Here is a 56373-nt window from a genome sequence, read left to right on the forward strand (position 1 = left end):
CACCCGTCCGCCGCTAACTTCATAAGAGCAAGCTCTTAATCCATTCGCTCGACTTGCATGTATTAGGCACGCCGCCAGCGTTCATCCTGAGCCAGGATCAAACTCTCCAATAAAGTTAGTTTGTCTAGCATCTAAAAATAAAAATTGACGTTTCACGTTGTTTGTTTCGTTCAGTTTTCAAAGAACTACTTGGTCGCTCATTTGCGACTTCCTTATGTTAACATCTTCATTTTTCGATGTCAACTAAGTTTTTCAATTTCTTTTTTGTCGTTTTCTGCGTTTCCGCATCAGCGACGGTTATTAATATATCATGGTAAAAAATGAAATGCAACACCTTTTATAAACTTTTTTAAAAACTGCCCACATTTCTTTTTTAATATCATATACTTAAACGAAATATCTCTTTCATGTATGAGTAATTCCTACATATATTTTATATAAAGTTACTCTATCAAAAAACGTTTCTTTCTATAATAAGCGTTTTATTCATATACCATATCATACAAGGAGGAATATATATGGACTATGCCGATTTATTAATCAAACTAGGTCTCTCGGCTATTTTAGGATTTGCCATTGGTTTAGAACGCGAATTAAAACGGAAACCACTTGGTTTAAAAACGTGTTTAGTTATTTCTATTATTAGTTGCCTCCTAACGATTGTTTCTATTAAAGCAGCTTATAACTTACCACATACCGATCATATGAATATGGATCCACTTCGACTTGCCGCTCAAATTGTATCAGGAATTGGTTTTTTAGGTGCTGGCGTAATTTTAAGAAGAGGCAACGATAGCATTGCAGGGCTCACGACTGCCGCTATGATTTGGGGTGCTTCTGGTATTGGTATTGCCGTTGGAGCTGGTTTCTATATTGAGGCAATTTTCGGAATGTGTTTTCTTATGATTAGTGTCGAACTTATACCATTGACAATGAAGTTTGTAGGTCCTAGATCATTTCGTCAACGTGATATTGCAGTGAAACTTGTTGTGCGAAATATGGACAATATCCCGGTTGTAATCGAGGAGATAAAAGAAATGGATATAAACGTTAAAAATATGAAGCTTAAAACGTTAGAAAACGGTTCTCACTATTTACATCTTAAACTGTCCATTGATCAAAAAAGACATACCGCTGATGTTTACTATGCTCTCCAGCATCTTGAAATTGTCCAACAAACTGAAGTGGAAAGTATGTAACATAAAACAAACTCTCTTTAATTAGAGAGTTTCTCTTTTTTCTATAATGGTAACAATGAATGTAGTCCTGCAAAACAAGGAGGAATTTACTGTTGAAATCCCGTCCGAATTTAGTAGATACATTTCGTGATTCCATTATTTTTCGTTTAATTTGTTTTATTATTGTACTCACTGCTTTTTCTGGTTTTCTTATACATAGATTAGAACCCTCTCATTTCACTACATGGTTTGACGGAATTTGGTGGTCAATCGTTACCATTTTTACAGTTGGATATGGCGACTTTGCTCCCCATACAACGATAGGAAAACTAATAGGTATAAGTATTATTTTATTAGGCACTGGCTTTTGTTCTTATTATATGGTTCTATTCGCTACTGAGATGATTAGTAAACAATATATGAAAATTAAAGGTGAAGAAGCCGCTACCTCTAACGGCCATATGATTATCGTTGGCTGGAATGAGCGTGCAAAACATGTTGTAAAGCAAATGCATGTACTACAACCAAACCTTGATATCGTTTTAATTGATGAAACACTTTCTTTACTCCCAAAACCCTTTCATCATTTAGAATTTATAAAAGGTTGTCCGCATCACGATCAAACTTTATTAAAGGCTAATATTGCAACGGCACACACCATATTAATAACAGCGGATAAAGAAAAGAACGAAAGCTTAGCAGATACACAGTCCATTTTAAATATTTTAACTGCGAAAGGACTCAATCCAAACATTTACTGCATCGCCGAACTACTTACTACTGAACAAATTCAAAATGCAACGAGAGCTGGCGCGTCAGAAATTATAGAAGGAAATAAATTAACGAGTTATGTATTTACCGCTTCTCTTTTATTCCCTTCTATTTCAGGTGTACTATTCTCACTTTACGATGAAATCTCTGATAACAAATTACAACTGATGGAGCTTTCTCCGTCCTGCACCGGACAAACCTTTGCAAATTGTAGCTATACCCTTTTAAAACAAAACATTCTCTTACTAGGTATAAAGCGCGACGATCAATATATGATTAACCCAGTCCATACCTTCATTCTTATCGAAAGCGACATACTCATTGTTATTCACCATTAATAAAATGACGCTCTAGTTCTTGCATGAGCACTTTCCCAATATTGATATATTTTCTTTTTACATCTCCATCTGGATCTTTCGGTTCAGCAAATTGATCCATCCCACTCGTTCCAGCGGTTAAAGTATTCACATTATCATCTAGTTCGTCTTGATATACGTGCGAAAGAATATACGGCGTTTCAAGACGGACTACTACACCAGGTACATCTAGTTCACCATCTACTGCTGTAAACGGCACTCGTAAAAATTGATACCCATCTTCTTCATCAATTTTGTAATCAAAGCATCCTTTATCATAATCCCAATTACCACCAATGCTATATCCAAGTGGTTTCATAATCTCTTCTAACTTATATAACGCATATGTACGTCCTTCTAAATTTGATTGAATCGGAATCAAGTCCATCCCTCCAAGACTTTTCCTTTAGCATACCCACTTTAGTTTGAATATACTGATGTATCTTTCTGTAAAATAATAAAAAGCGACCGGGTTTCCGGTCGCTTTTTATTATTTTAAACGCTCTTCTAATTCTGCTTTTAATGCTTCAAATCCTGGTTTACCAAGTAAAGCAAACATGTTTTTCTTGTATGCTTCTACTCCAGGTTGGTCAAATGGATTTACGCCTAATAAGTAGCCGCTCATCGCACATGCTTTTTCGAAGAAGTATACAAGGTAACCGAATGTGTACTCATTTAATTCAGGAATATTGACGATTAAGTTTGGTACTCCCCCGTCGCTATGTGCAAGTAATGTACCTTCGTATGCTTTTGTGTTTACGAAGTCTACAGTTTCACCAGCAAGGTAATTTAATCCGTCTAAATCGTTTTCTTCTGATTCGATTGTTAGTTCATGTGTAGATTTACCTACTTTAAGAACTGTTTCAAATAAGTCACGACGACCTTCTTGGACGTATTGACCTAATGAGTGTAAGTCAGTTGAGAAGTTTGCTGAAGATGGGAAAATACCTTTTTGATCTTTTCCTTCACTTTCACCAAATAACTGTTTCCACCACTCAGCGAAGTATTGAAGTGCTGGCTCATAGTTAACAAGCATTTCAATTGTTTTTCCTTTATTGTATAAAGCGTTACGAACTACTGCGTATTGGTAAGCTGGGTTTTCTTCTAGTTCTGATGTTCCGAAGTCATCATGACCAGCAGCTGCACCTTTCATCATCTCTTCAATATTTAAGCCACTTACTGCGATTGGTAACAAACCAACTGGCGTTAATACAGAGAAACGACCTCCAACATCATCTGGAATAACAAATGTTTCGTAATCTTCGTTATCAGCTAATGTTTTTAACGCACCACGTGCTTTATCTGTAGTTGCATAAATACGTTTGCGAGCTTCTTCTTTTCCATACTTTTCTTCTAATAACTTACGGAAGATACGGAATGCTAGTGCTGGCTCTGTTGTTGTACCTGATTTGGAAATAACGTTAATAGAGAAGTCTTTACCTTCTAATACGTCCATTAAATCTTTCATGTAAGTGGAGCTAATGTTTTGTCCAACAAATAGCACTTGTGGAGTTTTACGTTGTTCTTTAGAAAGCGTGTTGTAGAAAGAATGGTTTAACATTTCGATTGCTGCGCGTGCTCCTAAGTAAGAACCACCAATACCTACAACAAGTAAAATGTCAGAGTCATTTTTAATTTTTTCTGCGCATTTTTGAATGCGAGCGAATTCTTCTTTGTCATATTGAAGCGGAAGGTCTACCCACCCAAGGAAATCGTTCCCAGCTCCAGTTTTTTCGTGAATTGCGTGATGTGTTACTTTCACTGCATCACGTAAATAAGTGATTTCATGTTCACCGATGAAGGATAACGCTTTAGAATAGTCGAACGTTACATGTGTACTCATCTTTTTCCCTCCAATTATGGATATGTATTTCTGTATTCACTTTAGCGAAACTGAAGTTGTAAATCAAGCGATTCAACCATTGTAAACGTAACCAATATATATTTTTTAGAAAAAGTTCATTTTTTGCATAAAAATTCGCATTTTTCGGTATAGATGTATATACATCCTCTTTCGAACATTTTTTATGTATAAAAACAACATAACTACCCCATTCTATAAAAGAGTTAATTAACTCATCGCTTGCTCATGCTTCACAATTAAGGGGGGCTTTTTCATGAGTACTTTGCAACGTATCGCATTAGTCTTTACTGTAATTGGCGCTGTGAACTGGGGACTAATCGGATTTTTCCAGTTTGACTTAGTAGCAGCCATTTTCGGTGGACAAAATTCAGCTCTTGCACGTATTATTTACGGCATCGTTGGTATATCTGGGCTTATCAATCTTGGTTTACTGTTTAAACCATCTGAAAATCTTGGTACGCACCCAGAAACAAACGAAATTCGATAATCAGTATGTCCTTTCACCTCCGACATACGAATATGATTGCATGCAATCATATTTGCAAATATATATCATAAGATAAAGTAAAAGAGGAACGCTCATATGCGTTCCTCTTTTACTTTGTTAACTCGGACTCTTCAATCCATTCTGCCAACTTTTCTCGCAGCGTATTAAATCCGTTTTCAGATGGGTTCGGTATAAGAATCCTTCCTTGTTTTCTTTTCGCCGCTTTTAACGATAAACTCATTTTTCTGTGCTCTTCATCAATTGAAAGTACCTTTACTTCTACTGTATCGCCGACTTTTAAAAAGTCATGAATATCCTTTACATATCCATTTGTAATTTCAGATATATGCACAAGTCCTTGTGTTTCTGCATCTAACGCTACAAATGCACCGTAATCTTGAATTCCAGTCACTTTCCCTGTTACAACCACTCCTGTTGTATATTGTTCTGACATATGAAACACTCCCATACGTTTACCATTCTCTCTACAATTATAGAGAGCAAAGCAGATATATTTATTTTAAATATCCGATTGGTTAGTACGCATTCTAGATAATGATATCTAGAATGCGTATACCTTATATTAGTAAATTATACCACTATGACAGAACTCATTCAAAATTCATGAAAAATTTCCCTTAAAGAAGTATAATTCTCCAATATTGGGATAGACTACTAACACATGGCTTTCTAGTATTCCCCCCCTTTTATGGACAAAACGTATTACGTTTTGTCCTTTTTTTATTTTCTACAAATCGTTCCATTCTCTTCATTGCTTCCATAAGTTGTTCAAGCGACGTCGCATATGAACAACGAATAAATCCTTCACCACTTTCGCCAAATACGCTACCAGGGACAACGGCCACTTTTTCTTCCAGCAATAACTGTTCTGCAAATTCCGCTGAAGATAATCCGGTTGAAGATATAGAAGGAAAAACATAAAATGCTCCGCCCGGCACATGACACATTAAGCCCATTTCATTGAAAGATGTCGTCATGAAGTTACGACGCTTCTTATAGCTATCTCTCATTCGAATTACTTCATCGTTCCCTGCGCGTAACGCCTCAAGTGCTGCAAACTGAGACATCGTCGGTGCGCACATCATTGAATATTGATGGATTTTGAGCATTAATTCTGAAAATTGAACAGGAGCTGCAATCATACCGAGGCGCCATCCTGTCATCGCAAATCCTTTTGAAAATCCTGAAATTAAAATCGTATGCTCACGCATATTTTTAATACTTGCGAAACTTGTATATACTTCGTCGTATACAAGCTCTGCATAAATTTCATCAGATAATACGATTAGATTGTACTTCTCAACAATCACTGCTATTTCTTCAAGCTCGGATTTATTTAGCATTGCACCTGTCGGGTTATTTGGTGAACAAAGTAAAATCGCCTTTGTTTTCGCTGTAATAACTGCTTCAATTTGTTCTGGTTGTACTTTAAACTCGTTTTCTAACGTAGTCGCCACAGGAACCGGAACTCCTCCAGCTAATGTCACAAGTGGTGCATAAGAAACGAAGCTCGGTTCAATAATGAGCACTTCATCATCAGGATTTATAATGGCGCGCATCGCTACATCTAACGCCTGACTCGCTCCAACTGTAACAATGATTTCATTACTTGGATCATACGATACTGCAAATTGTTTTTTTAGATACTTTGCTATTTCTTGACGAAGCTCCAATAATCCTGCATTTGCTGTATATGACGTATACCCTTGTTCCAAAGAACGAATACATGCTTGCCTTACATTCCAAGGTGTAACAAAATCTGGCTCTCCTACCCCGAGGGAAATAACACCTTTCATATTTGCTGCTAAATCGAAAAATTTCCGAATACCAGATGGTTTTAAAGATTCTGCTGATCTGGATAGTTCAAATTGCTTCATGGTGTCACCACAATTCGCTTATCATCATCGTCTTTTTCATAAATAACGCCCTCATGTTTATACTTCTTCAAAATGAAATGAGTAGTTGTAGAAACGACAGATTCAATTGTTGCTAATTTCTCAGAAACAAACATCGCTACTTCCCCCATCGTTTTCCCTTCTAATGTAATAGAAAGATCATATGTCCCTGACATTAAATAAACGGATTTCACTTCTGAATAACGATAAATTTGTTCAGCAACCGCATCAAACCCAACGCCGCGCTTTGGTGTAACTTTCACATCGATCATCGCCGTTAAACCTGTATGTTCTTTCACCTTCGTCCAATCAATATGTGTTACATAATCCACAATAATTTTTTCATTTTCTAATCTCGCAACCATCTTCTTTACTTCTTCTACTTCTATATTTAACAGCTTCGCTAATGTATCTACAGATAATCGACTACTCTTTTCAAGACAAGCTAATAATTCTAATTCTTTTTCTGTCACCATATAAATCATCCTTCCTTTTCGTTTGTGTCTAAATTATACAAATACCCTTTCCAGTTTGAAAAGAAGATTTTTCTATTGAATTATGTCAAAATAAAGTGAAACTTTAATCAGCGAAATGCTTCACCCCGCTGATTATTAGTTGAACCAATCGGGCTTTTACGGACAGTTGCTCTCCCACCTAACCTCTTTGCTTGAGCTGCTTTTTGAGGCGGGAGACTTGCTGTCCGTTAATGCGGGGTAAAGTGAAACTTTAATCAGTGGAAAAATGCGTGATAAAGCGAAAGGGGATGGAATCGTGAAACCAAAAGTTTATATTGCTGAACCAGTTCCAACATTTGTAGAAAACTATTTATCAGAACACTGTGATTATGAAAAATGGGATCAAAATGAAAAAGTACCTCGTGATGTTCTATTAGAGAAAATACAAGATAAAGATGGGTTATTAAATTTCGGATCTGCTATTAATGAAGAATTACTAACAGTAGCTCCTAACTTAAAAGTAGTGAGCAACATTTCTGTTGGTTACGATAATTTTGATTTACAAGCGATGAAAAAACGAAATGTTATCGGAACGAATACACCATACGTATTAGATGATACAGTAGCTGATCTTGTTTTCGCCCTTATGTTATCTGCTGGGCGCCGTGTTTGCGAACTCGATTCTTATGTAAAAAATGGTGAATGGAACACTGAAATTGGAAAAGAACACTTCGGACTAGATGTACACCATAGCACAATTGGTATTATCGGAATGGGCCGAATTGGAGAAGCAGTTGCAAAACGAGCAAAATTCGGATTTGATATGAATGTTCTTTACTATAACCGCCGTCGTAAAGAAGAAGCTGAACAAAAATTCGATGCTACATATTGTGATTTACAGACGCTACTGAAGCAGTCTGACTTTATTGTTCTTCTTACTCCATTAACAGATGAAACATATCACCTTATCGGAGAAAAGGAATTTTCATTAATGAAAGAAACAGCAATCTTCATTAATGCTTCTCGCGGGAAAACAGTAGATGAAGAAGCGTTAATCCATGCTTTAACAGAAAAGAAAATCTTTGCAGCAGGTATCGATACATTTACACAAGAGCCAATTCAAAAAGATAATCCACTCTTATCATTACAAAATGTTGTGACTTTACCACACATCGGATCTGCAACATTAAAAACTAGGCAGCAAATGGCTATGACCGCCGCTGAAAATTTAGTTGCAGGATTGCAAGGAAAAACACCGCCTAATATTGTTCGCGGGTAATACTGAATAAACGAAAAGCAAGATGACATCGTCATCTTGCCTTTTTTTGTTAACATATTTTCTTCTTCCTTGGAGATGATATGAACAAAAATCAATGGAGTGACAAAAAATGAATCACGAATATACTTGTCCTTATTTCACTTTTTCCACTCGCGGCACTACTATTCATTACGAATTGTATGAACATGATAATAAAACAGAACGTCCTACTTTCGTACTCGTTCACGGCTTTTTATCTTCCTCATTCAGTTACCGTCGTCTCATTCCCTTACTATCGAAGGAAGGAACAGTCATTGCTCTTGATTTACCACCGTTCGGAAAAAGTGATAAGTCTCATCTGTTTAAGTATTCTTATCACAATTTAGCAACGATCATTATTGATTTAATTGAACATTTATCTCTCTCAAACATTGTATTAGTTGGGCACTCTATGGGTGGGCAAATTTCTCTCTATGTAAACCGTATACGTCCTGAACTCATCTCAAAGACGATTTTACTATGCAGCTCTAGCTATTTAGCACGCGCAACCTTACCTTTACTATACTCTTCTTATTTACCGTTCTTTCATTTATACGTAAAGAACTGGATTATTAGACGCGGCATTGTTCATAACTTAATGAATGTCGTTCATGATCACTCATTAATTGACGATGAAATGAAAAAAGGTTACTCCGCTCCTTTTTATGACGACCGTATATTTCCCGCTTTAACTCGCATGATACGAGACCGTGAAGGTGACTTATCTTCAACTGAATTACAAAAAATCGAAACACCTACACTACTCATTTGGGGTGAAAAAGACCGCGTCGTCCCTGTACATGTAGGTCATCGTCTACACAAAGATTTACCGAATTCAAAATTTATTTCTTACGAAAATACAGGACATTTACTACCTGAAGAAAAGCCTGAACATGTTTATGAAGAAATTATCGCTTTTTCTGCGCAATAAAGTGAAACTTTAATTAGCCCCCACCTAACTTCTTTGCTTCTGCTGAATTTTGAGGTGGGGGTCTTACTGCCCGGCAAATAGCGGGATAATATAAAAAAGGCCGTCGGAAATTCCGACAGCCTATAATGAACAGCTTCCGCCTTCTTTTATTACAAGTAATTCCACAGCTAATTTCTCACATTTTTCAAGCGCAGGTACTTCCTCAAAAGACATAAAGTATATATGTTGAATCTTCTTTGCGATGTATTTTGGATCATCAAACACACTTATGACGTTCACAACATCGCTCGCTTCTGTTTCATAAAACTCCGGTCCCATTTGAAACGGATCCCAATTCTTCACAACCTCTATCATCTTTTCATATGTACCCATTCGCTTCCCGCCTTTTCACTTTTTAATACTTTTCTTTATCCTATCACATCAGCTATTCTATAAGAAGAGAGAGAACTTTCATAACTTATTGGTTTTACAGAAGAAGGGGGCAAACGTATGCAACTATTTCATAAAGCAATCAATCGACGTGGAACGCATAGTATAAAATGGGATACATATAAAAACGAAGAACTTATCCATGCTTGGATTGCTGATATGGATTTTGAAGTACCAAAACCAATTCAAACTGCCTTAAAACAACGAATCGAACATCCGATTTTTGGCTATACACTTCCTCCCGAAAATATTGGGGATATTATTTGTAACTGGACAAAACAACAATACGACTGGGATATTCAAAAAGAATGGCTTGTCTTTAGCGCCGGAATCGTTCCAGCTCTTAGTACGAGCATACAGGCTTTCACAAAGGAAAACGAAGCCGTTCTTGTACAACCACCTATTTATCCTCCATTTTTCGAAATGGTCACAACAAACAACAGGCAGTTATGCGTGAGTCCATTACAGAAACAAAATGATACATATGTGATAGACTTCGAGCATTTAGAAAAGCAGTTTCAGCAAGGCGTCAAACTCATGCTTCTTTGTAGCCCTCATAACCCAATCGGACGCGTTTGGACGAAAGAGGAACTTGTGCAGCTCGGATCGTTATGTACTAAATATAACGTAATCATTGTCGCGGATGAAATTCATTCCGATATCATTTATGCAGACCATACACATACGCCGTTCGCTTCCTTATCTGCAGAATTAGCAGAGCGCACTATCACTTGTATGGCTCCAAGTAAAACATTTAATATCGCTGGATTACAAGCATCGATTATTATCATTCCAAACGAAAAACTCCGTCACGCCTTTACAGCTATCCAATATAGACAAGGCTTCCACGGGTTAAATATCTTCGCTTATACAGCGATGCAAAGTGCCTATACAGAATGTAATGATTGGTTAAACGAAATTCGATTATATATAGAAGATAATGCTCAATTTGCTTGTGAATATATTAAAACTCACATACCTACTCTTTCCGTAACGAAGCCAGAAGGTAGCTTTTTATTATGGATTGATTGTTCTCGTCTAAAGCTTTCTCAAAACGAGCGTACTGCATTACTTGAGGAAAAAGGAAAAATCATCGTTGAACCTGGTGAGAAATACGGGTTAGGTGGCGAAGAACATATTCGAATTAACATCGGCTGTCCACGATCTGTTTTAGAAGAAATTTTGAACAGACTGCGTCATACGTTTTCATAATAAGAAAAGAGGCTGTCATAAATCATTTTAGGACAACCTCCTTTATCCATATCTTTTCAATTACGTTTCACAAAAAAAGCTACCATGCACGGTAGCTTTTACTTTTTCTTCATATCCGATGCTTTTTTTACAATGACACCACAAGCAATTCGATCACCTGATTTACCTGTCGGTTGTGTCATACCATCATCAGCGTTTTCTGTAATAATAATAGACGCTCCATCTTTTCTATGAATCGTTGTTTTTCCTTCTTCAAGCGTTATGTGCGGCGCGTCGATTTCTGCCTTGATCTTTCCAGAACCGTCTGCAATTACGTTCGGTAAATCACCGTTTTCTGCACCCTTCGGATTAAGAAGACCATGTTTTTTATCATCAGGATTAAAATGATTCCCGGATGATTCAAAACGAGGTGCCTTACACTCTCCGATTTCATGTACATGTAGTCCGTGTGGTCCTGGCGTGAAACCTTCCCCTTTAATCGTAATTTTCACTCCACTTGTTTGCTGAACTACTTTCGCAGTCCCTACTTCATCTCCTGAAGCATTATGTAATTTCACTTCAATTTCTTTCGGCTTTCCTTGGTCACAACCTGCCATCAGAAATAATAAACAACAACTGAAAAAAAGCCGTTTCTTCATTCCATTCCCTCCAAAATATATTCTGCCCTTAGATTGTCCGAGCATAGAGGGAAACATACAAAAATGCGTTACTGTTTCTTTTCAGCTAATAGTTTTTCTTCAACTTTCTGTAATCGCTCTGCTTCTCTTTTTGATATACGAATAAACATGCGCCACGTGGCAATAGCACCGATAATAAATAGAACGCACACAATCCCTGGAATAATATATTCTGTTTTATCTTCTGGAAAATATAAAGGCATCATAACGAACACTCCTTAATTATAGGATTCAAAAAACATCAGAATTTTCTGTTATATATCTTTAAATTATAGTTGAACCAGTTCATATTCTCAAGGGGCGTTCCGAAAGTGAATGATTTCTTTGACTCCTCCTCCTACTTTCCTTACTATAAACTTGAGGTGAAAAATATGAGAGAAACATTTGAAATTGGTGAAATGGTTACTGGTATTTATAAAACAGGAAAATACATCGGCGAAATTACAAATAGCCGTCCTGGTAGTTATGTCGTAAAAGTATTAGCTGTTTTAAAACATCCGGTGCAAGGTGACTTACATAACGTAAAACAAGCTGACGTACCATTTTTCCACGAAAGACGCGCTTTAGCTTTTCGTGAGCAAACGAACATTCCACAGCAAATGGTAAAGAAATATGAAGGAGAAATTCCTGATTATACCGAGTCACTAAAATTAGCATTAGAAACTCAAATGAATTCATTTTCTGAAGATGATTCACCTTTTGCAGAGCGTAGTCTAGAAACATTAGAACAGTTAAAGAAGGACTACAAACTCTAAAAAAACAAAACGACCAAATTACATAATGTGCAATTTGGTCGTTACTGTGTGCTCACTTTCTTTAACACTTTTGAAAAATCAACGAGTTCTCCTAATGTTGGAGGTGCTGGTTTTACTAAATACTCTTTATCTTTTTCTACTAGTTTAAAAATATTATACGTCGTCATCGCATCATCAAGCGCACAATGATGCTTCCCTGTCCCTACTTTTCCGTACGCCTCAATTGCTTTCCATAATCCTGTTTGATTTCTTTCCCCAAAAAACTTCTTATACTCAAGCGATAAATCACGACACTGCCCGAAGAATGGAAAAGCTATCCCTGCCATTTCACAATTATGCTTCAGCACTTTCATATCCATATTTCCCCACGTTACAATTGTCGGTTTACATTTCGTTTCGTATTCTGCAAGCTTCTTAACGAGTTCAGGAAATGAAATCCCTTTATCCACGACTTCTTGTTTTATTCCTAAAAACTTCTTACACCGATCCGTTAAAGAGGGAAATGTTTTCGGCCTGACATGTGATGAATACGTATCTTCCACCTTACAGCCAGCAACTGAAACGAGTCCTACCTCAATAATTTCCGGAAAAAATCCTTTCGGTTTCTTTCTATGCTGGGGCATCGTAAACTCAAAGTCTAAAAATAAAAATCGTTGTTCATCCATACGATCCCTTCCTTATCATTTTTGTCATTCCTTTCTATTTGACACTCCTACACGAACAAGCTCGAATGCTAATTCCATTTTAAATATTCAGATTGGATGTATCTTATATATATGTCAAATGCCCACAAATATTTTAAAAAATAAGAAAAAATGACCTATGCAGAAAATATGACAAAATCCCTCCTTTCATTTACATCCGCAGTTTTTCTACTTTATAATGACGTTATGTGTGTTTCATCTAGTTAATATTTGACACACTAAGAAAAATGAATGAAAGGAGATGAGATTTTTGCACGAAACAACGCAAGAACTCGCTAACTGGCAGTATTATTTTGCTATCGCAGTCTTTTTAATTACATATGCCATTATTATTTCTGAAAAAATTAATCGCGCTGTCATCGCACTTCTTGGTGCAGCACTCATGGTAATTGTGGGGGTCGTCGATTTACATAACGCCTTTACGAAACATATTGAATGGGGAACGATTACGCTACTCATCGGTATGATGATTTTGGTGAACATTACGAGTAAATCAGGTGTTTTCCAATACGTTGCCATTAAAGCAGCAAAAGGGGCACAAGGAAATCCAATTAAAATTTTAATTTCCCTTTCCCTACTTACTGCGCTTGGCTCCGCATTTTTAGATAACGTTACAACTGTACTTCTTGTTGTTCCAGTTACTTTATCTATTACGCGCATACTGCAAGTAAATCCTGTTCCTTATTTACTTTCTGAAATTATTTTCTCAAACATTGGGGGAACTGCAACATTAATTGGTGATCCACCTAACATTATGATTGGTTCTGCCAATAAACATTTAGACTTCAATGCTTTCCTATTGAATCTAGCACCAATCGTAATTATTATTATTGGAGTTACAGCAACAATACTTTACTTCATGTACCGCAAACAATTAATTGCCGATCCTGTACAAGTCAAAAAATTAATGAGCTTAGATGAAAAACAATACATTAAAGATCCAGTATTAATGAAAAAATCTTTAACGGTACTTGGACTTACAATTGTAGGTTTCATGACTCATTCTATTTTCCATATTGATGCGGCTATCATTGCCTTAACTGGTGCTACTGTACTTATGTTAATTGGTGTGAAAGAGCATGAAATTGAAGAAGTACTTGCAAGCGTAGAGTGGGTAACAATCTTCTTCTTCGCAGGGCTATTCGTACTTGTTGGAGGACTTATCGATATCGGTCTTATCAAAATGTTAGCTCAAAAAGTAATTGGTATAACAGGCGGAGATATTTCTTACGCATCCATCCTTATTTTATGGGTATCTGGTATCGCCTCTGCAACAATTGATAACATCCCATTCGTCGCAACAATGATTCCACTTATTAACGATATGGCAGTTGGGCTAGGCTTATCACCATCTGACGCACAAATCGATGTATTATGGTGGGCATTAGCACTAGGTGCTTGTCTCGGCGGAAACGGAACATTAATCGGAGCTTCTGCTAACGTAATCGTTGCAGGTATCGCGAGCCGCGAAGGGCATAAATTTAGTTACATGGAATTCCTAAAAGTCGGTTTCCCAATTATGATCGTTTCATTAATCATTTCTCACATTTATATTTATTTACGCTACCTTATGTAGTAGAAAAAGCGCCCTGATAATCAGGGCGCTTTTTTACTTATATCTAAAATATATCGACTTATCAACAGAAACGAAAAATCTACTCTTTATATCTCACCGGTTCATTTCGAATAATAAATAAATGAATCGGTAAGAAAACCGAAAATGTGATTGTATGAATAATCGTAAACAATATAGAATTCGTTCCGTATCTATCTAAAATTGCGTAGATAAGATAAATAGACAGCACAATCGATACAGCTGTTGCTAATAAATATAGAATTGGTACGAAGTTAAAAATGAAACACGCGACATATATGCCGAATACTTTCCATCCCGCTTCTTCTTTTAAGAAATCCGGTAATTTGTCTTTTGCTAAATCACCCCATATCTTACTATTTAAAAAAGGAATAAACGCAAGAGCACCATCCGTTGCACCATCATTTTTCGCCATCGTATACAGTGCAAAAGCCGTTAATAAATACGCAATAATTGCCCAAATCAATACAACAAGAATAAACGCAAAACTAAGAGCAAAGAAACCTGCTAGTACGCCTTGATCCTCCATCTTATCCTCTCCTCTCTACTTTCAACATATTTCATTACATTGCAAGTTATGTTTTAAAATTTATCCAAACTCTTTGTATAATAAGAGGAGAAAGAGAATAAGAGAGGAGAAACACATATGCATCCATTTGTAAAAGCATTACAAGAGCATTTTACAGCTCATCAAAATCCTGAAAAAGCAGAACCTATGGCTCGTTATATGAAAAATCACTTCCCATTTCTAGGTATTCAAACACCGGAAAGACGCCAATTGTTAAAAGACGTCATTCAAATACATACTCTCCCAGATAAAAAAGACTTTCAAATTATCGTACGTGAGCTGTGGGACTTACCAGAACGTGAATTCCAAGCGGCCGCACTTGATATTATGCAAAAATATAAAAAGCATATAAACGAAACTCATATCCCCTTCTTAGAAGAACTTATTGTCACAAAATCTTGGTGGGACTCTGTCGATAGCATCGTCCCTACATTCTTAGGTACTATCTTTTTAAAACACCCAGAATTGATTTCTGCGTATATTCCAAAATGGATTGCATCAGATAACATATGGTTACAACGTGCCGCTATTTTATTCCAACTGAAATATAAACAAAAGATGGATGAAGAACTTCTTTTCTGGATTATTGGACAACTACATTCTTCAAAAGAATTTTTCATTCAAAAAGCGATTGGCTGGGTCCTTCGTGAATATGCAAAAACAAATCCGGATGTAGTTTGGGAATACGTGCAAAACAATGAACTCGCTCCATTAAGTAAGCGTGAAGCAATTAAGCATATTAAACAAAATTACGGAATAAATAATGAAAAAATAGGTGAGACTCTATCATAGATAGACGCGTTCCTCTATTGAGATTTAAAAAAGAACGTGTTAGAATATGTTCATTATTATTAATATAAGTAGCGATGACGGACTTATAAGTACTTGCATAAAAAGCGATTCAGGGATAGTGAAAGCCTGAAGCCGCAAGGAAACGGCAGTCCCGAGCAATACATGATAAAGTGGATGCACCTTTTGTGTATCAACTAGGGTGGAACCGCGGGCAAACGCTCGTCCCTAGGCAAATAAGCCTTGGGATGAGCGTTTTTTTATGTTCTTTTTAGCATATACTGCTCGTTTCCAAAGTATCAGAGTATGTCATCGCCAATACGTTAACTTTCAAAAGGAGGATTTTCTTATGTATTCAATGGAACAAGTTGTAAACTTAGCGAAACATCGCGGTTTTGTTTTCCCTGGTTCTGAAATTTACGGTGGTCTTGCAAACACTTGGGATTACGGTCCACTTGGAATCGAATTAAAAAATAACGTTAAAAAAGCTTGGTGGAAAAAATTCATTCAAGAATCTCCACACAACGTTGGTTTAGACGCAGCTATTTTAATGAACCCTAAAACTTGGATCGCTTCTGGTCATGTTGGTAACTTCAACGATCCAATGATCGACTGTAAAAAATGTAAAGCTCGTCACCGTGCTGACAAATTAATTGAGGATGCTTTAGATGCAAAAGGCATCGAAATGGTTGTTGACGGTCTTACTTTCGACCAAATGGCTGACTTAATGAAAGAACATGAAGTAAAATGTCCTGATTGCGGTAGTGAAGAATTCACTGAAATCCGTCAGTTCAACTTAATGTTCAAAACATTCCAAGGTGTTACAGAGTCTAGCACAAACGAAATCTTCCTTCGTCCTGAAACAGCACAAGGTATTTTCGTAAACTTCAAAAACGTTCAACGCTCTATGCGTAAAAAGCTTCCATTTGGTATTGGCCAAATCGGTAAGAGTTTCCGTAACGAAATCACACCTGGTAACTTCACATTCCGTACACGTGAATTCGAACAAATGGAACTTGAATTCTTCTGTAAGCCTGGTGAAGATTTAGAGTGGTTCGCATTCTGGCGTGAAACTTGTAAAAACTGGTTACTTTCACTTGGTATGACTGAAGAGAGCATGCGTCTTCGTGACCACGGTGAAGAAGAGTTATCTCACTACAGTAATGCAACAACTGACATTGAATTCAAATTCCCATTCGGTTGGGGCGAACTTTGGGGCGTTGCATCTCGTACAGACTTCGACTTAAAACGTCACATGGAACACTCAAACGAAGACTTTAACTATATCGATCCACAAACGAATGAGCGTTACGTACCATACTGTATCGAGCCATCTTTAGGCGCAGACCGCGTAACATTAGCATTCTTATGTGATGCATATGAAGAAGAGCAATTAGAAAACGATTCTCGTACAGTTCTTCGTTTCCACCCTGCTTTAGCACCATACAAAGCAGCTATCTTACCATTATCTAAAAAGCTATCTGAAGGTGCTACTGAAGTATTCGCAGAATTAGCTAAAGACTTCATGGTAGACTTTGATGAAACTGGTTCTATCGGTAAACGTTACCGTCGTCAAGACGAAATCGGTACACCATTCTGTATCACATACGACTTCGACTCAGTTGAAGACAAAGCTGTTACAGTACGTGACCGTGACACAATGGAACAAGTTCGTATGCCAATTAGCGAACTAAAAGGTTTCTTAGAGAAGAAAATCCAGTTCTAATTATAAGAAAAAGAGGCTGCTCATAAGAGCGCCTCTTTTTTAATTTTCACGTTTTTCTTTAATTGCTACTGTACATCTTGATATACATAGTAAATCATCATTTTCATCAATAATGCGAACATCCCAAACCATTGTCGATTGTCCTCTATGTATCGGTGTCCCAATCGCTGTTACAATTCCATCTTTCTTTGAGCGAATGTGGTTTGCATTAATTTCTAATCCGAAACAAATACATTTTTCTTGATCAATTAAATTATATGAACCAACACTTGCCACTGTTTCTGCTAATGCAACCGATGCACCACCATGCAAAAATCCAAACGGCTGATGCGTACGCTCATCAACAGGCATCGTAGCAACCACCTTATCTTCTGTCATCTCTAACAACTCAATTCCAAGTGAATCCATTAAAGTTTTTGCCATATCGCTTCCCCCTTCTCATACTTTAATTAAATGTATAATTTTACCTATTTATTTTCAAACTACTTATAACACTTATATAAGGAGGCTTCACCTAAATGAAACAGAAATTTTGTATATTACTGCTTATGTTCTCCTTGCTGACTATTGTACCAAATTGTGCAATAACAGCCAAAGCATCTAACCTGACAATCGATGTTAAGACTGTAACGCAAAAAGGTAAGAAACCTTATATAGAATATCAAATAAATAGGCCTTCTTTTCACAACTTTTCTGACTCTAAATTTCAAAATAAGCTCAATTTATACTACAAAAAATCCACTGACAAGTTTAAAAACAAATTAGAAAAAGAAGCAAAAAAATATTATAAAGAAACAGAAGGATCTAGTACACCATTTCATCCGTACGTAGCAAATGTCGATTATAAAGTCTCATTAAACAAACCACCTTTTCTTAGCCTATATGTGAATTACTATCAATATACTGGCGGAGCACATGGTCTTTATACGTGGAAGGCAAATACATTTGATTTAAACGAAAAAAAGCTACTGCACTTAGACGATTTATTTCAACAAAAAGATAAATATAAAGATGTAATCCGTGCAGAGATTGTAAGACAAATTAAACAAAATGAAAGTATTTATTTTCCTGATGCAACTGAAAAGGTAATGAGTATGAAAAAGTTTCACTTCTTTTTAGAGCCAGACAATCTCGTCATTTATTTCCCTTTATATGAGATTGCTCCGTATTCAAGTGGAATTCCGCAATTTCGTATTCCATATACGTTGCTAAGAGACTATTTGAAGCCTTCTTATCAAAATATTTTGATTGACAACAAGTAAATATTTTCGCTACGATAATGTTAACCTAAAAACAACAGGAGGTTAACATTATGAGGAGATTTCATGTTTTAGATTTAGCATTAGCTGCCATGTTCGTCGCTCTTATGGCCATTGGTGCAAATATTGTATCTTGGGCACCATTCCTGCAAGTAGCGGGCATCCCATTATCTATGCAACCATTTTTCGCAATTTTAGCAGGTCTTCTTCTTGGAAGTAGACTTGGTGCCTTATCCATGACTGTATATATGCTCGTTGGCGTAGCCGGTGCACCAATCTTTGCTAACTTCAAAGCTGGATTTGGAGCACTTTTAGATCCTACTGGTGGTTTTATTATCGCATTTATTATCGTTGCTTACGTATCGGGAAAACTAGTAGAACAAAAAGAAAGACCAACATTCATTACATTTGCTATTGCCTCTTTCACAGGAATTATTTTAACTTATATAATCGGTACTACTTACATGTACGGGGCAGTCAATCTCTTTATGGGCGGTAATATGAGTTATAAAGCTGCTTGGATGATTATGATGTGGTTCGCAGTAAAAGATATTGCATTTACAATTATCGGTGCTATTATCGCACCTCGCATATACTATGCTGTGCGTCGTTCTGCTTATCAGCATTCTCATTCGACGATTTCCTAATAAAAAAATGAGTTATTTCAGTATACTGAAATAACTCATTTTTTTTATTAAGACTCTTGGTTCGCTTGTTCTTCTAAAATTTTCTTCATCATCGCAACCATGTCATCACGTAATTCTGGGTGTTGCAGAGCCATTTCGATTGTCGTTTGAACGAATCCTAGCTTTTCACCTACATCGTAGCGCTTTCCTTCGAAATCGTAAGCAAATACACGTTGGATTTCATTTAAGCTTTGGATTGCATCTGTTAACTGAATTTCACCGCCAGCACCGACATGTTGCTGTTCTAAGAACATAAAGATTTCAGGCGTTAAAATGTAACGGCCCATAATCGCTAAGTTTGAAGGTGCTGTACCTTGTGCTGGTTTCTCAACGAAATTGCGAACTTGGTAACGACGACCTTCTTGTTCTAATGGATCGATAATTCCGTAACGGTGTGTTTCTGTTTCTGGAACAGTTTGTACACCAATAACAGAAGAAAGTGTTTTTTCATACTCATCCATTAATTGACGTAAACATGGTTTCTCAGCTTGGACAATATCATCACCTAGTAACACTGCAAATGGCTCATCACCAATGAATTTACGTGCACACCAAACAGCATGTCCTAGTCCCTTCGGCTCTTTTTGACGGATGTAATGAATATCTACCATTTTTGAAGAAGCTTGTACTTTTTCAAGCAACTCATATTTTTTCTTCTCTAATAAGTTTTGTTCTAGTTCAAATGCGTTATCAAAATGATCTTCGATAGAGCGCTTTGTTTTACCAGTAACGATAATAATATCTTCGATTCCCGATTTCACTGCTTCTTCTACAATGTATTGAATCGTTGGTTTATCTACTATCGGTAACATTTCTTTCGGCATTGCTTTCGTTGCTGGTAAAAAACGTGTTCCTAATCCAGCTGCTGGGATTATCGCTTTTCTTACTTTTTTCATCACAAAATACCCTCTCTCCTGTCGGAATTAATAGCAATCATTTCCTACATAAAACAAAAGGGAGATTTCGCTCCCTTTTGTTCCTTACTACTTAAAATTACTTTGTATTATAAACGATTCATAATGTCTTCTTTAATAGTAAGTAACTTTTGTTCACTATTTTGTAAAGAACTATCTTGTACACCGAAGTAGAACTTAATCTTCGGTTCAGTTCCAGATGGACGTAGGCAGAACCATGAACCATCTTCTAATTGATATTTTAACACATTTGATTTCGGTAAGTGAATCTCTTCTTTATGTCCATCTTGTAAAGATGTAACGATGCTTGCTTTATAATCTTCAACTGCTACGACTGTTAAGCCTGCTACTTCTTTTGGAGGATTCTCACGGAACGTCGCCATCATCTCTTGGATTTGTTCCGCTCCATCTTTTCCTTTTAACGTTAACGATACAAGGTCTTCACGGAAGAAACCGTACTTCTCAAATACTTCTAATAGACCATCATATAACGTTTTCCCTTGTGATTTGTAGTATGCAGCTACTTCACATGCAAATAGGACAGATTGTACTGCATCTTTATCACGGCAGAATGGACGGATTAAATAACCATAGCTTTCCTCATAACCGAATTGGAATTCGTATTGTCCGCTTTCTTCATACTGTCTAATTTTCTCACCGATAAATTTAAATCCAGTTAACGTATCAACTGTATCTAAACCATATGCTTTTGCAATTGTACGACCAATTTCAGACGTTACGATTGTTTTTAATACGACACCGTTCTCTGGAAGCGTTCCGTTTTCTTTCTTTTGAGATAATAAGTAATCAAGCATTAAAGCACCTGTTTGGTTTCCTGTTAATACTTGGAACTCACCATTATGATTGCGGACTGCTACACCTAGACGATCTGCGTCAGGATCAGTTGCGATTAATACATCTGCGCCTACCTTTTCACCGTCACGAATAGCATACTCAAATGCTGCATGCTCTTCTGGGTTCGGTGATTTTACTGTAGAGAAGTTTGGATCTGGTAACTCTTGCTCTTTTACAACTGTTACATCTGTAAATCCAACTTCTTTTAAACCACGGCGTACAGAAATATTTGATGTTCCGTGTAATGGTGTAAAGACGATTTTTAAGTCTTTGCCGGCCTTTTCCACCATTTCTTTATTAATGATGACATTGTTCAATTCTGCAGCATATGCATCATCTACTTCTTGTCCAATAATATGTAATAAACCGTCAGCTTTTAATTGCTCTACATCAGCGACTTCAACTGTTAATTCATCTTCTATTGCATCTACGTAGCTTATTAACTCATCCGCTTCTTTTGGCGGCAACTGTCCACCATCTTCACCGTATACTTTGTATCCGTTATATTCAGGCGGATTATGGCTTGCCGTAAGAACGATTCCACTTACTGTATGTAAATGACGAACTGCGAAAGAAAGTACTGGCGTTGGACGTAAGCTTTCAAACACATATGTTGTGATACCACGTGCACCAAGTGTAGCAGCGACTTCCATTGCAAACTCAGGTGATTTATGACGAGAATCATAGGCTACAACAACACCTCGTTTTTTCGCTTCCTCACCTAACTTTTCAATAAAGCTTGCTAATCCTTTTGTTGCTTTACGAACTGTATATACGTTTAAACGGTTCGTACCAGCACCAAGTTCACCACGCATACCACCTGTGCCGAACTCTAGATTTTTATAAAAGCTATCCTCGATTTTCTTCTCATCTTGCTTCATGTTTTCTAGCTGTTCTTTTAATTCTGCATCTAATTGTGCGTAAGAAAGCCAGCGACTAAATTCTTGTTTCCAATTCATTCTTCTCTCTCCTCTCGCTCGTCATACCTTTATTATATGAAAAAAACATGCTGTATCTCAATATTTTATAAAATCTAGCAGGATTTTACTAGGAATATTTGTATACACTATTGTTAAATACTCCACTAAAGGGAATGAGGATTATGCACGAATGGGGCTTGTCAGAAGAGCTCAAAATACAAACAAAACAAATGATTGAAATTGCTGAAAGAGAACTATCGATTATGAGGAACGCAATCGATAAAGAAGATGAATGCATTTTATGCAAAATGGAAGATATTCATCATATGTTGGCAAATGTACAAACATTGGCAGCTACATACTATATTCAAGCATATTTATCACCTTATACGGAAAGTTCATCTTTTATTACAACAGCTATCCAACATTTAAGCGCCAGAAAACATGGTGCTCTTATCGTTGTAGAACGAAACGAGACGCTTGAAGCTTTCATTCAAACTGGAACGACATTAAACGCTCATTTAACTGCACCATTACTCGAATCAATATTTTATCCAGGTAACCCTCTTCATGACGGTGCCGTTCTGGTAAAAAATAATCATATTGTCTCAGCTGCTAATATTCTTCCTTTAACGAAAAGTACAGAAGTTGATCCTGAGCTGGGAACACGTCACAGAGCTGCAATTGGCTTATCAGAAAAGAGTGATGCACTTATATTAGTTGTCTCTGAAGAAACGGGCCGTACTTCTTTTGCCTTAAATGGGATTTTGTATACGATTTCTTTATAAAGTGAAACTTTAATCAGCCCTCACCAATCAAGCGTTTACGAGCAGCTCAATCCACACTTAACTTCTTTGCTTCCGCTGAATTTTGAATTGAGGGTCTTACTGCCCGGCAAATAGCTGGATAAACAAACCTATAAAAAAGAAGACTGTTCCAAAATATTGGAACAGTCTTCACTTATACTCTTATTCTTCTCCGAAACGCTCCACAAGTGTTGCAAGTGTACGTACCATTGCACCAGTTGCTCCAGCTGGACCTAAGTCGTGCGCGCCTTTTGTTTCTGATGTTCCAGCGATATCTAAGTGTACCCACGGTGTATCTTCAGCGAATTCGCCTAGGAATGTACCTGCCATAACCGCATGTCCTTCACGGCCTGGTGAGTTATTTAAATCAGCAAACTTACTGTTTCTCACACGTTCTTTATCACGATCAAAAATCGGTAGTTGCCAAATTGGCTCATCTGTTTCCATAGAAGCCTCTAGCACTTGCTCAAATAACTCTTCATTATTTGTCATTGCGCCTGTCGTATAGTTTCCAAGTGCAACAATTACACCGCCTGTTAATGTTGCAACATCAACAAGATAGTTTGCACCAAGTTTTTTCGCATACGTAATACCGTCAGCTAAAGCTAGACGACCTTCTGCATCCGTATTTAATACTTCAATTGTCTTTCCGCTCATAGATTTGATTACATCGTCTGGCTTAAATGCCGTACCACTTACAACGTTATCAGTTGAAGGAATAACAGCGATCACATTTTTTTCTGGGCGCAGTTCTCCGATAATTTCCATCGCACCTAATACAGCAGCTGCACCGCCCATATCACCTTTCATACCAACCATGCCTTCACGTGGTTTTAAAGAATAACCACCTGTATCGTATGTAATACCTTTTCCAACGAATCCAATGACATCCGTCCACTCTTCTTTTCCTTTATAAATAAGAGCAATCATTTTTGGCGGCTCTGTACTACCTTGGTTTACTGCAAGTAACGCACCCATACCAAGATCTTCCATCTCTTCTTTCTCAAGAACTTTATAGTCCATATCATACTTCTCCGCTAACTCAACAGCATACTCAGCAAGCTTTGTCGCTGTTAATACGTTTGGCGGCATATTTACAAGTGTACGAGCCGAATTTGTTGCACGTCCATGTACGTAGCCAACTGTTAATGCGGCTTCAATTTCTTGTGCATCTTCCGCTGTAATAGCCGTGAACTTCTCTAACTCTACACGATCCTTTTTATCTGATTTATACGTTTGTAACTCATATGTACCAAGGCCTTGTACCTCTGCTGCAATATGAGCGACATCAATCGCGTCTAATTTCTCTGTTACGAAAGAATCAAGTAAGATTGCTGCATCTTGTACTTTTGCTACTTGTAATGTTTTAAACGCTTTTCCAAGAGCCGCACGTAACGTTTCTGTCGTGTAAGACTCTTTCTTTCCTAAACCAACAAAGTAATAACGTTTCACATTTGTTTTTCCTAAGCTATGTACTTTCGAAATGGCCTTTTTCTTCGTAGATAATTCTTTCTCTTCTAGTAAAACTTGTAATTGTCCTTCAAACGCTTTGTCCAGTTCTTGTACAAAACTACTCATTTTCTCTTCTTCAAATAGAGCAACAATCACTACTTCATGACCTGCTAATTCTTTTTGTACTTGAAACATGTTCAGACCCCCTAAATTTCTCTACCACCATTATAACTTTATTTTCGATAAAATGCGATAATTCTAACTACAGTTATATGACGTGTAAAATCTCCTCTGTTATGAAATAAGCCAAGAAAAAAAGTCTAGCGTAATTACGACTAGACTATCTTTGTTTTAAATATTGACCACGAAACACTTGCATCGTTTCGTCTTGATTTAACATCGTTAACTCTTCTTCTGTAAACTTACCATTTCCTACTTTTACTACATACACATTTACTTTTTTCTTACCCCATTGGCTATAAACATCTTTCACCGTATCATAATATAGATCAAGACGGTTTCCTTTTATTGCACCGCCCTTATCAGCTACTACACCATACCCGTAACCTGGCACGAAGAGAATCGTTCCAATCGGGAATACGCGTAAGTCCGCAGCAATTGTGGAATATAAATCCCTTTTTACTTTAACACCTGAATATGTAATACCATACTCTGGATGCCCTGGCCTCTTACCAGTTGACTCAATCCCCGATGTATAACCTGTTGCAGTCATTTCAATTGAACGATATTTAGACCAGTCGTTTGCCTGCTCTAAAGCATTTATCACTTCTTTACTCGGAGCAACATTTCTCTTAACTTCTGCTGCATGTACTTCTTTTGCACTCGTTCCCTCATATTTCTTTACAATCTCTAATAGAGAAACTCCTGTGAAAGCATTCCATGTTACGCATAATGCAATTGCAAGTAAACAAGTCATCATAATGCGAATACAATATCGTTTTAACATTTTTATATTCCACACTCCTTCATCGTTAATCATTCCCTATACGATGAAGGAATATGCAAAAAAATAATCTCCAAATGAATTGGAGATTAAAACATTTGATATCCGCTTTTCCGAAGTTTCTTAATCACGACTCCTGCTAAAGCAGCCCCTACTAATCCAGTAGATAGAATAAATAAGTCTGCTTGTCCTAAGTGCGATACACTTGTCCCAAATGAAGAAAATGTCTCTTTCGGCTTTGAAAAATAATCCCACATACTCGCTTTATTAATAATAAGCATACAAACAATCGGATACACAATAACCATTACCCATGTAGCTCGCAAAATCATGTTGAGTAAAAATCCAATTCCAAAGAACAAAATAAAGAATAACATCATTGAAATAAGTAGTACCGGTATACTCACTCTTTTTCCCTCTCCTTCGCACATGCCGTAAATACGTGATAAGCTGTATAACCAAATGGTTCTCCTGGATTTAATGTTTTGTCCACTTCAAGATGTAGTTCTGATCTTCCTTCTAACAAATATTTAATAAGCACAGACGTATTCGGATCGTCCGCAATCTTCTCCGGATGTAAGAACGCCACTTCAGACAATTCTTTCTCCTGTACAATAATATTTTCTCCTTCAGGCTCCAAAAGGAAAATAATCATATTATCACTAATTTCATCACGAATAACACCCGATCGAACACCAATGATCCCCTTCACATGAGCAACAATGCCTGTCTCTTCTAACACTTCGCGTTTCACAGCTTCATCAACTGTCTCACCTTCATTTACAAAACCAGCCGGTAAAGACCATTTCCCTTTTAACCCACTGTATTTCTTCTTAACGAATAGCCACCTGCCATCTTTTGTAGCTACTAGGCCACTAACAGCTAACCATACTTTCCCGCGCTTCCCCATGATGCATCCTCCTCCATCCGAACGGACAGAATATTCTTTCTTTTCTATATATTATACTATACTTTTTAATTTGCTGTGAAATTTCCTTTTTTCAAAAAGTGAAAAAACCCATTTTGTCGATATACTGTTAACAAAAAAATATCAAGATACAGGAATGTAATTATGAAGAAAATAAAACATTGGATTCATCCATTTCATGATACGGCAATGTTCAAAAAAACATTTCCCCCATCTTTCTATTGTTATATCGAAAACATGTATTATACGAAAAAAAAGCAGAAACAGCGCTTAGCCGTTTCTGCTTTTTCTACTATATATTAAAAGAACTTTAATTTACCTTTTTTAAGAACTAATAAAGGTCCACCTAATAAGAATAGGTAGCGGTTATCGATTACTTTTTTCATGAAGGAAGCTTTCCAACCTGTTAACTTTTTACCCATAACAACGCCCATTGCATCGTCATGACCTAAAGAACATACAGATCCTTTATTATCAAATGCGAATTTTTTCATTTCGCCCTTGCCACGAACTAATACAGTTAAGTTGTGTGCAATGTTGTAACCTTGTTGAATTGCAATTTGTGCTGTTGGTGGGTATGGACGGTTAATTTCTTCGTTAATGATTAACGCTGCATCACCAACCATGAATACCTCTTCGTATCCTGGAGCGTGCATGTACTCATCAACTTTTACACGTCCGCGCATTGCTTCAAATCCAGACTCTTCCACAATACCATTACCACGAACACCTGCAGCCCAAACTACTGTTTCAGACTTAATTAATTCAGTATCATCGCCATTTGCAACGATAATTCCTTCTTCAGTTGCTTCTTTAATTGCTGTACCGATGCGGAATTCTACGCCTTTTTTCTCAAGTTGTTTTACAGCGTATTCTACTAATGCTGGATCGAAACCTGGAAGTGCTGTTGGAGCCGCTTCTACACAGATGATACGTGCTTTTTCACGTGGTACATTGTACTGTTTACAAAGTTCAGGAACACGGTTTGCAAGCTCACCTACGTACTCGATACCAGTAAATCCAGCACCACCAACAACGATTGTTACTAACTCATCGCGCTTTTCATCTGCATATTTAGCGAAACTAGCTTCCATATGCTCACGAATTTCACGAGTTGCATTAATGTTAGCGATTGAGAATGCATGCTCTTTTAATCCTGTAATTCCGAATGTTTCTGATTCGAAACCAAGACCGATTACTAAGTAGTCATACTCTAACTCGCCGTCTTTTAAGATAATGCGTTTTTCAGCAGCTTTAATTTCTACTACTGTGTCTTGTACAAAGTTCACTTTATTTGTATCAATAACGTCTTGAATATCTAGACAGATTTTTTCATCTTGTAATGTACCAGCTGCGCTCTCGTGTAACCAAGTCGCTTGGTAGTGATAGCTGTTGTTGTTTACTAACGTAATTTCAGCTTCATTTACAGATAATGCTTTTTGCAGACGAACAGTCGTAATCATCCCGCCATAACCTGCACCTAAAACTACGATTTTTGGAGTCTTCACCAAATCACAACCCTTTTCTTTATATAATAGTAATGAGAAATAATACCAAGTACTAAAAACTCTATTTGTCAAGAATGTGGAATTTATCACATTCTATATCATAACAAAACGCAGTCAAAAAATCGTACGAATTTTGTCATAGAAATTTAACATAATACTTCCCTATATTAGTCGGTTTTATTCCAGAATTCAAGCATCTGGCGAATTATCAATATTTTAAAATAACATAGCGTTTTCAAGGGTTTTTCAGCCTTTTTTTCATGTATTTTCCTTTCTGCATATTTTATACAATAAAAAGGAACCTATGCGAAAACTTACACACAATTCAGTCGTTTTCAGAAGTATTATGAACTCAAATATGCTATCATTTATTTGAAAGTGTCATCATTTGCAGGATTTTCGTGTACATATGAACAATATATGAAATCAATATCAAAATTCCATCTATAGGGGGAATGAAAGTGGCAGAAAATCAAAAAGTTTACGACATAACAATTATTGGTGGTGGTCCAACGGGACTGTTCACAGCATTTTATGGCGGTATGAGACAAGCAAGTGTAAAAATCATTGAAAGCTTACCTCAACTTGGAGGACAATTATCCGCACTCTACCCTGAAAAATACATTTATGATGTGGCTGGATTTCCAAAAGTGCGTGCACAAGAATTAGTTGATAACTTAAAAGAGCAAATGAAGAAATTTGATCCAACCATTTGCTTAGAAGAAGCGGTTGATACGCTTGAAAAACAAGCTGATGGTATATTTAAACTTGTTACGAATAAACAAACTCACTATTCTAAATCAGTCATTATTACTGCCGGCAATGGTGCTTTCCAACCACGCCGCTTAGAATTAGAAGGTACAGCAAAATACGAAAAGAAAAACTTACATTATTTCGTTGATGATATGAATAAATTTGCTGGCAAGCGCGTCGTAGTATTTGGCGGTGGCGACTCAGCAGTAGACTGGACGATGATGTTAGAACCGATTGCTGAAAAAGTTACAATCGTTCATCGCCGTGATAAATTCCGTGCACATGAACATAGCGTCGAAAACTTAATGAATTCTCGTGCAGAAGTAAGTACACCGTATGTTCCAGTTGAACTCATTGGTGATGACAAAATTGAACAAGTCGTTCTTCAGCACGTAAAAACTGAAGAAAAAGTTATCATCGATGTTGATGACGTAATTGTAAACTACGGCTTCGTTTCTTCTCTTGGTCCAATTAAAAACTGGGGCTTAGATATACAAAAAAATAGCATCCTTGTGAATTCAAAAATGGAAACGAATATTCCTGGCATTTACGCTGCTGGTGACATTTGTACATATGAAGGAAAAGTAAAACTTATCGCTTGTGGATTTGGCGAAGCACCGACAGCAGTAAACAATGCAAAAGCTTACTTCGATCCAAATGCAAAACTTCAACCGATGCATAGCTCAAGTATGTTTTAATATAGCAATGAAAAGAACTCCTTTTACGCGAAGGAGTTTTTTATTATTGTGCTACCGTATCCTTCCAAAATATGTTACAATAAAACAGAACAAACGTTCTATTCAATAAGGGGGATATTTTAAAGATGAAAGAACCTATTATCGTAAAAAAAGAAGCTTTCCAAGCAATCGGCGTTTCGGTTACGACGACTAATGAAAAAGAGGCATCTACTGAAGGAAACATTCCACAACTTTGGAACCGATACTTTCAAGAACAAATGATGCATCACATCCCAAATCAACAAACGAAAGAAACACTCGCTTTCTATTCAAACTACGAGTCAGATGAAACTGGTACATATACATTTACAATCGGTATGCCCGTTTCTTCACTAAAAGACGTTCCTGAAAATATGACAACTTTAACAATACCCGCCGCTACGTATGCGGTATTTACAACGAGAAAGGGACCAGTTGCTGAAGTCGTTTGCGAAGCTTGGGAATATATTTGGAAATGGTCGAAAGAAAATAAACGTGCTTTTACAACAGACTTTGAGCTTTATGATGAAAAAGCAACAGATCCAACCAACGTACAATTGGATATTTATATTGCATTAGCCTGAACGACAAAAAAGAAGATACCATTTGGTATCTTCTTTTTTGTCGTTAAATAGCTACTGTGCAAATTCATTATTATTGTCTACAATGAGAAAGTGCAGTATAGAAATATTAGAAACTGTATAAAGTGAAACTATACTCAGCGAAGGGCATCTCCCATTGAGTATTAGCCCTCACCAATCAGGCGTTTACAGGTTTTTTAGTTTAAATTTGTCACATAGAAAGGAAGCAATATGGAGGAACTACAACAAAATAAAACTGCTTTAGAAGGAAGCGGAAAACCGTTATTAAAAAATACGAATTTCCTTTTTCTTTGGGCGGCTACTCTTTTTTCAAGCTTTGCTTTAGCCTTTTTTACTTTTTCACAAACGTGGTACATAGCAAAAACATTAAACCTTGAAGCTTCACTCGGTGTTGTTTTCGTAGCTCTTAGTGTTCCAAGGCTTATTTTTATGATTATCGGCGGCGCTGTAGCTGATAAATTCCCGAAAAAAAACATTATGTTTTACTCCAATATTATTCGAGCGATTCTTGTCGCAACCATTCTCACATGGTTTATCGTTGGTGATGTAACACTATATACATTTGCTTTATTCGCTTTATTCTTTGGACTTGCTGATGCTTTCTTCTGGTCAGCAGATGGATCTATCTTACCGGAATTGGTAGAAAAAAGCCGTTTAACACAAGCAAACTCACTTACACAAATGACAAACCAAGCATCGGTCATCTTAGGCCCTGTACTTGGCGGAATTCTTATCAAATTCACAAACTACGAGACAATATTTTCCATTACAATTTTATTACTGATTGTCGCGGCCATACTCGTTCAAAAAATACAATTTACGATGCCAGAACTAAAAGATACAGATAAAGGTATGTTCACTTCCATTAAAGAAGGAATCTTATATGTAAAAGAATCGCCATTCCTTTCAACTTTCCTTATTTGTAGTGCTTTTTTAAACTTATTTTTAATCGGCCCAATGCAAGTTGGTTTCCCGCTTTTTGTTAAAAACGTGCTACATGGTGATTCGCTCCAGTTTAGTTACTTAGAAGCATCTGTAGGCGGCGGAATGGCAATCGGTGCTGTCATTGTCGGTTTAAAAAATATTAATCGTAGACGCGGTCTATTTTGTATTATCATGATGCTACTGTCTGGTGTATTCTTCTTATCCATCAACTTTAGCACCGTACTTTGGCAAGCATTATTAGCCGGCATGTTTTATGGTATTACAATTGCAATGGCCATTGTACCGCTTATGGCAATGATTCAAGCAACCGTAAAAGAAGAGATGATGGGACGCGTAATGAGTTTACTTATGCTATCATCAATGGGCTTTATCCCGCTCTCTTATGCATTCACATCCATTGCACTTGCAATAGGAATTCCAATCGTAACCGTTATGAAAAGTGGTGCAATAGCTGTTATTGTCTTCGTACTATTTGTAGCGATTCGTGTTCCAGTTGTAAGAAAGTTTGATTAACTACTTGGAGTCATGTGCTATACGCATGGCTCCTTTTTAAACGGATCAAATAACGTTATTCCCTTACTTCTTCTCAGTGCTGCTCCCCATTCTAATCCAACCTCTAAAAATAAATCTCGCACTGTACTGTATAAAAGTGCCCTAACATCTTTACGAATCTCCCCATATTTATAAGCTCTCACAACACTTTTCACGCGCCAAATTAAATTTCCATACACTTCTTCGTCAGCTAATATTTGCTCTAGTAAAACACCTTGTTCTAGTAACCCGCTCTTCTTATAAGCAAGTTCCACCTTGCTCCAAAATATATTAATCTTCTTCGGATTACTCGTCATCGGCAGAAGTGCGTATATAAAAGGCTTCGGTATATCATGGCGACAATACGTCTCATCAAGCTCGTACGTTACTTTTCTATTCTCTTTTATTTGTGGAATGTTTTTAGAAAGAATTGTTTCCCCCTCGTTTTTTTGTTCCTTTCTGCTACAGCCAGCTGCATATTCCTCACTTTTACAAGCGGACATTTTCATACGGTCATCCATGCGGTCAATTGCAGATATAAGAAAAACATATAAGTTCGCACTATATCCCCCGCGCTTATGCCTTTCTTTCGTCGCAACACGTTTTATAATTCCTAGTTCCTCTAACTTTGCAATTGAGCGGCGTACTGTACGAATACTCTTTCCAACATTAGTCGCAATCGTCTCCATTAACGGACAAGCGACTCCTACTGTTTTTTGTTTCTCATTCACCGCATACTTTCCTAAAAAATGAATAATGGTAGCATCCGTTTTATTCAATTGAAATCGGTAGCACTTCAAAACTTGTTTTTGATATGTATTAAACTCTTCTTTACTTCGAAATTCACTATATGGTTTCATTAAATTATATAAGCTTCCCATTTATATCACCTCATTTATAAGTAAGAGGCAGGAAGAGAATTTGGCGTGGAATTTAATATTTTTTTAATGGAGATGAAAATATGATCGTAATTAGCGCTTGTTTAGGTGGTATCGCTTGTCGATATGACGGCAATGACAATCTCGTTTCAAAAATAGAGGAGTTACTGCAACAAGAAGATACAGTCCTCATTTGCCCTGAAGTATTAGGAGGATTGCCAACGCCTCGTCCTTCCGCTGAAATTATTGGCGGGAATGGCGATGACGTTTTGGATGGAAAAGCGAAAGTGATGACAAAAGATGGTGAAGATGTCACAGAAGCATTTGTAAATGGTGCTTATAAAGCTCTAGAACAAATGAAAGATTTACACCCAGAATATATTATTTTGAAAGAACGCAGTCCATCTTGTGGTAGTTCTACGATTTACACTGGAGAATTTAACGGGAATAAGCAAACTGGTTACGGGGTAACAACTGCTTTATTTAAAAGACATGGCTTTAAAGTCATTTCAGAAGAGGATTTTGAAAATCAAAAAAGGAATTGACCCTGTGCGTCAATTCCTTTTTATCTGTCTTATTTCACACTTAATTTTTCTTTCACTTTCGCAGGAAGCTCTTCTTTTTTCACTTCTTCCCAAGCTGTTACACCTTTTTTATCTGAATTGTATACGCGTAAGAATGCATCTTTACGAAGATTTTTTGGAGCTGTGAATTCTAATTCTTTTACTTCTCCACCTTTATCGAATCCTTTTAATTTATACTCGAAATATTTATGTGGCTCTCCGTTATCAAACTTCTCATTTTTTTCAATTCCATCAGCTGTGATTTGAACGTAATACTCATCTTTCCCCATACGGTTAATATCACAACCAACTAACAAACTTGCGAATACAACTAAAATACTAAACAGTGCAATATATCTTTTCATTTCCTTCACCTCATGTTTTTTTCTTATATTGTTATCTTAAAGCCCGGAGCTTAAAGAAGAAATTCAAAAACATGACATGAACATTACACTTTTGTAAGATAATAATTATTTCTTCACTTTAGAAATCGTCATTCCATCACCAATTGGAACGAGTACGGATTCTAAATGCGGGTCGTATGCTATCATTTCATTAAACTTCTTCATAACTTCTGTATAACGTTTTTGTTTCGCACCCTCATCAGCTACACTACCGCCAATAACGTCTTTCACGCCAATTTCGCCACTTATCACGTAATTTCCTTATACCGTTTATTACGCCCTCAATTACAATCTCTATTACAAGATATCTTACTAAACTAATAATAGGTTTAATTACGTATCTCCCTATGAATTCAAAAATATCCTCCATCATATTTTCCTCCTTCTTTCAAAAGGAAGCTACTACTACTCCGCGTCCTTTTACGTCCAGTTACAATTGCTGCCCTACTGCGGTATATACCAACAAGAATAATACGACAACAACATTCACAATAACGCTTTTGAATTTGGAAGAAACTTCGGTAAATACTATAGTTAACATAGCTAATAGTATTATTTTTCCACCTATATTCGGGTATGCTACCAAAAACTTTATAAAATCAACGAAAACTTTACTACAACTCTTCCCGTAACTAATTTATTATCGTGGTAAACCGTCTTCCACTACATCGGTAACAGTTCCATTTGGTTCAAAGATTACACGTAATGATCCTTCTCCACCATAACCAGTATAGTCATATACTGAATAAGATTTATATTTTTCAATCACATGTGGCTGTCCAATTGCAGCTTTTACCTGATTCGCGGGCATACCTTTTTTGATTTTCAAATAGTGATTGTAACTTACTGCTGCCGAATCGTTATTTACATCTTTATACCACGGTACACGATCGTTTTTTTCTTCATATTCCTTTACAGGCTCTTCACTACGTTTCGTAGATACCTCATTCTCTTTATCTGGATCCTTTATAGCATTACGTTCAATATTCACGACGTAACCATATGTATTTAATTCAACCATAATTTCATATGTACCATCCGTATCTTTTTCTGTATAAAATACGCGTTTTTCATTGTTATTATACTGTTTTATGTTCTCACCACCGTAGTCAATCGTATTAAGAATATCCGTATACGTCATACCTTCCTCAATCTTTTGAAATTCGTCATGAGAAATATAACGCTTCTTTGATGATGGAGCGTCCTCATTTTTAATACTTTCACGTTTGCTCGTAGTCATAGGTGTTTTCTTCTGATCTTTTAGTACGTCACCTTCCGCCTTCGCTGGTTGCTTTACTCCTACTTTTGTTAATACGTCTGTATCGCTAGAACAAGCTCCCAAAATCGATATTGTAGTCAACGCCACCCCTACTATAAGTACTTTCTTAAATGACTTCATTCTAATCCCCCTGGTGTTTTTTTAATATCTAGTAATCAACGTATTTTAATTAATACGGAACTATTCAGTTCTATACAACTTGCTATAGCCTTCTCCCTCATGCACCTTTTTATATAAAATGAAACTTTAATCAACCCTCACCAATCATCTTCGTTACAAATATTAACATTAAATATAACTAATAAATAGTATATTTCTGCTATTCATTTACATTTTTGTTACATAATATTGTCCGAAACGAACAATATTAAACTCGAATTAACAATACTTATCATACATTCCGTATATAATAACATTAAAATTTAATTTAAAAGTCACTTTGCATGCATTTTCTGTTGTAACGCCAAAAGAAAAGACCTTTCTAACGATTTTATTCTATCGCTAAAAAGGTCTTTTCTATTTTGGCTAAAAACTTAGCACTCTTCTGGCTTACCAGCATTCGTCGCTGTACGGAAAGATGATCCAAATCTGCATGATGCGATTGCGTTTAGATAATCAATCGTGAATTATGCGTTCAATTTAAAGCAGGTTAAAAAATAATAATTCCTTATTTAATTAACATATGCATTAGTTTAACAGCCTAATGCTGCTGTACCAAATGATAGTTTAGTTTTCAATATGTGAAAAGGGATTTCTAAATGATGAATTGAATATATATTTATTGTTTACGCGTTTTTGAGAGGTTCCTTTATGGGAGATAAGCTTTACTATATTCCTGTACTTCGCACAGTTCTATAATAACTAATAGTGATGCTGTGACGGGATTTTCTATTAGTGAGATAAAGTATTTTTCAATTCATTTATTATAAATTGCAACTCTCGTCCTCAAGGATTATTTCTTTTGGGTGAAAGTTTTTTTATGATATAAGTTTCATTCTGTCATAATTTAAAGGTTTCGAGAGGAGAAATAATATGAATCCTATTTTATTAGATGTTCCGTTACAAATAGAAACAGATAGACTCATTCTTCGAGCACCACTTCAAGCAGGTGAAGGGAATGTAGTACACGAAGCTATTAAAGATTCAATTCGTGAATTAAAGCAATGGTTGTCTTTATTCCAGTCCATTCCTACTGTTGAAGAAACGGAAATCCTCCTGAGAAATGCGCATATAGATTTTTTGAAAAGAGAAAGCTTTCGCTATCTTATCTACCACAAGGAGACGAATGATTTTGTTGGAACGGCTAGCCTTCATCGAATTAATTGGAAGGTTTCGAAATGCGAAATTGGATATTGGATTAACACGCAATTTAGTGGCAGTGGATATATGACAGAAACAGTAAGTGCGTTAACAAACCTTGGATTTCAGTTATTCAAATTTAGAAGGATTGAAATACGATGTGAATCTAATAACACGAAAAGTCGTATGATCCCTGAAAAACTAGGCTTTGAACTTGAAGGGGTATTACGTAATGAAGATTTTTCAGCTGACGGTAAACAACTAGCTGATACATGCATCTATGCAAAGATAAAGTAAAACTTTAATTAGCCCGTACCAATCAGGCTTTTACGGCAAAAGAAAAGACCTCCTTAACGATTTTATCCCATCGCTAAAAAGGTCTTTCTCTATTTCTGCTAAAAACTTAGCACTCTTCTGGCTTACCAGCATTCGTCGCTGTACGGAAAGATGATCCACATCCGCATGATGCGATTGCGTTTGGATTGTCGATTGTGAATCCGCCGCCAAGCATAGATTGTTTATAGTCAATTTTTACTCCTTTAACAATTGGAGCACTTTCTGTATCGATAACAAATTCAACACCGAAAAACTCAAGAACTGTGTCGTCTTCTTTTGGTTCTACTTCAAATCCTAAGCCGTAAGAAAGGCCAGTACATCCGCCGCCGTGTACAGCAAGGCGCACGTACTTCTCTCCATCTTCAGCATCTTTTAACATATCTTTAATTTGAAAAGCTGCTTGTTCTGTTACTTCAATCATGAAATACACCATCCTTTCTGTTCTCATTCTATTATACATCTTTACGCTTCTATCTTGTACTCATACACTCCGCGGCAAATTACTTCCGCAGGTCCTTTCATTAACACGTTTCCTTCTTCAGTCCACGCAATCATTAAATCACCGCCGGCTAAATGGACTGTAATTTCCTTACCACGTTCCATCTTTCCATTTAAAATAGCAGCTACAACGGCAGCGCACGCTCCTGTTCCGCAAGCTTGCGTTACACCAGATCCACGTTCCCAAACGCGGAAGTTCATCTCGTCATCATTCAAAATTTCGATAAACTCAACATTTACTCGCTCTGGAAACATTTCATGTGTCTCGAGAACTGGTCCAAGTGTTGTAAGAGGTGCTTTTTCTACATCATCAACAAAAATAACCGCATGCGGATTTCCCATTGAAACAGCTGTAAATGCATAACGATGATTATTGTATAAGAAGTTTTCACGAATAAATGGTGTTTCACCTTCACCAAGCATCGGTATTTCTGCACGTGTTAGACGCGGTGCTCCCATATCGATTTTCGCTAATGTCACGACACAATCTTTTACTGTTACTTCAGCCGTTACAATACCAGCTAACGTTTCAATTGTGAAAATTGTTTCTTCTACTAGTTTATGCTCATACGCATATTTCGCTACGCAGCGTAAACCGTTACCACAGCTCTTTCCTTCAGAACCATCATTATTAAACATGCGCATTTTCACAGGAGCTACGTCTGAAGGGCAAATTAAAATCATCCCGTCTGCTCCAATACCAGTATTAATATTTGAAACCTTTTCCGCCACAAGAGCTAAATCTTCTTCAGGAATTTGCTCTTCAAACATATTTACATATATATAACTATTGCCAAGACCATGCATTTTTGTAAAAGAAAATTGGCTCATTTATATTCACTCCAAAAATAATTTGTTATGTTAAGTATAAAATGCATGCTTTTAGAACACAATATGAATGTCCCCCGTTTCTCATATTTGACAACGTTTGGCGATGAGCCACTCTTACACAACTTGTGTAAGAAAAAAGCCCTTCTAAAAAGGGCCTTTTTTTTATTTATCCCACTATTTTCGATTGGTGAAGGCTAATAATCAGTATTAGCCTCCCCTACGAAATAACATTTTATCTAATGAAAAAGGTGCTGCTCATTCGCAACACCTTAAAACATTGGATTTTCATCCAAATACTCATATACATTATTAACAAGCTCTTCTACTGTTGCACCTTGTACAACCTCACCATTTACAAGTGCAAACGGTCCTTCAAAACAAATACCACAATATCCTAAACAACCATACTCCATTACATCTAAATTCGGATCTTTTTCTAATTTTTCTAGAGCTGCTTGTGAACCACTTGCAAGGTTACCTACACAAAATTCAATTAATGGTTTAATCAAAATTCTCCCCCCTGTACTACAAAACAAATTACCTTCTGACTTTATCCTGCATAACGGGCAGTAAGACTCCCACCTCAAAATTCGGCGAATGCAAGGAAGTTAGTTGGGAGATAACTGTCCGTAAATGCTCGATTTGTGAAGGCTAATAATTAGTGTGGGACGAACACCTCCACCAATTAAAGTTTCACTTTATCTATAAGAAGAAAACTAAGCTGTTTCTTGTTGTTTTCGTTACACAGTCTAAACTATTTAGTTACTTCATTACTTCACTTCAAAGTAGATGACTTCTTCTATATAACATGCTACTTCCAATGAAAGAGTAACTACAAAGGAAAAACAGTTTACTTTACTTTTCTTCTTATTGTACAACAGAGTATTCATTCATGCATTGTTATTTGTTCACAAATTCGATATAATTTGATTGAGTAAAGTCAAAATATTTTATTAATATATAATTTTATGATTAGGGGATATTTCAACAGAAAAGGGGTAATCCATCATGAAACACCTCGTAATACTAGGTGGCGGCTACGGGGGAATGAGAATTCTGCAGCGGCTACTTCCAAGCAACCAACTTCCGGATGATGTACAAGTGACATTAATCGACAAAGTACCATACCACTGTTTCAAAACTGAATATTATGCATTAGTAGCGGGTACAATTTCAGAAACTCATATTCGCATACCGTTTCCTGAGCACCCACGCCTTAATATTCAATACGGCACAATAACAAATATTGATCTCGAAGAAAAAACTGTTCATCTTGATGGCGGCGAAGCAATCCAATATGATGATTTAATTATCGGACTTGGCTGTGAAGATAAATATCATAACGTTCCTGGAGCAAAGGAATATACACACAGTCTACAATCGATTGAACAAACACGTAAGACATATGAACAATTAAATAGTCTAGAACCGAATGCAACAGTTGCTGTTGTTGGCGCTGGCTTAAGTGGCGTTGAAGTAGCAAGTGAACTTCGTGAAAGCCGTTCTGATTTAAAAATCTATTTATTTGATCGAAAAGATAGAATTTTATTCCCATATCCAGAGAAATTAAGTAGATATGTAGAAGAATGGTTTGTAAAGCATAAAGTTAACATTATACGAAACTCTAACATTACAAAAGTAGAACCAAATATTGTGTACAACCACGATGAACCACTTGAATGTGATGCAATCGTCTGGACAGCTGGTATTCAAGCAAATGAAGTTGTTCGAAACCTTCCAGTTGAACAAGATGGTAGCGGACGGGTTGTCTTAACTAAATATCATAATATTCCAAATAACGAGCACGTTTACGTTGTAGGAGATTGCGCAGCACTTCCACATGCACCATCTGCCCAACTTGCTGAAGGTCAAGGAGAACAAATTGTCCAAATATTATTAAAACGTTGGAATAATGAACCACTTCCTGACGAACTACCTGTAATTAAATTAAAAGGTGTTCTCGGTTCTCTTGGTAAGAAGCACGGTTTTGGTTTATTAGCAAACCAACCATTAATGGGACGTGTACCGAGATTATTAAAATCTGGTCTTCTTTGGATGTACAAATATCATAAGGGTTAATACTTTACAGGCTGTCTACTATGTAGGCAGCCTCTTTGCATCAGTTTTTAAAAATTATCAGACACATCTTTCTCAATATGTATAATGATTTATTTTTCATTTTTATATTAAAAACTATTGATAAACAGTGTATGCTATTTGTAAGTTGTCTTATTATTTCCTTTAAGACCGAATTCATTCGGTCTTATTTTTTATGTGATAAATACTTTTGTAGGAGGCATTACATTCAACTTATGAACTTATCGAAACTAAACAATCGAATAGAAGCGAAAAAGAAAGAGTTAATCTATCTCGTTGAACGATACGGATTCACTCATGATAAAGTGATTTCTTTCAGCCAAGAATTAGATCGTTTACTTAACTTATTAATAAAACTCAAGATGAAGAAAAAACGTTGCTCTTTATAACCATTATCCTCCCTTTTTTGATACGATATAACTAGAATCAGAAAGGAGCGATTTATGTTTATATTAAAAGACGTTATATATAAAGATATCCTACACATTCCTTATTTACAGATTAAAAATGAAAAAATCACATGCATTATCGGTGAGAGTGGGAGCGGAAAAAGTACATTGCTCCGCATGTTAAACGATTTACAATCTCCAACATCCGGTACAATTGAATATAACGGAAAATTAATTTCTGATTATCCGCCTATTCAATTACGTCGTGACGTAGTTATGCTTGGGCAAACTCCACCTATTTTTGATGGAACCGTTAAAGACAACCTATTAATGGGACTTCGTCTTGCTGAAAAAACATTTCCAAATGATGATGCCCTGCGGAGTGCACTACAAACCGTTAGCTTAGACAAGCAATTAGAAGATAGCGCCACCTCATTATCCGGCGGTGAAAAACAAAGACTTGCCTTTGCTCGTATTGTACTTATGGATCCGCCTGTCTATTTATTAGATGAACCCACTTCAGCACTAGACAGTGATACAGAACGCCGCGTTATGAAACAATTTACTGAACTAGCACGAAAAAAGAAAAAAACAGTTATCTTCATCACGCACTCGCAACAACTTCCAGAAGAAATTGCAGACGACATTATTGAAATTAGTAAAACAAACGGTGCAACTAGAAAGGAAGTGCTCTCTATTGAAGGGCGTTATTGAACTCCAAATTTGGCAACTGGCGGCTGCCTATATTTTTATCCTTATCTTAATTGGACTTGTAAAATTAAAAGGAATACCTCGCGAAAAACAAATCGCGCTCGCAACATTCCGTATGACGATTCAGCTCGTACTTGTTGCATATGTCCTTACATACGTATTTGAAAACAGTAATCCATTTTATACAATTGCTCTCATTACTTCTATTACTACCTTTGCAATTTTTAATATTTATAAACGAGTTAATATCCCAATGTCTAAAGAATTAAAACGAGTAGCCGCCCTTTCCATGGTCGCTGGATCAATTGGGCCACTTCTACTATTTATCTTTGTTATTATCGGTCATGACCCTTGGTATGCTCCGCAATATATCGTCCCTATTACGGGAATGTTAGTCGGTAATGCCATGACTGGTGTTTCTCTTGGAGCAAATACGTTCTTAAACAATATGAAATCGCAAAGAGGTCAAATTGAAGGTGCACTTATGCTCGGCGCAACACCGAAAGAAGCTGCTACTCCGCTCATTCGAGACGCTTTCGACTCTGCTATTTTACCAACAATTAATTCTATGGTCGGAATGGGAATTATAAGCTTACCAGGCATGATGACCGGTCAAATATTATCCGGTGTATCACCATTCACAGCCATTCAATATCAAATCGCCATCATACTCGGTATTTCTGGAAGTACTGCCTTTGCTGTCATTATCTTTTTACAGCTTGGATATAAAACGTTCTTTAATAAGCGGTGTCAGTTGAAAGAGGTTGACTATGCTGCGAAGTGAATCGTACCTCTCGCTTGGTAAATGATGCACCGTTCACGGTGAGTGAAATTATATCAACGATTTTTTCAATATATCTATCATAACTTGCAATATATCAACGATTTTTCAAATATATCTATCATAACTCAGAATATATCAACGATTTTGTACGAAATATCGATTTACCGACAAAAAGTGACATAATAAAAAGAGGAGGCTATTCGCCTCCTCTTCTATTTACTACGCCTTCTTAACGAACTGTGATTTTAACTTCATAGCTCCGAAACCGTCGATTTTGCAATCGATATCGTGATCGCCATCAACTAGACGGATACTCTTTACTTTCGTACCAATCTTCACAACTGAAGAAGTTCCTTTTACTTTTAAATCTTTAATAACAGTAACAGCATCGCCATCTTGAAGAACGTTTCCGTTCGCATCTTTTACAACTTTTGCACCATCATTATTTTCAGCTTCTGCGTCTTGGCCCCACTCATGAGCACATTCTGGACATACGAAAAGAACGCCATCCTCATACGTATATTCTGAATTACATTTTGGACAATTTGGTAAAGTAGCCATAAATTCATTTCCTCCGTTCATTATTTATACGTAAAAATCAAAATTGATGTTTACATCTCGATAAATAAAATTTGTATAGCATTTCTTTATAGTGCCATAGTCTCACGTTATTGACAACCCTACCTCAAATTCTCATTTTTTATTGTATTTTACAAAATTTCAATTCGTATGCCTTTTTTCCATTTGCTCTTCTACTAATTTTAAAAATCTTCGTTGTGCATTTTTATTTTTTTACGAGCAATCAAACCCTTAGCGAACTTTGTAGTTCGTAATAAATAACTTTCGATACTTCTCGTCTTCATATATCATTCGAAACCATTCATACTGCTGCAAGTAAAGTATGTTAGCATCAATCTTTTTCGTGTGTAAACCCGTACTTAAACTAATAGATTCTATTAGAGCTTCTATTAATGCTGAAATCATTTCTCTCCCCCCTAATAAACAAAAGAAGAACCTTCACAAGATTCTTCTTTTCAAAATGAACGAGTTCCCTCTAGAAACCCCAATTATTTTCTTCAATGTAAATTTGATATTCTTCTACTTCTTCTTCACTTAACTTTTTATTATTTTCATATACCTCTTGCCACTCGAAATAATCTTCATCGAAATAAACAGCGAATTTAATTTTCACGTTTTTCTTCTCTGTATAATCATAACCAGTAAACTCTACTACGTCATAATCTTTTTCTTTCTTCACAAACTTCCAAGTTGGATTATCAGTCATAATCTCTAAAGTAACCCCTTCATCACTTGAACGAACAACGTTTTTAATATTCGGCTCAGTTGGTAAAAAGGACAGCCCGAACGCAGCTAACCCAAACACAATCCCGACTATAATCTGTAAACCAATCATACCAGCTACACTAACGCCACCCTTTGATTGTAAGAAATACGCCTTCTCATGATCAGACGCATCTTCTCCCTTACGAAAAACACGAACAGCATGCTTATAATATAAACAGTTTCCTTGCCATCCAGTAAATATCATCATTCCTAATTGAAGAGCTAAACTAAATGTTACATAAATCCCATCTGGAATATCTATAAAAGGGGGTATAACTATACTAGGTATAGCCAATAACGCAAATATAATAAATAACTTATACATTTTACGATAAGCTAACCAAAAAGTTGGGAAGAAAAAGGCTACCCAATTCCATGTATTCCCTTGCGCTGGATTTTCTACTTTCCCCCACTTAAAGTCATAATAAGCTGTATTCTTTTGAACAACTTTATGTAATTCTTGTGGAGAAATTGTTTCTTGTAAAACAGTGTCCTTCACGTACATCATCCTTTTCTTATTTCTATATACATTTATTGTATATGTACAAAATGAAGGAATCTAACAAAAAGTACACATATTTCATAAAAATGAACGGAAATCGAATATATTCCGACAATTATCCGTTTCTTATTTCATTTTACTTTTAAATATATTAAAATAATCATGTATCATACCTTTAATACACTAAGTTAATTATTTTACATATTCACTAAAAAGGATGCATCAAAATCATTTTTATACATCTTTTTTAGTGAATATATACTACATTTCCTCCCTCTTAATCACGTTGGAATACTATGTTTATTTACCCCACATTCCCCTTCACTTTCTCAATAATATCTTCTATACGTTCCGCTATACATTCTTTCTCCCATTCTCCCTCACCGTGCATAGCTGTATAAACTGGACAATTCTCATCATTACTATCTACAAAAATCGGGTCTCCAAGATATGAATCTATGCCGATTACAATCCATCCTTCTTTCCAATCTCCTTCTTCATTCCCGGCTAAGCTTTGCCCTTCTTCATCAAAACTATAACCAAGTTGCCCTTCTTCTATTTCTTCACTATTAAACAATTCTATCGTCATAGGTTCAGATTCATACTCTAGCTCAATTTCATTATCCTCAGCACGATCTACATGTGCTAAAAGTTGTTTAATTTTATTATGGTTAATCATGACATCTTCTCCATTCTATCTTTTAAAAATCTAATTTTATTCATAATGAGCTGCCGCAAGTAACATTTGAGCAATGAACTTCCATGGAATATTTTCTGGAATCTTCTCCCCTTGATTTATATAAACGCCTTCATAATCACCTAACCAACCATTTAATGCCTCTAAATAAGTCTCTACCTCTACATTCTCCCATTCATCTTTGTTCACTTTAAAATCCTTTTGGAGGTATACAAGGAATTTTAATAAATCTTCTTTAGAATTTACGTGATTAAGGTATTCGTACACATTCATACTCCATCCCTCCCTCTATTGCGCGTTATCTAAACTAACTATAATATATGACTTAAGATTCTTAAAACTATTATTTGAGGTAACCAAATATGAAGAGTACAATTTGGGCAGAAGATGACTATTTAAAACTAGCACCCATTAACGACGAACTAATCAAAAAAGCAGAAGAGGTACTGAACGTAAAGCTTCCAGAATCATACATAAACCTTCTAAAAGAACAAAATGGGGGAACTCTTCGTCTTGATACTCACCCTACTTCGAAGCCAAATTCTTGGGCAGACGATCACGTTAATGTATCTGGTTTATATGGTATTTCTTTTGATGAAAATGAATCTAGTATTTTAGAGAGTCGCTATTTAATTCGAGAATGGGAAATGCCTGAAAATATCGTACTTTTATCTGGTGATGGACATACATGGATTGCATTAGACTATCGAAATGTAGCTGAAAATCCTCCAGTTATATTTATCGATAATGAGTTTGAGGAAATTATTGAATTAGCACCTAACTTTGAAAGTTTCTTACAAAACTTAACTACGTATGAATATGACGAAGAATAAGTCTCGCTCTAAAAAGGATCGAGATTTCATTACAAATTTACACGCCACTTTAAAACCACTCGGCTTTAAGAAAAAAAGACATACATTTTTCAAAGCTGAAAACGGATTTTATAAGCTCATTAACATACAAAAAAGCCAGTTTGGAGATGATTTTTATATAAATATAGGAGTTCACCCTATCGGTCTCCCGCAGCTTATTACGAACCAATTACAAATAAAAGAAAACATTTCAATATTCGATTGCATTCTACAAACGAGAATAGAGCCTATGCATATCAAACAGAACCAGTTATTGCATAATGTTTCACATGAAACTATCAACATTCCGAGTTACCTTTCTACTATTTTCGACTGGTTTCAAACGTGGGCGTCTTATGAAAATTTAGTGGAAGTAAATATACATTCCATTACTCCGATACTAGCTGTCGTTCCAATATTAGAAGAAAAAGCGTTTCTACTTCTTACCTGTTTTTCTTTCTACAAATTAAAACAGCACGAACAAGCTAATCGCTATTTACAGCAATATTTACATTGCACTGTGCATCTGAATACCGAGGAAAAAGAGCCCATATTCTTTCACGAAGTTGATATGTATATGAAAAAACTAGTAGAAAGCACAATGTAATTTCACATTGTGCTTTCTACTAGTGCTTTATATTCCTCTTGTAACTTTTTAAATTGTTCTTCATACTTTTGCATCTTCACAGTATCCGTTTTTGAATTAAGGACTGGCCTTCTTCTCCCAGTCACCATTATATTTTTCCCATCTATTGCATCGTTTATATATACGTAAGGTTTAAAAGACTCACATACCGTATATGGCAATGCTACAGAAAGCTTTGCATACTCTTCCACCTTAAATTGATTAGATAAGCTTAACTCCTTTAAATTTTTCAATTGCATTAACGGTTCTAATGAATCATCTTTAACCTTTAAATTCATCAAAGTAAGCTTTTGCAACTGCTGTAATTCAGCGAGTGGTTTTAAAGTTTGTACTTTCATCGCTGTATTTATCCCACCACCCATATAGTAGGTATTGAGTTGTGTGCACTTACTTAAAGCACTTAAATCTTCTAACTTAGAAAAATCATCAATTAGTAAGGATTTGAGTTTTTTATTATAATCAATATCCCATAACGTCTTCGCTTTTGTATTCCAGCACATATACAACTGTTGTAAATTAGACAATTTCTGAAGGCTACTTAAATCCTCGACCCTCATTTCGTAAACGTATAATATATCGGGACAAACATACGTAAGAATATGATCAAACTGCTTTTGATTTACTGTGAACACCCATAATTTTTTAACTTTCAAAGATGCTAGTCGTTCTATATTTTTTGTTTTCCCCTCAATCGCTACTTCTTCTAAATCACCAGCTATACTTGCTAAGTCTTTCATAATCTTCGGCTGATCACCAATCGGAAACATGTTATCTCCCCCTACAACTCCCAAGTAATATTCATTTCTTCAAATGAGTCCTTACTAACTTCCAATCCTTCGTTATCTTCCGTCCCAATCATTGCTACTTCTTCTTTAGACAACTTAATTTCCTCATTTGGACTTTGGATTTTTTCTTATACACGAGTTGTAAAAGCTCTATTTGTTCCTCTGTCAGTTCATACTCTTCTTCCAGTCTTTCAATTGCTGATTCTGTATCAAGTAATGGAATTTCTAGTAAGAATCCGCCGTGCTCTTCCATCTCTTCAAATGAATCAATTGAATACGCACCGCTATCCTCAATCCAAAATGCAGTTGTAATAAAAGGAACTGTTTCGCCTTCTACTTCTTCTAATACGTATTGAAGTGCTTCTTCTTGCGCAATATCTATTACTTCCGAAGGTGCCCCTTCAAAATAATTTTTCGCATCAATCCACTCATCAATTCTCTCACTATTCACATCTTGAAGACATACAATCGTGTAATTCGGATGAAACGTAATTGTCCCTTGTCCGCCTTGAGTATCTTGCATACTATAGTTAAATCCGTCCCATGAACTTTCATGTGAGAAATCTGGACAATGTGCTACATTAATTGCATGGGCAATCGAATTTAAAATGCACCCTTTCCATAATTGTTCTTTATCTATATGTAATTTATATTTACTCATCCGCTTCCCCCATGCACATATTTTTTTCTATTATCTTTCCTCTACACAATACTTGTAAATACTTTTCTATCTACTACAAAATAAAAAAGACATCCTTTTTAAAAGGCATCTTTTTATAGTTGAAAATTTATTAATAAATAAAACGAATTATTTAATAAATGAATCCCAATTGGAACGAGTAAATTCTTCGTTTTCTTATATGTGTATGCTAAACATATACCCATACCAAAAATATATAAAATACTACCTACTGTAAGGGGATGGCCTAAAGTAAATATACAAGCACTTATAACGGCACTAGTAAGTGTAGAAAAGCGCTGGGATAATTTCGTGAAAAACATCCCCCGAAATAAAAGTTCTTCCCAAACCGGTGCAAAAATCGTGAGTACAACTACGTATAAAATGATTTCACTTTTAGTAGGCTTTATTACTATACTAGACTCGTCCACACCAATCCCATGTGGTAGAACTAAATTTAATATTGCAAGATATATAAGCATTACAATCGCTGTCATTACTATCGTTACATAGTGTTTAAAATTATTGAATTGTAATGATTTTATTAAATGTAAGCAGCAATTTCTTGCCGGTGCATATATTACGATAATCATACAAAACGTGAAAGGTGGAATAAGATGATCTACATACCATGGGTATAAGGAAGAATCATATAAAAGGTTCAAAAAACCAATTCCATGCATGACCCCAAAAATAATTAATAGAATGCTAATTACTTGGCGCATACTCATTTGTTCATTCTTTTCTTCATATGTAGCTAATTCTATATTCATCCTATCCCCTCCAGTATAATTAAACTTTTTAAACCATTATATACCAAATTTAACATAAAAAAAGACAATACACCCCACTGTATTGTCCATTTTCGTCCCTACCATTTCTCTCTACACGTCTCAATTAAATGCAGTAAGTACCTCTTCGTCATATCTGCTCTTCTCCACCTTGAGAGCATTCGCTTTTCTTTTGGATTGTGCCGTATTCTCGCTACTTCTTTTAATAAGAGCTCCCATTCTTCCGCTGAACGTTCTGACAAGTATTGCAATCCTCTATCTTTTGAAACGATTGTTTTATGATTTAGTGTATATAAAATACGTCCCATCGTAACGACAGCTGATTCTACCCACTCTTCTATAAAAAATAAATATGGCTTCTTCGCCTTTTCACTCCAGTACTGTTCTACGTTGTATTTCATCGTATTTACTACATCATTCCATTGTATTTGCATCGGAAGATCTTCTGCTTCTTTTCCGGTAACTGTAATGCCTTGATTTTTCAACGTCCACCATGTGACCGCATTAATGTCCCAATGACCAACATTAGCTTTACCATCTGCACAATACACGTACTCGTTCATTTCATCATTGTATTTCCCTAAGTCAGCAAGCGGAATATACATACCGTCCATTCTTTTACCTAGCGTATTATCACTAAGTTTCTTATGTAGTTCCACAAGCTGCTGTTTTTCAGCTTCATTCACGGAATCATTTATCACTGTAACAAAATCAACATCGCTCGTTTCCTTATAAAATGCACCTAGTGCGATGGATCCGTAAATATATACCCCGACTATTTTTTCATCCAAAAAAATTTCTTTTAATTCTACTGTGTACCGCTCCATTAACTGTTGTACTTCCGTCGGTAACGCATGCTTCACTCCATTTTTCATATCTATCCCTCCAATAAAAAAAGCCTTTGCAAATTCGCAAAGACTTCTTGTTTTATAAATATTTCTCGATTTCTTCGTAAACATCCTTCAAACGAGGATTTCCTTCTCCAACAATTTCTCCATTTACAAGAACGACCGGATAAAATAAATCTTCTTCCACTACGCGCTCTGCGAATGCTTTTTTATCCGCATCTTCTTGTTCTTCTTGGAAATCAATATACTCGAAATTAAATTTATTTTCTTGTCCTTCATATTTACGACCAATTGCCGCTTGTAACCATTCAAACGTTTCTGTTGAAGATGGCATTCCGACGCAGCTCGCACAAATTACTTTCGTCCCATACACTTGAACATTAACCATTTCTTCTCCCCCACTTCTTGTTCCAACAGTATATTCAGATGTCTTATTACATAAGCACATCATTTTACAAACTTATTCCATACCCCTATACTGAAAAAACACGATACAATATTTCGACAATAAAACAAGAAGAGAAAAAATAGATTTTCCCCTCTATCTTGATTATAATAAAACTGATGAAAGGAGTCGATAAAAATGGAAAACCCACATATGCAAGAACAAGTATTAGAAGTATTAGATAAATTACGTCCATTCTTACTTCGCGATGGCGGAGACGTTGAATTAGTAGACATTGAAGAAGGTATCGTAAAACTACGCCTTATGGGTGCATGCGGAAGCTGCCCAAGTTCTACAATCACACTAAAAGCTGGTATCGAGCGCGCGTTACTTGAAGAAGTACCAGGCGTTATTGAAGTAGAACAAGTATTTTAATCTAAAAGCGGAAGCGGCTCGTTCAGAACAGGAGGTCATTGGAGCTCCTTCCTGTGAGGCGCTTTTTGCCTCACAGGAAGGCGCGAAATGGCCGACTGTTCTAGCCGCTTCCTAAAAAGAGACCCATTTGGGTCTCCTTTTTTTATTCAAATCACATTTATCCGTTAACATCATAAAACAAAATTGGAAATCCTTCTCAAAAAATGCGATAATTAATACTATATAGTGAATCGTTCACACATATACAGTAAGAAAACATAGGGGGATGACACATGCCAAGAATGGGAAACACTTTTTTAACAATTCAAGAACTAGAAAAGAAAAAAGAGTATTTATTAGGCCTTTCATCCGTTATACCAACATGGAATACAAGCTATCAATTTTTATTTAAAGAAATCCAGCAAGAATTATTGGGTAAAGTAAATGAAAAACTCGAAAGACATCAATTCGTTTTAAATATATGTACAGATCAACAGGTAGGGGCATAATGTATTACATAAAATTGTGGTATAAAAAAGAGGCCTCCAGCGGTCTCTTTTTTATACGTTTAAGATAGCCAATCTAATTTTCTAATCCCAAGCTTATCTACTGGTAAACGAAGTGAGCCATAAAAATGCTTCATAAATTGCTCTGAGCGGTTCACATCGTGTAAAATGGCTTCTAAGCGATCTCTATATATGCTTTTTTGTTCTTCGTTTCCAGTTTGATAATATCGTTCGACCGTTTCAAAATAGTGCAGCGGGAACAGGAGCCTTGCAAATAATAAGCGCCAGCCAAATGAGGATAGCGAATAATTGCGTTCATAATCTGTAACAAATTGAATTATTGTTTGCTCCCAGTCTTTCTTTTTTTCTATCATCATATAGCGAATTAATTCTGCCATATCTCGAGTTGGGTGATCATACACCCAATCAAAAGGAAGTTTGAGCCGCTTCGTTTGATGCCATAATAAAGGTGTGAATCGTTCTTGGCAAATTGTTGCTGCATCCGTTAGTTGCGGCGTATCATCCATTTCTGTATCGACAACATATTGAATTGCATTTTCTGCAACTCCTAAGTAATACGGGAAGGATTCAATAAACAATTGATCGAATACATCTGAAGGGTGGTTCATCACTTGTGATTGCCAAAACTTTTCTAATTGATCGAGCCTTTTTTCCCATAACGCTTTCCATTCACCAATGCGGCTTAATTGCTCAATTTCTTCTGGAAAGAATGCACCTCGTTTATGGAATATAGAAAGCTCACTTCCTAATGACATAGCATGTCGTTCTAACGTGCGCATACCTTTTAATAAGCAGTAATTTTGTTCTTCTATCTCACTTACATAGTAGCCGTGTATAGTCGGAACGAAAGTCGCTACAGTTATATCCCCTTGCTGGTTCATATAATCACTGAGCTTTTTCATCTCTACAAGTACTTCTTCCTCCATTTCTCCAATTGGAACAAGTACATAAATTTTGTTGCGAATCCAAAAGCTTTTATAGGGGCCAAGGGGGATTAATTCTTTAACATGCATGTGATAATGCTCATAAATATGCTGAATCATCGCAGTCGCCACCTATGGTTTTTCTTTATATATATGAGCTTGTGCTCGCCTTTCATTCCTATGCACATGATAAAGCAACGAAACGTATACAAATACTAAAAAGAAAAAAAGGTGATAAACATGAAAGAATCAAATCAACTACAAGAAAGAGCATTACAACTATTACAAGAACGCGGTGTAACAATTGACGATATTGCTGAACTTGTTCATTTTCTTCAAAAAAAATATCATCCAAATTTAGAGATGTCAGAATGCCGTTACAATGTAGAACGTGTACTATCAAAACGTGAAGTACAAAACGCACTGATTACTGGTATCGAGCTTGATGTCCTTGCTGAAAAGGGAATGCTAAGTGAGCCGTTACAAGATATCGTAAAACGTGATGAAGGCTTATACGGAATTGATGAAGTTATCGCACTTTCTATCGTGAATGTATACGGATCTATCGGTTTCACGAACTTTGGATATATCGATAAATTAAAACCTGGTATTTTAGAATACTTAAATGATAAATCAACTGGAAAAGTGCACACGTTCCTTGACGATATCGTTGGCGGAATTGCTGCCGCTGCCTCAAGCCGTTTAGCGCACCGAGCTGATCACTCGGAATAATAATGTTTTCTAGACCGTCAGTTTCATGCTGACGGTCTTTCGTATTCCATAAGCATAAATTCTCTTCCACGACTCAAAAAAATAGGCCCTTGCTTAAATCCGATATTTTTATATAGCGTAATCGCTCTTGTATTAAATGTTGCTACACTTAATCGAAACATTTTCGAATTAAATTCCTTAGCAGCAAACGCTATTCCAGCTTGAAAAAACATTTCTCCCATGCCCTTCCCTGTTAAATCTGGCTTCATGCCAAGTCCGATATCAATCATATCTTCTCCACCATATAAATGAGCATCTCTTCCACCTGGTACTTGTGCATTTTCTCCAAAACAAAAATAGCCGATGAACTCTCCATTATCGTTACAACAGCCATAATACGTTCCATCTAATAGCTCTTCTATTACTTCTTTCTCGCCTGAAAAACTATATAAACTATATGGTTCCTCGTACGTCCACGTATTTATCTCATTTGCTTCTTCCTCTGTTAACTTATGTATATCCACTTTCTCTTTCCCCCTATTATATTCCTATTAACAATATTCGATATTCATCTTATAATTCATCTTTCTCAATATATTTTTTTAATTTCTCGCTTCATTTTATGGAAGATTTTCCTTATTATGTTACGATTAAACAGAATCATTACAAATAAGGTGGTGACAATGTGAATTACTTTTCTTATCTCTCCTCAGAAGAACGGCAAAATTTTTTCTATAAAGAACCTCTTAGTTTTTCAAAAAATATAGGGAAAGAACAACTAGCTTACGCACTAGGGGCTACACTATATACTCCTGGCACGAAAGAAACGATTGCAGAAGATATAATTAGAAAGAAACATGTGGATGCTACCTCAATTATTCTTTGTCTAGAGGACGCTATCAGCGATGAGGAAGTACAACTTGCAGAGCAAAACATCGTCGTTCAAATACAGCAAATCGCCAACTTAGTCAGTGTCAACATACTAAATCAAGCAGACATCCCACTTCTTTTTATTAGAGTTCGACAGCCCAGTCAAATGAAGACAATTGTTACTGAATTAGGTAGTGCTGTTCATTGTTTATGTGGTTTTGTCTTTCCAAAATTCACACCTATTAACGGAAAGACTTATATCAATCAGCTTGCATATATAAACGAGTTATACTCATTATCGCTATATGGCATGCCGATTTTAGAATCACCAGAAATTATGTATAAGGAAACACGGGCAGAATCATTATTACAAATAAAAGATTTACTAGATTCTTATCACGATTACATCTTAAATGTACGTATTGGTGCTACTGATTTTTCAAGTATATTTAGTATTCGGCGCAATAAATACACACCTATCTATCATATTACTGTTGTCCGTGATTGTATTTCAGACATTATTAACGTTTTCTCAAGGGCAACAAATGAATATATTATTTCAGGATGTGTATGGGAATATTTTTCTAATGATCATGAAGAAGGGCTTATTCAAGAGGTATCACTTGACCATGCAAATGGCTTAATCGGAAAGACAGTTATTCACCCATCTCATATTAAAGTTGTACAGGCAATGCACATTGTCACAATGGAAGATTATTTAGATGCGAGATCAATTTTACAAAATGCAGATACGTATAATGGAGTGCTAAAAAGCAGTTTTTCTAACAAAATGAATGAAGTAAAACCTCATTATGGCTGGGCTCGCAAAACCATTTTAAAATCTAATATTTACGGGGTGCTACATGAAAACAAACAATTCACCGATCTCCTTATTACAAACGCAAAGCAACACGTATAACGTTTTAAATAATATACAAGTTCATGTAGAAGTACGTGATAATCCATATAATTTAGCGCTAGACAGTCTTTTTCAAATGGCTGCGAGAATAAATAAGAAACGTAGTTTTTTATTTGTGAGTACAATCCTTGGAAAGCATCTTCCTATTAAACCTGCAGTCTCCCTATCAAGTGGAGTTGCTCTCGCTGCAAGATATATGGAAATGCTACATAATACTTCTCATCCATTTCAAAAAGAAATTTTAAATCTCATTTCATTAGAGATTCATGAAATCCCAGAGGAAGTATTTCGTTATCAATATCCTCTGCAAGAAGAAGTTTTATTCATCGGATTCGCTGAGACAGCGACAGCACTTGGTCATTCTATGTTTCAATGCTTTCAAAATGCAAAGTATGTACATACAACTAGGGAATCGATACCCCACCTAGAATCTGTCATTACATTTGAGGAAGAACATTCTCATGCAACATCGCACCGTTGTTATGTGGATGAAAGCTTTTTTCAAAACAGCAATCCTATTGTTCTCGTAGATGATGAGATGACAACAGGAAAAACAGCATTAAATATTATTAGATCGATTCAAAATAAATTCCCACGGGAAGAATATATTATTGCTTCTTTATTAGACTGGCGTTCTCATACTAATAGAAGACAATTTAAACAATTAGAAGAAGAACTTCAAATTAAGATTCATGTTATTTCTTTATTAGAAGGCAGTATTCATACAACTGGCCAACCATTGAATATTGCAAAAACAGATATTCAAATTGAAGAAAGTAAACTTAATTTCAAAAAGCATATTCTTACCTGCCCAAAATTACCCTATACATCAAATTATATAAAATATACTGGGCGATTTGGCATTTCAGCATATGAACAAAAACACATTCATTCTTTCGCTCAAGAAGCAGGAAAAACTTTAAAAAGAGAAAGAATTGGAAAACGAACACTTTGTCTCGGGACAGGTGAATTTATGTATATCCCAATGAAAATTGCTGCTGAAATGGGTGAAAATATTTTATATCAATCTACAACAAGAAGCCCTATCCATCCTGTTTCAAATGATGTGAACTACGCCATTCATAATCATTTCTCATATCCAAGTCCTGAAGATTCTACTATTACAAATTACTTTTATAATATTTCACCTCATGATTACGATGAAGTATTTGTTTTTATTGAGCGTGATTTAGGGGAAGAAGCCCTGTCTCCTCTTCTACAGCAGTTACAAACAGTTATTCCTTTTATTCATATCGTCTCATTTTCAAATAGCATAGAAAAGGAAGGTTGATAATTATGGTAAAAGTAAATTCTCATATTAGTAGTTACAATCCAAATGATGCTATTTTTCTATTAAAAGATATTAGTGATTTAATGAAAGAAAGTTCCACGGAAACTAGAGAACAAGCAATTCAAGCTGGCACACATTATTCCGAAATGTTACCAATGGAATATAAACCATCTAAAGCATATATGGATTTATTCTTTTCTTCCCTGCAACAATACAAACACAAACTAGCCATCGCTGTTGGAGTTGTCGCCGAACAGATTATACAAACTAAAGGAGCTAACCTTGTCCTCGTTTCATTAGCTCGTGCTGGTACACCTATTGGCATTCTTATCAAACGCTACATACGCTATCAATACAACCTTGATGTACCTCACTATTGTATTTCTATTGTTCGCGGACGCGGTATTGATGAAAATGCACTCCATTATATTTTGGAACATCACCCTAAAGAAACAATTCAATTCATTGATGGGTGGACTGGAAAAGGTGCAATAAAAAAAGAATTAGAATATGCAGTACACACATTTAACGAACGAAATAATACACACATTTCTCATTGTATGGCTGTGCTTGCTGATCCCGGTTACTGTACTTCAATTTACGGTACACGTGAAGATTTTCTTATTCCTAGCGCTTGCTTAAATGCAACAGTCTCTGGACTAATTAGCCGCACTGTACTAAATGACACCTATATCGGTCCAAATGATTTTCATGGTGTTAAATATTATAAAGAGCTAGAACAAGAAGACTTATCAAATTTCTTCGTTGATGAGGTAACAGAGTTATTCCCTTCTGTTCATTCTCATATAGATAATCAATTACGTTATATTACTTCAACTTACACTGATCCCTCTTGGCAGGGATTAAAAGATATACAGTCTATCCAAAATCACTTTGAAATTGACGATATTAACTTAATTAAACCAGGAGTCGGTGAAACAACTCGCGTATTACTCCGGAGAATACCGTGGAAAATTTTAATACGTAAGCAAAACAATCCCGATTTAAAGCATATTTTACTTCTCGCTAAAGAAAAGAATGTCCCAATTGAAATCTATGAGAATATGGCTTATTCATGTTGCGGGCTCATTAGGCCTCTTAGGAAGGAAACAATATGATTTTCGCCAGTGATCTTGATCAGACGCTTATTTATTCCCGGAAATCGTTTCGTGCCCCTATAGAAGATGAATCAATTCAACTCATTGAAACTTTAGATGGGAAAGAAATTTCTTTCATATCACATAAAACCATTTCACTACTAAAAAAATTACAACTGCACTCACATTTCATCCCAGTTACAACAAGAACTATTGAGCAGTTTCAGCGGATTGCTTTATTCCAAGACGAAATCATTCCCGAATACGTCATTACAAGTAATGGCGGTAATATCCTTCATAACGGGAAACAAGATGGTACTTGGAACAGGACAGTAAAAGAAAGACTATCGGTTGAATGTATAGAGAGAAACGACATACTAAAGGAATTTGGACAAATAGCTCATAAAGATTGGGTTATATCACAAAAAACAGCTGATGATCTATTCCATTATTGCATCATTAAACGGGAGAACATT

General features: G+C 36.1%; 67 protein-coding genes, 1 rRNA gene and 3 pseudogenes (1 of these 71 only partly in view). 31 read left to right on the forward strand and 40 right to left on the reverse strand.

Annotated features, from left to right (window positions below; translation table 11 throughout):
- A 16S ribosomal RNA gene (locus tag C4S65_RS23085) occupies positions 1-113 on the reverse strand; the annotation flags it as partial.
- Between the two features lie 405 nt (positions 114-518).
- Between C4S65_RS23085 and C4S65_RS23095 the strand changes: the two genes are divergently transcribed.
- Complete coding sequence (locus C4S65_RS23095; protein WP_000384162.1) at positions 519-1199, forward strand: MgtC/SapB family protein; 681 nt, start codon at positions 519-521, stop codon at positions 1197-1199.
- 92 nt (positions 1200-1291) lie between these two features.
- Positions 1292-2287, forward strand: a complete 996-nt coding sequence (locus C4S65_RS23100; RefSeq protein ID WP_098838606.1) for a potassium channel protein — start codon at positions 1292-1294, stop codon at positions 2285-2287.
- Here C4S65_RS23100 and C4S65_RS23105 read toward each other — a convergent pair.
- A complete protein-coding gene (locus C4S65_RS23105; protein ID WP_000612335.1) occupies positions 2274-2687 on the reverse strand; it encodes a YugN-like family protein in 414 nt (137 codons plus the stop codon). The two genes, C4S65_RS23100 and C4S65_RS23105, sit on opposite strands and share 14 nt — an antisense overlap.
- 108 nt (positions 2688-2795) lie before the next feature.
- Entirely contained in the window at positions 2796-4148 is a 1353-nt protein-coding gene (locus tag C4S65_RS23110; protein ID WP_098838605.1) for a glucose-6-phosphate isomerase, read from the reverse strand.
- A gap of 274 nt (positions 4149-4422) precedes the next feature.
- On the opposite strand from C4S65_RS23110, the gene C4S65_RS23120 reads away from it, so the two are divergent.
- Positions 4423-4656 carry a DUF378 domain-containing protein gene (locus C4S65_RS23120; RefSeq protein WP_000105788.1) on the forward strand — a complete coding sequence of 78 codons (234 nt, stop codon included), beginning with the start codon at positions 4423-4425 and terminating at the stop codon, positions 4654-4656.
- A 109-nt stretch (positions 4657-4765) separates the two neighbouring features.
- Here the strand turns inward: C4S65_RS23120 and yugI are convergent, their stop codons facing one another.
- The 3 genes from yugI to C4S65_RS23135 form a co-directional block, all read right to left on the reverse strand.
- Positions 4766-5110: a S1 domain-containing post-transcriptional regulator GSP13 gene (yugI, locus tag C4S65_RS23125; RefSeq protein WP_000003764.1), complete on the reverse strand. Its 345-nt coding sequence runs from the start codon at positions 5108-5110 to the stop codon at positions 4766-4768.
- A gap of 253 nt (positions 5111-5363) precedes the next feature.
- Entirely contained in the window at positions 5364-6554 is a 1191-nt protein-coding gene (locus C4S65_RS23130; RefSeq protein WP_000808538.1) for an aminotransferase, read from the reverse strand.
- Positions 6551-7048, reverse strand: a complete 498-nt coding sequence (locus tag C4S65_RS23135) for an Lrp/AsnC family transcriptional regulator (RefSeq protein WP_000255697.1) — start codon at positions 7046-7048, stop codon at positions 6551-6553. The genes C4S65_RS23130 and C4S65_RS23135 overlap by 4 nt, the downstream gene beginning before the upstream one ends.
- 265 nt (positions 7049-7313) lie before the next feature.
- On the opposite strand from C4S65_RS23135, the gene C4S65_RS23140 reads away from it, so the two are divergent.
- Entirely contained in the window at positions 7314-8306 is a 993-nt protein-coding gene (locus tag C4S65_RS23140; RefSeq protein WP_001205001.1) for a D-glycerate dehydrogenase, read from the forward strand.
- A 109-nt stretch (positions 8307-8415) separates the two neighbouring features.
- Positions 8416-9255: an alpha/beta fold hydrolase gene (locus C4S65_RS23145; protein WP_001015211.1), complete on the forward strand. Its 840-nt coding sequence runs from the start codon at positions 8416-8418 to the stop codon at positions 9253-9255.
- Between the two features lie 120 nt (positions 9256-9375).
- On the opposite strand, the gene C4S65_RS23150 is transcribed toward C4S65_RS23145, so the two are convergent.
- Positions 9376-9627, reverse strand: a complete 252-nt coding sequence (locus C4S65_RS23150; RefSeq protein WP_000537641.1) for a YugE family protein — start codon at positions 9625-9627, stop codon at positions 9376-9378.
- 117 nt (positions 9628-9744) lie between these two features.
- On the opposite strand from C4S65_RS23150, the gene C4S65_RS23155 reads away from it, so the two are divergent.
- Entirely contained in the window at positions 9745-10896 is a 1152-nt protein-coding gene (locus C4S65_RS23155; RefSeq protein ID WP_001175813.1) for a MalY/PatB family protein, read from the forward strand.
- Positions 10897-10994: 98 nt separating this feature from the next.
- Here the strand turns inward: C4S65_RS23155 and sodC are convergent, their stop codons facing one another.
- Together sodC and C4S65_RS34590 are read right to left on the reverse strand one after the other, a co-directional pair.
- Positions 10995-11534, reverse strand: coding sequence for a superoxide dismutase [Cu-Zn] (gene sodC / locus C4S65_RS23160; protein WP_000746518.1), 540 nt, complete (start codon positions 11532-11534; stop codon positions 10995-10997).
- Positions 11535-11602: 68 nt separating this feature from the next.
- Entirely contained in the window at positions 11603-11779 is a 177-nt protein-coding gene (locus C4S65_RS34590) for a hypothetical protein (RefSeq protein WP_000982756.1), read from the reverse strand.
- A 165-nt stretch (positions 11780-11944) separates the two neighbouring features.
- Here C4S65_RS34590 and C4S65_RS23165 point away from each other — a divergent pair, with 165 nt between their 5' ends.
- Positions 11945-12328 (forward strand): kinase-associated lipoprotein B, encoded by a 384-nt coding sequence (locus C4S65_RS23165; protein WP_098317696.1) that lies wholly within the window; start codon positions 11945-11947, stop codon positions 12326-12328.
- Between the two features lie 41 nt (positions 12329-12369).
- Here C4S65_RS23165 and kapD read toward each other — a convergent pair whose 3' ends face one another.
- Entirely contained in the window at positions 12370-12993 is a 624-nt protein-coding gene (kapD, locus tag C4S65_RS23170; protein ID WP_000344356.1) for a 3'-5' exonuclease KapD, read from the reverse strand.
- Positions 12994-13282: 289 nt separating this feature from the next.
- On the opposite strand from kapD, the gene C4S65_RS23175 reads away from it, so the two are divergent.
- Positions 13283-14608 carry an ArsB/NhaD family transporter gene (locus tag C4S65_RS23175; RefSeq protein ID WP_141551104.1) on the forward strand — a complete coding sequence of 442 codons (1326 nt, stop codon included), beginning with the start codon at positions 13283-13285 and terminating at the stop codon, positions 14606-14608.
- A 79-nt stretch (positions 14609-14687) separates the two neighbouring features.
- Here the strand turns inward: C4S65_RS23175 and C4S65_RS23180 are convergent, their stop codons facing one another.
- Complete coding sequence (locus tag C4S65_RS23180) at positions 14688-15155, reverse strand: hypothetical protein (protein WP_000390065.1); 468 nt, start codon at positions 15153-15155, stop codon at positions 14688-14690.
- A gap of 117 nt (positions 15156-15272) precedes the next feature.
- Between C4S65_RS23180 and C4S65_RS23185 the strand changes: the two genes are divergently transcribed.
- The gene (locus C4S65_RS23185; RefSeq protein ID WP_000553314.1) at positions 15273-15986 is read left to right on the forward strand and encodes a DNA alkylation repair protein; all 714 of its coding nucleotides are present in this window, start codon (positions 15273-15275) and stop codon (positions 15984-15986) included.
- 346 nt (positions 15987-16332) lie between these two features.
- Positions 16333-17709, forward strand: coding sequence for a glycine--tRNA ligase (locus C4S65_RS23195; RefSeq protein WP_000287148.1), 1377 nt, complete (start codon positions 16333-16335; stop codon positions 17707-17709).
- 39 nt (positions 17710-17748) lie between these two features.
- On the opposite strand, the gene C4S65_RS23200 is transcribed toward C4S65_RS23195, so the two are convergent.
- Entirely contained in the window at positions 17749-18132 is a 384-nt protein-coding gene (locus C4S65_RS23200; protein WP_001140613.1) for a hotdog fold thioesterase, read from the reverse strand.
- Positions 18133-18227: 95 nt separating this feature from the next.
- Here C4S65_RS23200 and C4S65_RS23205 point away from each other — a divergent pair, with 95 nt between their 5' ends.
- Both C4S65_RS23205 and C4S65_RS23210 read left to right on the forward strand, forming a co-directional pair.
- Complete coding sequence (locus tag C4S65_RS23205; protein WP_000810328.1) at positions 18228-18971, forward strand: DUF3298 and DUF4163 domain-containing protein; 744 nt, start codon at positions 18228-18230, stop codon at positions 18969-18971.
- 50 nt (positions 18972-19021) lie between these two features.
- Positions 19022-19615: a biotin transporter BioY gene (locus C4S65_RS23210; protein ID WP_001252163.1), complete on the forward strand. Its 594-nt coding sequence runs from the start codon at positions 19022-19024 to the stop codon at positions 19613-19615.
- Positions 19616-19662: 47 nt separating this feature from the next.
- Here C4S65_RS23210 and galU read toward each other — a convergent pair whose 3' ends face one another.
- Together galU and C4S65_RS23220 are read right to left on the reverse strand one after the other, a co-directional pair.
- Positions 19663-20550 carry a UTP--glucose-1-phosphate uridylyltransferase GalU gene (gene galU, locus C4S65_RS23215; RefSeq protein ID WP_000757823.1) on the reverse strand — a complete coding sequence of 296 codons (888 nt, stop codon included), beginning with the start codon at positions 20548-20550 and terminating at the stop codon, positions 19663-19665.
- Between the two features lie 107 nt (positions 20551-20657).
- A complete protein-coding gene (locus C4S65_RS23220; RefSeq protein ID WP_001104215.1) occupies positions 20658-22382 on the reverse strand; it encodes a phospho-sugar mutase in 1725 nt (574 codons plus the stop codon).
- Positions 22383-22525: 143 nt separating this feature from the next.
- Between C4S65_RS23220 and cdaS the strand changes: the two genes are divergently transcribed.
- Positions 22526-23131, forward strand: a complete 606-nt coding sequence (cdaS, locus tag C4S65_RS23225) for a sporulation-specific diadenylate cyclase CdaS (protein WP_000545255.1) — start codon at positions 22526-22528, stop codon at positions 23129-23131.
- A 180-nt stretch (positions 23132-23311) separates the two neighbouring features.
- Here cdaS and pepA read toward each other — a convergent pair whose 3' ends face one another.
- The 5 genes from pepA to C4S65_RS23250 form a co-directional block, all read right to left on the reverse strand.
- Positions 23312-24796: a cytosol aminopeptidase gene (gene pepA, locus C4S65_RS23230; RefSeq protein WP_098285449.1), complete on the reverse strand. Its 1485-nt coding sequence runs from the start codon at positions 24794-24796 to the stop codon at positions 23312-23314.
- Positions 24797-24941: 145 nt separating this feature from the next.
- A complete protein-coding gene (locus C4S65_RS23235; protein WP_000920103.1) occupies positions 24942-25568 on the reverse strand; it encodes a 3D domain-containing protein in 627 nt (208 codons plus the stop codon).
- 86 nt (positions 25569-25654) lie between these two features.
- A complete protein-coding gene (locus C4S65_RS23240; RefSeq protein WP_000027012.1) occupies positions 25655-25972 on the reverse strand; it encodes a YuiB family protein in 318 nt (105 codons plus the stop codon).
- Positions 25969-26475, reverse strand: coding sequence for an NUDIX domain-containing protein (locus tag C4S65_RS23245; RefSeq protein WP_000517994.1), 507 nt, complete (start codon positions 26473-26475; stop codon positions 25969-25971). The genes C4S65_RS23240 and C4S65_RS23245 overlap by 4 nt, the downstream gene beginning before the upstream one ends.
- A gap of 317 nt (positions 26476-26792) precedes the next feature.
- Positions 26793-28001 carry an NAD(P)/FAD-dependent oxidoreductase gene (locus tag C4S65_RS23250; protein WP_000856602.1) on the reverse strand — a complete coding sequence of 403 codons (1209 nt, stop codon included), beginning with the start codon at positions 27999-28001 and terminating at the stop codon, positions 26793-26795.
- Positions 28002-28462: 461 nt separating this feature from the next.
- Here C4S65_RS23250 and C4S65_RS23255 point away from each other — a divergent pair, with 461 nt between their 5' ends.
- From C4S65_RS23255 to C4S65_RS23265, 3 genes are all read left to right on the forward strand, one after another.
- Positions 28463-29452, forward strand: coding sequence for an NAD(P)/FAD-dependent oxidoreductase (locus tag C4S65_RS23255; protein ID WP_000829773.1), 990 nt, complete (start codon positions 28463-28465; stop codon positions 29450-29452).
- A 125-nt stretch (positions 29453-29577) separates the two neighbouring features.
- Entirely contained in the window at positions 29578-30054 is a 477-nt protein-coding gene (locus C4S65_RS23260) for a GyrI-like domain-containing protein (RefSeq protein WP_000662575.1), read from the forward strand.
- A gap of 228 nt (positions 30055-30282) precedes the next feature.
- Complete coding sequence (locus C4S65_RS23265; protein WP_061666010.1) at positions 30283-31530, forward strand: MFS transporter; 1248 nt, start codon at positions 30283-30285, stop codon at positions 31528-31530.
- A 17-nt stretch (positions 31531-31547) separates the two neighbouring features.
- Here the strand turns inward: C4S65_RS23265 and C4S65_RS23270 are convergent, their stop codons facing one another.
- On the reverse strand, positions 31548-32429 hold the full coding sequence (locus tag C4S65_RS23270; protein ID WP_000535252.1) for a helix-turn-helix domain-containing protein: 882 nt from the start codon (positions 32427-32429) through the stop codon (positions 31548-31550).
- 80 nt (positions 32430-32509) lie between these two features.
- Between C4S65_RS23270 and C4S65_RS23275 the strand changes: the two genes are divergently transcribed.
- Complete coding sequence (locus C4S65_RS23275) at positions 32510-32971, forward strand: DUF523 domain-containing protein (protein WP_000635499.1); 462 nt, start codon at positions 32510-32512, stop codon at positions 32969-32971.
- 29 nt (positions 32972-33000) lie between these two features.
- On the opposite strand, the gene C4S65_RS23280 is transcribed toward C4S65_RS23275, so the two are convergent.
- The 5 genes and pseudogenes from C4S65_RS23280 to C4S65_RS23295 form a co-directional block, all read right to left on the reverse strand.
- A complete protein-coding gene (locus tag C4S65_RS23280) occupies positions 33001-33354 on the reverse strand; it encodes a YxeA family protein (RefSeq protein WP_000833125.1) in 354 nt (117 codons plus the stop codon).
- Positions 33355-33459: 105 nt separating this feature from the next.
- Complete coding sequence (locus tag C4S65_RS23285) at positions 33460-33645, reverse strand: methyltransferase (protein WP_003308144.1); 186 nt, start codon at positions 33643-33645, stop codon at positions 33460-33462.
- A complete protein-coding gene (locus C4S65_RS34595; protein ID WP_170959185.1) occupies positions 33602-33763 on the reverse strand; it encodes a hypothetical protein in 162 nt (53 codons plus the stop codon). Before C4S65_RS34595 ends, C4S65_RS23285 begins: the two co-directional genes overlap by 44 nt.
- A 270-nt stretch (positions 33764-34033) precedes the next feature.
- Positions 34034-34792 carry a hypothetical protein gene (locus tag C4S65_RS23290; protein WP_000834578.1) on the reverse strand — a complete coding sequence of 253 codons (759 nt, stop codon included), beginning with the start codon at positions 34790-34792 and terminating at the stop codon, positions 34034-34036.
- 413 nt (positions 34793-35205) lie between these two features.
- A pseudogene (locus C4S65_RS23295) lies at positions 35206-35298 on the reverse strand (iron-sulfur cluster assembly accessory protein); the annotation flags it as partial.
- Between the two features lie 406 nt (positions 35299-35704).
- Here C4S65_RS23295 and C4S65_RS23300 point away from each other — a divergent pair.
- Entirely contained in the window at positions 35705-36268 is a 564-nt protein-coding gene (locus C4S65_RS23300) for a GNAT family N-acetyltransferase (protein ID WP_001068201.1), read from the forward strand.
- Between the two features lie 106 nt (positions 36269-36374).
- Here the strand turns inward: C4S65_RS23300 and C4S65_RS23305 are convergent, their stop codons facing one another.
- The 3 genes from C4S65_RS23305 to C4S65_RS23315 form a co-directional block, all read right to left on the reverse strand.
- On the reverse strand, positions 36375-36728 hold the full coding sequence (locus tag C4S65_RS23305; protein WP_000573830.1) for an iron-sulfur cluster assembly accessory protein: 354 nt from the start codon (positions 36726-36728) through the stop codon (positions 36375-36377).
- Between the two features lie 41 nt (positions 36729-36769).
- The gene (gene dapF, locus C4S65_RS23310) at positions 36770-37636 is read right to left on the reverse strand and encodes a diaminopimelate epimerase (RefSeq protein ID WP_098838602.1); all 867 of its coding nucleotides are present in this window, start codon (positions 37634-37636) and stop codon (positions 36770-36772) included.
- Positions 37637-37905: 269 nt separating this feature from the next.
- Positions 37906-38145, reverse strand: a complete 240-nt coding sequence (locus C4S65_RS23315) for a YuzB family protein (protein WP_000595026.1) — start codon at positions 38143-38145, stop codon at positions 37906-37908.
- A gap of 499 nt (positions 38146-38644) precedes the next feature.
- Here C4S65_RS23315 and C4S65_RS23320 point away from each other — a divergent pair, with 499 nt between their 5' ends.
- The 4 genes from C4S65_RS23320 to fetB all read left to right on the forward strand — a co-directional run bounded on the left by C4S65_RS23320 (position 38645) and on the right by fetB (position 41617).
- On the forward strand, positions 38645-39715 hold the full coding sequence (locus tag C4S65_RS23320) for an NAD(P)/FAD-dependent oxidoreductase (protein WP_000682070.1): 1071 nt from the start codon (positions 38645-38647) through the stop codon (positions 39713-39715).
- Positions 39716-39948: 233 nt separating this feature from the next.
- On the forward strand, positions 39949-40122 hold the full coding sequence (locus tag C4S65_RS34045) for an aspartyl-phosphate phosphatase Spo0E family protein (protein ID WP_001054088.1): 174 nt from the start codon (positions 39949-39951) through the stop codon (positions 40120-40122).
- A gap of 54 nt (positions 40123-40176) precedes the next feature.
- Positions 40177-40836, forward strand: coding sequence for an ABC transporter ATP-binding protein (locus C4S65_RS23330; protein ID WP_061666013.1), 660 nt, complete (start codon positions 40177-40179; stop codon positions 40834-40836).
- A complete protein-coding gene (gene fetB / locus C4S65_RS23335; protein ID WP_000679262.1) occupies positions 40820-41617 on the forward strand; it encodes an iron export ABC transporter permease subunit FetB in 798 nt (265 codons plus the stop codon). The genes C4S65_RS23330 and fetB overlap by 17 nt, the downstream gene beginning before the upstream one ends.
- A gap of 219 nt (positions 41618-41836) precedes the next feature.
- Here the strand turns inward: fetB and phnA are convergent, their stop codons facing one another.
- The 5 genes and pseudogenes from phnA to C4S65_RS23360 all read right to left on the reverse strand — a co-directional run bounded on the left by phnA (position 41837) and on the right by C4S65_RS23360 (position 44433).
- Entirely contained in the window at positions 41837-42178 is a 342-nt protein-coding gene (gene phnA / locus C4S65_RS23345) for an alkylphosphonate utilization operon protein PhnA (RefSeq protein ID WP_000212735.1), read from the reverse strand.
- 159 nt (positions 42179-42337) lie between these two features.
- Positions 42338-42601, reverse strand: a pseudogene (locus C4S65_RS34600) (hypothetical protein).
- A gap of 70 nt (positions 42602-42671) precedes the next feature.
- Complete coding sequence (locus C4S65_RS23350; RefSeq protein WP_003308141.1) at positions 42672-43469, reverse strand: DUF2628 domain-containing protein; 798 nt, start codon at positions 43467-43469, stop codon at positions 42672-42674.
- A gap of 298 nt (positions 43470-43767) precedes the next feature.
- A complete protein-coding gene (locus C4S65_RS23355) occupies positions 43768-44142 on the reverse strand; it encodes a hypothetical protein (RefSeq protein WP_000607082.1) in 375 nt (124 codons plus the stop codon).
- A 36-nt stretch (positions 44143-44178) separates the two neighbouring features.
- Entirely contained in the window at positions 44179-44433 is a 255-nt protein-coding gene (locus C4S65_RS23360) for a hypothetical protein (protein ID WP_001103708.1), read from the reverse strand.
- A gap of 89 nt (positions 44434-44522) precedes the next feature.
- Here C4S65_RS23360 and C4S65_RS23365 point away from each other — a divergent pair, with 89 nt between their 5' ends.
- Positions 44523-44993, forward strand: coding sequence for an SMI1/KNR4 family protein (locus C4S65_RS23365; protein ID WP_000843112.1), 471 nt, complete (start codon positions 44523-44525; stop codon positions 44991-44993).
- Positions 44980-45618 (forward strand): DUF4304 domain-containing protein, encoded by a 639-nt coding sequence (locus C4S65_RS23370; RefSeq protein WP_140337785.1) that lies wholly within the window; start codon positions 44980-44982, stop codon positions 45616-45618. Before C4S65_RS23365 ends, C4S65_RS23370 begins: the two co-directional genes overlap by 14 nt.
- A 2-nt stretch (positions 45619-45620) precedes the next feature.
- Here the strand turns inward: C4S65_RS23370 and C4S65_RS23375 are convergent, their stop codons facing one another.
- The 5 genes and pseudogenes from C4S65_RS23375 to C4S65_RS23395 form a co-directional block, all read right to left on the reverse strand.
- Complete coding sequence (locus tag C4S65_RS23375) at positions 45621-46424, reverse strand: hypothetical protein (RefSeq protein ID WP_000483945.1); 804 nt, start codon at positions 46422-46424, stop codon at positions 45621-45623.
- Between the two features lie 11 nt (positions 46425-46435).
- Positions 46436-47103, reverse strand: a pseudogene (locus C4S65_RS23380) (hypothetical protein).
- Positions 47104-47216: 113 nt separating this feature from the next.
- Complete coding sequence (locus tag C4S65_RS23385; RefSeq protein ID WP_086406377.1) at positions 47217-47894, reverse strand: type II CAAX endopeptidase family protein; 678 nt, start codon at positions 47892-47894, stop codon at positions 47217-47219.
- Positions 47895-47992: 98 nt separating this feature from the next.
- Positions 47993-48787, reverse strand: a complete 795-nt coding sequence (locus C4S65_RS23390) for a nucleotidyltransferase domain-containing protein (protein ID WP_142391577.1) — start codon at positions 48785-48787, stop codon at positions 47993-47995.
- Between the two features lie 52 nt (positions 48788-48839).
- Positions 48840-49148 (reverse strand): YuzD family protein, encoded by a 309-nt coding sequence (locus C4S65_RS23395; RefSeq protein WP_000248588.1) that lies wholly within the window; start codon positions 49146-49148, stop codon positions 48840-48842.
- Between the two features lie 195 nt (positions 49149-49343).
- Here C4S65_RS23395 and C4S65_RS23400 point away from each other — a divergent pair, with 195 nt between their 5' ends.
- Both C4S65_RS23400 and C4S65_RS23405 read left to right on the forward strand, forming a co-directional pair.
- A complete protein-coding gene (locus C4S65_RS23400; RefSeq protein WP_000431159.1) occupies positions 49344-49580 on the forward strand; it encodes a NifU family protein in 237 nt (78 codons plus the stop codon).
- A 272-nt stretch (positions 49581-49852) separates the two neighbouring features.
- On the forward strand, positions 49853-50068 hold the full coding sequence (locus C4S65_RS23405) for a hypothetical protein (RefSeq protein WP_001137789.1): 216 nt from the start codon (positions 49853-49855) through the stop codon (positions 50066-50068).
- Positions 50069-50127: 59 nt separating this feature from the next.
- Here the strand turns inward: C4S65_RS23405 and yutH are convergent, their stop codons facing one another.
- A complete protein-coding gene (gene yutH / locus C4S65_RS23410) occupies positions 50128-51129 on the reverse strand; it encodes a spore coat putative kinase YutH (RefSeq protein WP_000614219.1) in 1002 nt (333 codons plus the stop codon).
- A gap of 120 nt (positions 51130-51249) precedes the next feature.
- Here yutH and C4S65_RS23415 point away from each other — a divergent pair, with 120 nt between their 5' ends.
- Positions 51250-51741, forward strand: coding sequence for a phosphatidylglycerophosphatase A (locus C4S65_RS23415; protein ID WP_000665102.1), 492 nt, complete (start codon positions 51250-51252; stop codon positions 51739-51741).
- A gap of 23 nt (positions 51742-51764) precedes the next feature.
- Here C4S65_RS23415 and C4S65_RS23420 read toward each other — a convergent pair whose 3' ends face one another.
- Entirely contained in the window at positions 51765-52244 is a 480-nt protein-coding gene (locus C4S65_RS23420) for a GNAT family protein (protein ID WP_061666015.1), read from the reverse strand.
- Between the two features lie 161 nt (positions 52245-52405).
- On the opposite strand from C4S65_RS23420, the gene C4S65_RS23425 reads away from it, so the two are divergent.
- The 4 genes in view from C4S65_RS23425 to C4S65_RS34055 are tightly spaced (at most 5 nt apart) and all read left to right on the forward strand, a layout consistent with a single transcriptional unit that may run on beyond the window.
- Positions 52406-53509, forward strand: a complete 1104-nt coding sequence (locus tag C4S65_RS23425; RefSeq protein WP_061666016.1) for an HpcH/HpaI aldolase/citrate lyase family protein — start codon at positions 52406-52408, stop codon at positions 53507-53509.
- Positions 53454-54800: a phosphoribosyltransferase family protein gene (locus tag C4S65_RS23430; RefSeq protein ID WP_061666017.1), complete on the forward strand. Its 1347-nt coding sequence runs from the start codon at positions 53454-53456 to the stop codon at positions 54798-54800. The genes C4S65_RS23425 and C4S65_RS23430 overlap by 56 nt, the downstream gene beginning before the upstream one ends.
- Positions 54801-54805: 5 nt before the next feature.
- Complete coding sequence (locus tag C4S65_RS23435; RefSeq protein WP_061666018.1) at positions 54806-55918, forward strand: cysteine protease StiP family protein; 1113 nt, start codon at positions 54806-54808, stop codon at positions 55916-55918.
- Positions 55915-56373 carry the 5' portion of an HAD hydrolase family protein gene (locus C4S65_RS34055; protein ID WP_000575378.1) on the forward strand. 357 nt of this gene lie beyond the right edge of the window, so only the first 459 of its 816 coding nucleotides appear in the window; the start codon lies at positions 55915-55917; its stop codon lies beyond the right edge, outside the window. The genes C4S65_RS23435 and C4S65_RS34055 overlap by 4 nt, the downstream gene beginning before the upstream one ends.

This window comes from Bacillus sp. ok061 (genome assembly GCF_900108285.1).
Classification (GTDB): domain Bacteria; phylum Bacillota; class Bacilli; order Bacillales; family Bacillaceae_G; genus Bacillus_A; species Bacillus_A thuringiensis_S.

Coding starts and splice junctions, on each gene's coding strand:
- C4S65_RS23095 (WP_000384162.1), top strand. CDS start 519: ATGGACTATGCCGATTTATTAATCAAACTAGGTCTCTCGGCTATTTTA.
- C4S65_RS23110 (WP_098838605.1), bottom strand. CDS start 4,148: ATGAGTACACATGTAACGTTCGACTATTCTAAAGCGTTATCCTTCATC.
- C4S65_RS23120 (WP_000105788.1), top strand. CDS start 4,423: ATGAGTACTTTGCAACGTATCGCATTAGTCTTTACTGTAATTGGCGCT.
- yugI (WP_000003764.1), bottom strand. CDS start 5,110: ATGTCAGAACAATATACAACAGGAGTGGTTGTAACAGGGAAAGTGACT.
- C4S65_RS23130 (WP_000808538.1), bottom strand. CDS start 6,554: ATGAAGCAATTTGAACTATCCAGATCAGCAGAATCTTTAAAACCATCT.
- C4S65_RS23135 (WP_000255697.1), bottom strand. CDS start 7,048: ATGGTGACAGAAAAAGAATTAGAATTATTAGCTTGTCTTGAAAAGAGT.
- C4S65_RS23140 (WP_001205001.1), top strand. CDS start 7,314: ATGCGTGATAAAGCGAAAGGGGATGGAATCGTGAAACCAAAAGTTTAT.
- C4S65_RS23145 (WP_001015211.1), top strand. CDS start 8,416: ATGAATCACGAATATACTTGTCCTTATTTCACTTTTTCCACTCGCGGC.
- C4S65_RS23150 (WP_000537641.1), bottom strand. CDS start 9,627: ATGGGTACATATGAAAAGATGATAGAGGTTGTGAAGAATTGGGATCCG.
- C4S65_RS23155 (WP_001175813.1), top strand. CDS start 9,745: ATGCAACTATTTCATAAAGCAATCAATCGACGTGGAACGCATAGTATA.
- sodC (WP_000746518.1), bottom strand. CDS start 11,534: ATGAAGAAACGGCTTTTTTTCAGTTGTTGTTTATTATTTCTGATGGCA.
- C4S65_RS34590 (WP_000982756.1), bottom strand. CDS start 11,779: ATGATGCCTTTATATTTTCCAGAAGATAAAACAGAATATATTATTCCA.
- C4S65_RS23165 (WP_098317696.1), top strand. CDS start 11,945: ATGAGAGAAACATTTGAAATTGGTGAAATGGTTACTGGTATTTATAAA.
- kapD (WP_000344356.1), bottom strand. CDS start 12,993: ATGGATGAACAACGATTTTTATTTTTAGACTTTGAGTTTACGATGCCC.
- C4S65_RS23180 (WP_000390065.1), bottom strand. CDS start 15,155: ATGGAGGATCAAGGCGTACTAGCAGGTTTCTTTGCTCTTAGTTTTGCG.
- C4S65_RS23185 (WP_000553314.1), top strand. CDS start 15,273: ATGCATCCATTTGTAAAAGCATTACAAGAGCATTTTACAGCTCATCAA.
- C4S65_RS23195 (WP_000287148.1), top strand. CDS start 16,333: ATGTATTCAATGGAACAAGTTGTAAACTTAGCGAAACATCGCGGTTTT.
- C4S65_RS23200 (WP_001140613.1), bottom strand. CDS start 18,132: ATGGCAAAAACTTTAATGGATTCACTTGGAATTGAGTTGTTAGAGATG.
- C4S65_RS23205 (WP_000810328.1), top strand. CDS start 18,228: ATGAAACAGAAATTTTGTATATTACTGCTTATGTTCTCCTTGCTGACT.
- C4S65_RS23210 (WP_001252163.1), top strand. CDS start 19,022: ATGAGGAGATTTCATGTTTTAGATTTAGCATTAGCTGCCATGTTCGTC.
- galU (WP_000757823.1), bottom strand. CDS start 20,550: ATGAAAAAAGTAAGAAAAGCGATAATCCCAGCAGCTGGATTAGGAACA.
- C4S65_RS23220 (WP_001104215.1), bottom strand. CDS start 22,382: ATGAATTGGAAACAAGAATTTAGTCGCTGGCTTTCTTACGCACAATTA.
- cdaS (WP_000545255.1), top strand. CDS start 22,526: ATGCACGAATGGGGCTTGTCAGAAGAGCTCAAAATACAAACAAAACAA.
- pepA (WP_098285449.1), bottom strand. CDS start 24,796: ATGTTTCAAGTACAAAAAGAATTAGCAGGTCATGAAGTAGTGATTGTT.
- C4S65_RS23235 (WP_000920103.1), bottom strand. CDS start 25,568: ATGTTAAAACGATATTGTATTCGCATTATGATGACTTGTTTACTTGCA.
- C4S65_RS23245 (WP_000517994.1), bottom strand. CDS start 26,475: ATGGGGAAGCGCGGGAAAGTATGGTTAGCTGTTAGTGGCCTAGTAGCT.
- C4S65_RS23260 (WP_000662575.1), top strand. CDS start 29,578: ATGAAAGAACCTATTATCGTAAAAAAAGAAGCTTTCCAAGCAATCGGC.
- C4S65_RS23265 (WP_061666010.1), top strand. CDS start 30,283: ATGGAGGAACTACAACAAAATAAAACTGCTTTAGAAGGAAGCGGAAAA.
- C4S65_RS23270 (WP_000535252.1), bottom strand. CDS start 32,429: ATGGGAAGCTTATATAATTTAATGAAACCATATAGTGAATTTCGAAGT.
- C4S65_RS23275 (WP_000635499.1), top strand. CDS start 32,510: ATGATCGTAATTAGCGCTTGTTTAGGTGGTATCGCTTGTCGATATGAC.
- C4S65_RS23280 (WP_000833125.1), bottom strand. CDS start 33,354: ATGAAAAGATATATTGCACTGTTTAGTATTTTAGTTGTATTCGCAAGT.
- C4S65_RS34595 (WP_170959185.1), bottom strand. CDS start 33,763: ATGGAGGATATTTTTGAATTCATAGGGAGATACGTAATTAAACCTATT.
- C4S65_RS23290 (WP_000834578.1), bottom strand. CDS start 34,792: ATGAAGTCATTTAAGAAAGTACTTATAGTAGGGGTGGCGTTGACTACA.
- C4S65_RS23300 (WP_001068201.1), top strand. CDS start 35,705: ATGAATCCTATTTTATTAGATGTTCCGTTACAAATAGAAACAGATAGA.
- C4S65_RS23305 (WP_000573830.1), bottom strand. CDS start 36,728: ATGATTGAAGTAACAGAACAAGCAGCTTTTCAAATTAAAGATATGTTA.
- dapF (WP_098838602.1), bottom strand. CDS start 37,636: ATGAGCCAATTTTCTTTTACAAAAATGCATGGTCTTGGCAATAGTTAT.
- C4S65_RS23320 (WP_000682070.1), top strand. CDS start 38,645: ATGAAACACCTCGTAATACTAGGTGGCGGCTACGGGGGAATGAGAATT.
- C4S65_RS34045 (WP_001054088.1), top strand. CDS start 39,949: ATGAACTTATCGAAACTAAACAATCGAATAGAAGCGAAAAAGAAAGAG.
- C4S65_RS23330 (WP_061666013.1), top strand. CDS start 40,177: ATGTTTATATTAAAAGACGTTATATATAAAGATATCCTACACATTCCT.
- phnA (WP_000212735.1), bottom strand. CDS start 42,178: ATGGCTACTTTACCAAATTGTCCAAAATGTAATTCAGAATATACGTAT.
- C4S65_RS23350 (WP_003308141.1), bottom strand. CDS start 43,469: ATGATGTACGTGAAGGACACTGTTTTACAAGAAACAATTTCTCCACAA.
- C4S65_RS23355 (WP_000607082.1), bottom strand. CDS start 44,142: ATGATTAACCATAATAAAATTAAACAACTTTTAGCACATGTAGATCGT.
- C4S65_RS23360 (WP_001103708.1), bottom strand. CDS start 44,433: ATGAATGTGTACGAATACCTTAATCACGTAAATTCTAAAGAAGATTTA.
- C4S65_RS23365 (WP_000843112.1), top strand. CDS start 44,523: ATGAAGAGTACAATTTGGGCAGAAGATGACTATTTAAAACTAGCACCC.
- C4S65_RS23370 (WP_140337785.1), top strand. CDS start 44,980: ATGACGAAGAATAAGTCTCGCTCTAAAAAGGATCGAGATTTCATTACA.
- C4S65_RS23375 (WP_000483945.1), bottom strand. CDS start 46,424: ATGTTTCCGATTGGTGATCAGCCGAAGATTATGAAAGACTTAGCAAGT.
- C4S65_RS23385 (WP_086406377.1), bottom strand. CDS start 47,894: ATGAATATAGAATTAGCTACATATGAAGAAAAGAATGAACAAATGAGT.
- C4S65_RS23390 (WP_142391577.1), bottom strand. CDS start 48,787: ATGAAAAATGGAGTGAAGCATGCGTTACCGACGGAAGTACAACAGTTA.
- C4S65_RS23395 (WP_000248588.1), bottom strand. CDS start 49,148: ATGGTTAATGTTCAAGTGTATGGGACGAAAGTAATTTGTGCGAGCTGC.
- C4S65_RS23400 (WP_000431159.1), top strand. CDS start 49,344: ATGGAAAACCCACATATGCAAGAACAAGTATTAGAAGTATTAGATAAA.
- C4S65_RS23405 (WP_001137789.1), top strand. CDS start 49,853: ATGCCAAGAATGGGAAACACTTTTTTAACAATTCAAGAACTAGAAAAG.
- yutH (WP_000614219.1), bottom strand. CDS start 51,129: ATGATTCAGCATATTTATGAGCATTATCACATGCATGTTAAAGAATTA.
- C4S65_RS23415 (WP_000665102.1), top strand. CDS start 51,250: ATGAAAGAATCAAATCAACTACAAGAAAGAGCATTACAACTATTACAA.
- C4S65_RS23430 (WP_061666017.1), top strand. CDS start 53,454: ATGAAAACAAACAATTCACCGATCTCCTTATTACAAACGCAAAGCAAC.
- C4S65_RS23435 (WP_061666018.1), top strand. CDS start 54,806: ATGGTAAAAGTAAATTCTCATATTAGTAGTTACAATCCAAATGATGCT.